This window comes from Rhizobium sp. AN6A, assembly GCF_900215635.1.
GTDB lineage: Bacteria > Pseudomonadota > Alphaproteobacteria > Rhizobiales > Rhizobiaceae > Agrobacterium > Agrobacterium tumefaciens.
The window spans coordinates 518,472-571,117 of the sequence record NZ_OCNC01000002.1; the positions used below are offsets into that span (position 1 = coordinate 518,472).

The following is a 52,646-nucleotide window of genomic DNA, read 5'->3' on the forward strand; positions in this document are numbered from 1 at the left end:
TCGCCAGCCAACCGAACAGGCCGAAGGACGTGTCGAACATCCATGCAAAGATGACGACCGCGATGATTTCCGGCACCGCCCAGGGCAGCGCCATTCCCAGCCGCGCGACGGTGCGGCCCTTGAAACGGTTGTTGGCGAGAAGCGCCGTGCTGAGACCAACGCCGACGCTGCCGGCCGTGACAACTATAACCAGCTTTAGCGTCACCCAGCAGGCCAGCCAGAATTCCGGCGAGGAGAACAACCACGTGTAATTGCTCAGCGAAAACGGCCGGCTGGCACCGCCAAGCCTCGGTATCTTGACCTGCTGGAACGACAGGTCGATGGCCAGAACGAGCGGCCAGACGATGATGGCGGCAACCATCAGGACTGCGGGCGCAATCAGGATATAGCCGAGGAGATGTTGCCGGCTGGGGCGCGCAAGATCGAAGAACTTGCGACGCCCAGCCCGAACGGGTTCGGTCATGGATGGTCCTCCTGCCGGATGCGGATGATGGCCATGGCCCTTTCGGGGCCATGGCAAGACAACGGGATCAACCCTTGATGGCTTCGGCCTTTGTCTGCATGGTTTTCGCCACCTCCGCCGGATCGAGATCCTGAATGATCATCCGCTGGCTTTCTTCCATCACCATCTTGCTGAACTCGTTGTAGAAGAGCTCAAGTCCGGTCGGAATGCGGTCGATCCCCGCCTCGGACGCGGCCTTCATCGTCTCGATCAGCACCGGAAAATGCGGGATGGTCTTTTCGACACCCGACACGTCGGCGGTCAGGCTCGGTGGCGTGTTTCCGCCAAGGGTGGCATAGCTGCGCTGGAATTCCGGCGACATCGTCAGCTTGATGAAATCCCAGACCAATGCCTTCTGGTCGTCGGGAATATCGGCCGGCATGGCCAGCACGTTGGACGACCCGCCAAGCGGCGGATGAAGCGGCGGTGCGGCGTAAACGATGTCAGTCTTGGCCGAACCTTTTTCGGTGGTGCCGTAAAGCCAGGGGCCGTCCAGCCGCATGGCCATCTTGCCATCGGCAAACAGCTTGCGCACGTCGCTGGCGCTCATGTCGACCGGGCTGATGCCGCTTTTCATGACGGTTTTCCAGCGCGTCAGACCCTCAACCATTTGCGGCGTATCGATGGTGATATTGCCGTCCTTGTCGGTCCAGTAAGCACCGGCATCGATGATATAGTTCAGCATTTCCGTCAGATATTGCCCCGGACCGCCCTTGGTCTCATGGCCGGTGCCGAACTGGTCGATGATGCCGTCGCCGTTCAGATCCTTCGTGGTCGCTTTTGCCGCGGCCAGAAACTCGTCATAGGTCTTCGGAACCGTGACGCCCGCTTCTTCGAGAAGCTTCTTGTTGTAGGCCATGACGAAACCGAAATAGTTGGTCATGATGCAGACGGTTTCGCCGTTCCATTCGCATTTCTGCTGACCTGCCCAGCCGGTCATGTCGATCCCGTCCTTCTTCAGCCACGGGTCGAGCGGCTCCAGCCATCCGCTATCGGCGAACATCTGGAACTCGAAGGATGCGAGATGGACGATCTGCGGCGGCTGGTTGGCCGCGAAAAGCGTGGTCATCGTATCCGCATAGGAACTGCGTTCCGCCTTGGTGAATTCGATCTTCACGCCCGGATGCTGTTTTTCGAAAGCGGCAATGGCCGAATGCCACCATTCGCCGGTGCCGGCATCGTCCGTCTGCCAGGAAATGAATTTCAGAACGGTATTGGCCCTGGCCGGGGCAAGGCTGCCCATTGTCATCAAAACGGCGGTCGCGGTGCCGAGCGCCAATCGGCTTATTGTCTTGTTCATGGCTTCCTCCTCCAAAAAACCAGTTCAGATACGTTCAATCAGACCGAGTGCCGCCTCCGACGGCCTTACCCCAAGTCCGGGTCCGGACGGCAGGTGATACCTGCCCTGCCGGCAATCCATGTCGCCTTCCAGCAGGTGACGGTTCGGCTCGAAGATCGAATGCTGGAATTCGTGACCTTTAAGCGTTGGCAATGTCGACGACGCCTGCAGGCTGGCGGCAAGAAATATGCCGGCGCCAACGGTGGCGTGCGGGATGACATCGATGCCGTGCTCGGAAGCAAGAGCACCGATACGGATGAAATTGGTGATACCCTTATGGCCCATTTCCGGCTGCACGATCGCGATGCGGCAGCGCTCGACGCGGGCGCGCATATCCCAATGGGTGCGCCATTCCTCACCAACGGCAATCGGCACTTCGGTGTTCTTCGAAACCTTCTCCAGACCGGCAATGTCTTCCGTCCAGACCGGAGCCTCGGCGAACCACGGGTCGAAGGGCTGCATTTCGGCAATCAGTTCCAGCGCCCGTTCCGGCGTCTGGTTCCAGTGCATGTCGGCGGCGATCTTCGCATCGGGTCCAAGCACCTTCCGGAGATTCGCCATTTCGGCCGCCGGGCCATCGTCTGCCACCGGCGTTGCGAACTTGAAGGCGTTGAAACCGCGGTACTGCCAGTATTTCGCCAATTCCCCGCGCGCCTTGAGCGTCTTTTCAGGCAGGCCTGAAACATAGGCCGGAAACGTATCCACGCCGCCGCCGAGGAGGTCGCGAACGGACTTGCCGGCTTCCTGTCCAGCAATATCCCATAGCGCAATATCGAGCGCGGCGAGCGCATCCACGTAGAAGCCGCCGGTATAACCGCGCACCCGCATCATGTCGTAAAGGTCGTCATAGATCGCCGAAGGGTCCGAAGCATCGCGGCCGATCACGAAACCGGCGAGAAGATCGTTGATGAGAGCGGCGACCGCGCCGGGGGCGACGATACCATAGGTCTCACCCCAACCAACAACACCGGCCTCGGTCGTCATGCGCACCAGCACGCTGCGGTCGAAGGTCGGATAGACCGTGCGATTTCCCTTGCGCACGATATAGCCGTTGGGATTGACCACCTCACCTTCACGCAAGGCGCCGAGATAAGGCACCTTGCGCGGCTGGGTCAGCGTGAAGACTTCGACGGTTGCGATGGGGTTGTTCATGCGGCCTCCACGGCAACAAGGCCAAGTTCGACCAGATTGGCGTCGATATCGGCAATGGCCGCCGCATCAAGCTCGGGTGTCGGCGCACGCACACCGACGCCTTCGATCACGCCGCGACGGGCCAGCACATATTTGGTCAGCCGCATGCGATAGACCGCCTGCAGGACCAGAAGAGGCAGGGTGCGGACATAGATTCGGCGAGCCTCCTCCTGCCGCCCGGCAACAAGCGCCCGGTCGATGGCAACATGTTCCTCGGCGATCTCCAGCGCCGGCATTGCGGCCGTAGCACCTCGGGCATATTCGTCGAGAATGTAACGCGCGCCGCCCCCGCCGATGACGCCCTTCAGTGTCGAAGGCGCATGGGCAACGATGTGGCTGATGGCCGGGCCGGCAGGAAGCGTCTCTTCCTTGACATAGGTCACCTGCGGCAACGCCCGCACGATCTCCACGATCGCCTGCGGCGAAAGGTCGGAGCCGCGCGGCGCGGGCGCGTTCTGCAGAATGATTTCAACTTCGGGCAGCGCCTCGACGATCCTGCCGAGGAATTCGATCAGCGCCGGCGCATCCGTGCCGACCGACTTGGGCACCTGCACCATCAGGTGGCGGATGCCAAGCGCCGATGCCGCCCGCCCGTGCTCAACCACGTCACGCCAGTCAGCCGCACTTGCCCCGGCCACGACCGGCACCTGGCCGGCCACCGCATCCATGACAATCTTCAGCAACGACGCACGCTCGGCGGCATTCAAAGTCTCCACCTCGCTGGCGAAACCGGGAAACACGACACCATCGACGCCCTTGTCGAGCGCAAAGACCACCAGTCGCTTCATACCCGCTTCGTCAATGCCGCCATCAGCCAGAAACGGCGTAGGCAGAACAGGCAAAATCCCCTTAAGGCCAGCCACCATCATTTTCCTCCCGATTAAGTATCATATTTTGACACCTTGAATTCACTAATTGACACTATATAGACTTGCGACCTATGACAAGCCCCAAGATGAAATGAACGAGGAGGTTCAAGACATGGCAGCAGCGGCGAACTCGATAATCGTCGATTGGGGAACGACATCACTGAGGGCAGCGCTCGTTGGTCAAGGCGGCGAAGAACTCGATCATCTGGAAACCGCCGACGGCATTTCGAGCCTTGGCGAGGGTGAACACGAAGCGGCGCTGATGGCTGCACTCGCACCCTGGTTCTCGCGCCACGGTGCCTTGCCCGTCGCCTCACTCGGCATGATCACCAGCCGCAATGGCTGGGTCGAAGTTGCTTATGTGCCGTGCCCGGCAGGCCCGGCAGAACTTGCCGCCGGCACGGTGCGCAGGTCGCTGCCGAACGGCTCCGATCTCGTCTTCCTGCCCGGCCTGAGCGATACCGCCCGCCAGCCCTTTCCGGACGTGATGCGCGGTGAAGAAACCCAGATCGTCGGCCACGGCCTTGGCGAAGATGCCACGCTCATCATCCCCGGAACCCACAGCAAATGGGCGCGGGTGAAGGCGGAACGGATCGATGGCTTCCAGACATTCGTGACTGGTGAAATCTTCAACCTGCTCATCAATCATTCCTTCATCGCGCGCGGTTCCACGCAGCCGCCGGTCAACGATCCGGAGGCCTATCGCTGGGGCCTGAAAGAGGCAAAACGATCCGCCGCCATGCTGTCGCTGCTGTTTTCGGCGCGAACCGGCGGGCTTGCGGGCCGGCTTTCGCCGGCTCAGTTGCGATCCTATGTGCGAGGACTGGTCATCGGGCAGGAGTTTCGGCAAGCCCGCGAGGCCGGATGGTATGCGGAAGGAGATGAGGCAGCTATCGTCGGCAATGACGGGCTGAACGATCTCTATCTGGTTGCCGCCGATGTCTTCGGGCTCAAGACATCCATGGGTGCGGATGACGCCCTCACAAAAGGCGCTCTGACTGTCCTGCAGCAAGCGCTTTTATAACCCTTGCCGATCGCCGGTTGCCGAAATGGCGGCATCCGGCTTTCAAGACAATTTTTTAGGACCAATCATGTACGACTTCCCAGCCAATATCGGCACCAGCCGTCACGAAAACGATATCATTGCCATTCTGGCCCGCATTCAGCGCATCGGCCTTCCAGACAATCCGATCGCCTTTTATGGCTCATCCTCGTTTCGAATCTGGAGCTCCGTCACCGAGGATCTCGGCTCGCTGGATATCGTCAATCTGGGATTTGGCGGTGGTACTTACCTCTCTGCCTGCCACTACCTGCACCAGCTCCTGGTTCCCTTGAAGCCAGGTAGAGTGGTGCTTTATTTCGGCGAAAACGATATTGCCAGCGACGGCCTCAAGGCTGAGACGACGCTTGCGCACCTGCAGGATTTGCGGGATCGCATATCTCGAGCGCTACCGCAGGCGGACGTGTTTGTTCTGGCGATCAAGCCCAGTCCGGCACGCTGGATATACCGCCATGAATTCGATCTCTTCAACCAGACGGCGCACTGCTGGTGCGACGGCCGCGAACGCACGACATGGCTTGATCCGAACACCGGCCTCATTGGTGAAAATGGCCTGCCTATGTTCCGTTATTATTTACCCGATCTGGTTCACCTGAATGCAGCAGGCTACGCGGTCTGGTCGGAAGCGCTTAGAAAAAAGTTGGGTCTGTTGAACTGAGACAAGGGGAATCTTGATCTTTTGTTGGCTCTTTGAACCGGCGATAATGAATTGGTCCTGAAGGCTTTATTTGCCAGGATATTAGCCGATCACCCGAAGTTAAAAAGGGAGGCCGGTGGGGCGGCAAAGGTAGGCGCGTCACCGCAAAAAATGGAATTCCGTCAATATATGCTTTAAGATACTGACGCTGCTGCATACACAAATTGTGGGTATGTTTGTGTCGGTAGCCACGGCTAGAACATGGGTTGTATCGAGTTGCCGCCATTCGCCAGATAAACTTTCTGTCGGAAGAGTGGCAGTGAAAATTTCCGAGCCTTCCGTATCGATGACAACATCGGTGAGTGGAATGGCAAGACCTGCACCATTGGCCTTCACAGCTGCCTCCTTCGCCGTCCACAATTTTAAGAACTCGACATTATTCGCTTCCTTCGGCGCGAGGAACGCTGAGGCGATCTGCTGCCAGAAGTCGTCCTCTCTTTCGGATTCGACATCGACACCGATGGAGCCCGACCGTGAAAGCGCTACGGCGACCCAATCACCGCCATGCGACAGATTAAAAGCCAACGGGCCACAGTCTAAGACAATCGGCTTACCGCCTGCTGCGCGTGAAAAATGCAGATCTACAGCATCCTTTCCAACGGCGGCACCGATCAGTAAACGCTTGAGGGCATGTGCAGCTTGATAACGAAGACTGTCCTCGATTTTATGGAAGCGTTCCGCCTTGGCCCGCTCGACTTCATTGAGGAACATAGCCGGTTCGCAAACAACAAGAAGTTCGGAGAAAGGAATTGCGACAACAATATCTGCTACGGTCAGACTCCTATCAACCATTCGCTCTTACGATCCAATTTTGCGCAAAACTCTTTTCAGAAATACGAAGCGTCTGATGGGTATGGTGCGGGTCGCCATCATTCTTACATCTTCCGCAACACTATCTGCTCCAATAGCAGTCATCGCGTGCGTTGACAGCACCGCTATTTATTCAGCGCCAGACACTCGACGACGATTTTCATCACAAATTTTTTCATGGCGAAGTCCGAAAGAGCACATCTCGCTCGTCTAATCTACAAGACGAGATTTGCACGTTCCGTCTCTCGATGTGAGGAGAATCATCTGATGTATCTGACTAGGGAATCTGAAATCGCGATCGGTATTCTAACGAATTTCGTACATGAAACAGAAGAAGCCCACACGACAAGAAAACTGGCTCATCGGCTTGGAGTGACGAAAGATCATGCTGCAAGGGTTGTTGCGGTTCTCGTCAGAAGCGGATTGTTGCGGAGCCGGCGTGGGCGGAGCGGCGGCGTCGTTCTCAATGTCGATCCGGAAAGTGTTTCCGTAGGCATGATCCTGCGGGCGACACAGCCGGTTATAGTCAGGCGGCCGCGCACGCGCAATGCCAATCCTTCCGGTACAGCAGGCATTTTCCACATGCTGGCAGAAGCGACCTCCGAATATTTCATCGAGCTTGCGGATACCTGCAAGATTGCCGACGTCACCCCGACGAAGATCGGCAATTCCAAGTGTCGCAGCCGACGATTGGTGCCGCCGGTACCATTTGCGGGAGAGACTGATTCTCTCAGCCAATTGAATGCGACAATTTGATCATATTGAGGAGAGTTGCATTTGATACGCATCGTCAGAGCCAAGCTACACGGCATCACCGTAACGGGAGCCGATCTTGATTATCATGGGTCCATCACTCTGGATCCAGAGCATTGTGACCTCGCTGGTATCAGACCTCTGGAATTCGTCGATATCTGGAACAAGCAGAGCGGCGCCAGAATTTCGACATATGTGATTTTCGGCGAGGCGGGGTCAAAATGCTGCATCCTGAACGGTGCTGCGGCGCGCACCTGCCAGCGGGGAGATCAGGTCATCATATGCTCGTCATCTTACGTTCAGGAGCGCGCGCTTTATGACACCGCGCCCATGGTCCTCACGTTCACGCCGAAAAACGACGTGAAGGATGTTCTGCGCTATAGCGTCAAGGAAACGGCACGTCGTCCCTTCGACTTCTTTATCGAAACCCTGCCCAATGGGCAAAGCACCGATATGGAAGACGAGGACGTGGCAGATCGAGCCATAGCCTGAAAAAATGCGCCGGTCTTAACCGGCTGGCGCGTCTAGCTTCGATAGCCGGACTGTCTGGCGACCAGAGGCTGAGGCTGATCATCATCTGCCATGGAGATCGTTGCCTGGTGGCGGGACGCCATCAGGCCGCAATCCAGACAACTGACACGGAGATTACTGTCAGGAGCAATCAGGTCTGCAACCGTGAAGCGATCGAGAAGGCGGGCAAAAAAAGACGATGTTGTGGAAACGATGCGGCCAAGCAATGCTTCTGCGTCCGACTGGGGCGATGAGAGGTTATCTGCGCCTTCCCCGAGCAATTCGGGCTGTACCAGCCGCAGCACCTCGGTCAGCTTCACTGCCTCCGGCTCCCTTGCCAGTTTAAGGCCGCCACCGGGGCCTCGTTCGCTTAGCAGAAGACCGTTTCGCGCCAGCAGGGCGACAACCTGATAGGTGTGGTCTTTCGTAGAACCAATTTCCTGCGAAACCTTTTGAACCGATACGATTTCGTTCCCCTGTCGCGCGCATACTGCGAGTATGCCAAAGGCGATTTCAGTCTGCCGTTTCAGATGCATCGTTTATGAACGTCCTCATGACGAGTGGGGGATCGTCGATCCGGTTCTCACACTACCGTGTTATATCGCTCCGTTCAATTGTTCCAGGGATATAAGCCGGCTCCGGCATGCCGCATGGCTGAGCCTGCCCTTATTGCCTAACCTCGCGCGCAAGCCAGCGCTGCAGGAACAGGCCGCCCTTCATGGTTTCCTCGATAATCAGCGCCCACCATACGCCCGCCACTCCGAGATCGAGGAACGAGCAGAAAAACCAGGCCATGGGAAGACCGAGCCCCCATGTCACGGTCAGGCTGACCAAGACCGGCCAGCGGACATCTCCGACGGCCCGCAGCGATTGAAAGAGGATCGTGTTGAACGCAAATCCGGGCTGCATGAATATCGTCAGAAACAGCAGGCTGCCGCACAATTCGATGATAGCCGGATTGTCGGTAAACAACCGGGCATAGGGAACCGAGGCGAGCCAGATCAGAGTGGCAAGCCCGGTAGTCGCGGCTGCCGCGATGCTTGCTGATCGGAGAGCCTGACTGGTCGCCGCTTCAAGCTTGCGTTCGCCGAACCGGTAACCAATCAGAACCTCGTTCCCCTGACTGATTGCCATGACAACAACGATCAGAAAAGCCATGGCGAGCATCGTATAAGTCCGTCCCAGCACGGCCTCGACGCCGAACCTGGCAACCAGCCCCAGGAGAATGATCTGGTAAAAACTGTAGGCGATGTAATCGGTCACGCTCGGCAGGGCGATTGCGATCATCCGCCGGGCAGTCGTCAGACGCGCAATCGTATCGGCAAGCGAAAAACGTAGCCCCAACTTGCGCACCAGCACCGGCATCAGAACGGCAGCGGTCAGCAGGCGAACGCTCAAGGTGCCGATTGCAGCCCCTGTCACGCCCATGCCCGGCAAAGGCCCGGCCCCCAGAATGAGAACCCATTCAGCAAGGAGATAAAAGGCCGACACCCCCACCCCGAATGCCAGGATCAGTCTGCTGTGGCCGAATGCGCGCAGGCAGGCCAGACCGGCAGCAACGAAGCCGTTAAAGATCATCCCAACCGCGACGATGTTCAGGTAGAGGCCGGCTTCATCATTAAGGGCGGTCGATCCCGCCAGCTGTTCAAGCACGAAGGGACCCGCAACGAGCAATGACAAGCCAAGCGCCAACCCGACAAGCGTGTTGGTCAAGAGCGCCACCGCAACCACCTGCCGCGCCGCCTCCACCTCTTCCCGGCCAAGATGCCGGGAAATGACGATGACTGCGCCGATGCCGATAAGCCCGGATAATTCAAACGCGATCAAAAGAACCTGTTTGGCGACAGCGACGGCGGCGGCGGCTTCGGCCGAATAGGCGCTTAATATCGCCGTATCGGCCAGATTGACAAAGAAGCTCAGCAGCGAATGAAGCAGGAGCGGAAAGCTCAGCTGGAATAGTGTGGGCTTACCCTGCGCATTGAAGTCTTCTTTATCGGCGGTTGCGGCGCCCTGTTCCATGGCTGTAATCCTGACAGACTTTATAGACAGGTCAGGCGAAATTGCCTGACCTGATGCGCCGCTGCAATTGCCGTTCACGCCCCTGCACCCTGGTGTCGCTTCGCCCACGCGCACTCTCCGACGGTCCGGATTTGCCGTGCTGCAAATCCATGATGTGGCCTGCCAGCGTTTCCAGTGTCGGAAAACGGAAGAAATCTGTGACTTCCAGTTCGATGCCAAGGGCATCACGCACTCTGGCAGGCATGGCGACGATCAGGAGGGAATCTCCTCCCAGCTCGAAAAAATTGTCGTTGACGCCAATATCCTCGCGTTTGAGCATTTTCTGCCAGAGGGCGTGAAGGGCCTGTTCCACACTGTTTGCCGGAGAAGCAATTTCGGAAGCCGCCCGTTCCGAGCGATCCGGCAGCGGCAGACGTTTGCGATCCACTTTGCCATTCGCATTCATCGGAAACTCTTCCAGAAGGATGAAATGCGAAGGCACCATGTAACGTGGCAACCGGGCCGAAAGCGCCCTGCTGAGCCGGATACCCATGGCACCCTTGTCGACCTTGCCGGAGCGATCCTCAAGGAGAACATAGGCCAGAAGCTGCTCCCTGTTTGCATCGAGCAGAACCAGAACCTGATCGACCCCCTCTTCTTCCTGAAGCAGGCTCTCGATTTCTCCAACCTCGATGCGATAGCCGCGCAATTTGATCTGGAAGTCGGTTCGTCCAACGAATTCCAGATTGCCGTCCAGCCTGCGCACGACAAGGTCACCCGTCTTGTAGAGGCGGGAGCCCGGCTTGGATGACCGGTCATAGGGATCGGGAACGAATTTTTCAGCCGCAAGCGCCGGACGGTTCCAATAGCCGCGGCTCAGGCTAATGCCGCCAATGTGCAGCTCTCCCGGCACGCCTTCGGGAACGGGATCCATATAGGCATCGAGCACGAGGAATGAGGTGTTATCCAGACGGCCACCGATCGGCACCTTGCCGCTTCTGGAATGAGCCTCCTCCACCAGCAATGCGCCGGCCCAGATCGTCGTTTCGGTCGGACCGTAGACATTCCACAGAGAACCGATCCTATGAATGAGCCGCCCGGCAAGCTGCGCATCGAGAGCCTCGCCGCCGCAGAGACCGGTGAGGGATTTTCTCCCTTGCCAGCCGCTGTCCAGCAGCATTCGCCACGTGGCTGGGGTCGCCTGGAAATGCGAAATATCATGTTCGTCCAGCGTCCTTCCCAGCTTCTCGGGTTGAAGCAGAAGGTCCGGTTCACGCATGACGGCCGTTGCGCCGACGCTCAGTGGCCAGAGCATTTCCAGAACGGAAATGTCGAATGCCGGCGTCGTTACTGAAAGCACTCGGTCTCCAGCCCTTATGCCGGGCTGACGCGCCATTGACTGGAATTGATTGAGCAGGCCCCGGTGCGTAATCGGCACCCCCTTTGGTCGCCCGGTGCTGCCGCTGGTGTAGAGGATATAGATGTCACTGTTATCAGGCATCGCCGGAAGCGCGGCATCCGGCTGGTTCTCAAGATGATGAACAGGATCGATGCAGGTAACGCCGGGGAAAAGACCCGCATCATCAGTCAGCACCAGAACCGCTGCGGCATCCTCCAGCACGTAACCGATCCTGTCTGCCGGGTGGCGCGGATCGATCGGAACATAAACCGCACCGGCCTTTATGATCGCAAGGAAAGATATGATGCCGCTCGCCTGCCCCGGCAGCGAAACCGCGACCCGCATTCCCGGTTTCACCGGCTTCTCCAGCGTCAGAAGCGCCCGTGCGAGATTATTCGACGCCTCTTCGAGCTGGCTATACGTCCAGCTCCGGTCGATGCATTCGATGGCAATCTTTTCAGGATGGAGACGTGCCGCGCCGCTTATCAGGTCGTGCACGCCCTTGACCGGGAGAGGCCGCGCCACGAGCGCGCCCGATGAGAGAAGGACTTCGCGCTCACCGGCGGAGATATAGTCGAAGGTCGGCAGAAGCGCGTCGGAGGAAGCAACGACCGAGCGCAGCAGGTTCTCGAAATGCTCCAGCTGCCGCTCCATGCGCACCGCCTCGAACCGGCCAGACCGGTACTCGACTGTGACAAGTGCGCCCGATGCGCGCTCCATGATCATCCAGCTCATGTCGAGCTTTGCTTCCGCGACCGGTATCGCTTCCTGCCTTACCCGCAGACTGGCGTTGCCCAGATCGAAGGCCTGCGCATTTTGCTGCCTGTAGCCCTGCGTCTGGACCTGAAAGGAAATCTGGAACGGTGAATTTTCCACTCCTTCGCGGTTGCTGCCCAGCACATCCATCAACTCCGCAAAGGGATAGTCCTGATGTTCCAAAGCATTGGCGAAGTCTTCCTGCACGCGTCTCGTCCAGTCCCGAAACGACATGGCGGGGCTGAGATCGTTGCGCAACACGATCGTGTTTGTGAACAGGCCAATCAATCCTGCCATATCGGGGTCGACCCGACCGGCAACGGGCACGCACACAGCAAGGTCCCGGCGACCCGTATAACGGTGGTGCAAAAGTTGGAAAACAGCGGCAAACACCACAAAGGTCGTCGTGCCAAGTTTGACGGCTAGACCCGACACTTCCGCCATCAAATCCTGCGAAATCTCCTTCACCAGCGTCTCGCTGGCCATATCCGCTGTTTCATGGCGGGGATAGTCGGCAGGAAACTCCTGTGGCTCGAGATTTTGCAGCCGGTTGATCCAGTACTGCTTCTGGCGCTCGTAGTCCTTCGTGCCGGACCAATTTTGTCTGGCACGGACAAAGTCGCCATAGGATCGAGGTAATGTATCGAGGACAGGTTCCCGATTGTTCGCCACCGCATCGTAACACAACGAAAATTCGCGCATCAGAATGCCGCGGGACCATCCGTCGGCAACCGTGTGATGAAAGACGAATACGAGAATATGCTCGTTTTCTCCAAGCTGCAGAAGATGCGTCCGCATCAGCGGCGCTTTGGACAGGTCGAAAGCTGTGCGGGCGATCCGGCCTATGGCCTCGTCGCAATCGGCAGCAGACATGTTCCGGCAATCCGAAACCGCAAGTTCGGGCTCCATATCACCGAGAACCTGCTGCCAGGGCCTTCCCTCTTCAAGCGGGAAAGCCGTTCGGAGCGGCTCGTGCCTAGCGACGAGAATCCGAAGCGTGCGGAGGATCGTGTCGTGGTCCAGAGGGCCGTCGATATGCCACCTGAAGGGAATGACATAGGCCGAGCTCTCAGGGAAAATCTTCTGCTGCAGCCAGAAATGCATCTGCGATGATGTCAGCGGCAATCGCCCGGCCCCGCCGCCGGCATCGTCGCCCTCAGGTGCGACATCGTGCCAGGACATGCCGCGCGCCTCTATCTGCGAGCGCAGCAGTGCCCGCTGCTCCGGGTCAAGATTTGCGATGCGGTTACGCAATAGAGCAATCGTCTCGGCATTCGATATCATCGCAAATCCTTCAGACCACTCTGGCAACACGCATTGGCGGCCGGTTTGCTTCCACGAGTTTCAACAGGAACGGCAGGCTGCCCATGACGAGGTCGTAATCCTGGACGAAATCGATCAGGCAAGCGATTTCATCGACACCCATCTCCGCCAGTGTGTCCACCGTCGGCTGGCAGCTTTCGGGCGTACCGATGAGGGACCTGCCTTTCATGAAACCCTCGATGCCGAATTCGATCAGACTGTCGAGGTCGTCATCGCTGAAATTATCAAGCGTTATGTCGACACCCATGCTCCGTCCAAGACCTTCAAGCAGGTGATAATGGGTACGGAGATAATCCCCGAACGGTTTGGAGACATTGGATTTGACCTTGCCGGTGTCGTCGCCCAGGAAGGTGTGGACCATCATGCTGACGGTTCCCGCAGCCGGATCGTGACCATGTTTTTCCCGCGACTTGCGGTAGGCTTCAATCTTCGGCGCAAGCGACTCTGTCGTCTCGCCAAGCAAGGCCGTCAGAACGTTGAGACCCCGGCGGCCTGCTTCAATGAAAGTCTCCGTGGACTGGCATGCAACCCAAAAGGGGATACGCGGCTGCACGGGTCGTGGCAGGGTTTTCGCATCGACGACATTACCCTCCGCATCCTCGAACGAGGCCGCCTCGCCGGCGAGAAGCCGGGCGATCTGTTCATATGAGCGCCACATGGTGCTTCGGCGGTTTCCGTGTGGCTCCTTCGAAAAGACGAATTCATCTTTCGTCCAGCCGGCCGCGATTGCAATGCCTGCCCTGCCTCCGGAAAGATTGTCAACGACCGCCCATTCCTCCGCCACGCGGGCAGGATGGTGCAGGGCGGCAACAACGCTGCCGGCTCTTAGCTGAACCTTGCGCGTTACCATCGCCAGTGCAGCACTGACGATAGAAGGATTGGGGTAAAGACCTCCAAATGCGTGGAAATGCCGTTCCGGTACCCACAAGGCTTCGAGGTCGTTCGCATCGGCAAATTGCGCACTGTCCATCAGCAGGCGGTAATTTTCCTGACCCGGACGCGACCCGTCACCGTCAAAATAAAAAAGGCTGAATTTCATCAGAATGATCCCGATTGTGTGTGAGCGTTATCGGCGTCTTCAACGGCCGGCCTCTACGTCATCAAGCATCGAGGCAAGGATATCCGCCTGACGATTGCGGGCGTCGAGCCCCTTCTGTATGACTTTGGCGAGACCGGCGGCTGTTGGTGCGTCGAAAAGCAGGGCCCGCATTGGAATTTCAACGTCGAAGCGCTTTCGGAGCCGGGCGACCACCTGGATGGCGAGCAGCGAATGACCACCGAGTTCGAAGAAATTATCGGCGATACCAATGCCGTTTATCCCGAGAAGCTCCGCCATGATGGCGACGACCTCTTCCTCAAGCGGCCCCCGTGGCGCAGCATAGGTCGCTGATATCCCGGTGCGGGCGGATTTCTGGATGCTGGTTGTAGCCTCGTCGGTACCGTGAGCATCCGCTGCGGGGCGGTTTTTGAGATCATAGGGCGTTGCCACGATTGAAGCCGGCGAAGCCTCCGAAAGGACCATCGCCGTGACCTGCCAAACTTCCTCCGGTGTTATTTCCCTGTGGGCTGAATGACCAGTCTCCGTCGCATGGACCGATGCGCAGGCATCCCAATTGACGGATTTCCAGACTGGGCCTGATCGCCGTTGTTTTGTAGAGACGAAAGCATCCAGATAAGAATTTTCCGCGGCGTAACGACCGAGGCCCCTACCGCCAACGATCGATGAGAGCGACGACTGGACGAGTACAAACATGTCGCTACGCTGTCCAATAACACGATCAAGAGCATCGATGGCGCCGGACTTTACGGTTCGAAGGCTTCTCGTGTCGAAGTTTTCACTGCTAAGCAGGCCGAAGTATTGATAGCCCATGGCGGCTGTGTGGAAAGCACCCTTTACCCGACCAAGGCTTTTCTCACCTTCTTCCAGCGCGGACCGAAGCCATGACGCATCGCTGACATCACCAGAAAAGAGAAGATAGTCTTTCCCTGGCGTTCCCAGCGACCTGAGCGTCTGGATGAAAAGGCTGACCGGATGGCGGGGGCTATGGGATGCAAGCCATCGCTCCCAGTCCGGCACCAGCGGAATTCCCGCACGACCCGCCAGAATGACTTTCGCTCCAGCTTTGATGAGGGCGCGGGAATAGACAAGCCCCAGCCCTTCCAGAAGTTCGCCTATGACAAGATAGGTTTCACCGGGCTTTGCAACAGGGCGATCTGCTGCCCCGCTGAGTTCAACCCGCTCATGGGAGAGCGAGAGCAAAATACCGTCACGAAGGGCATAAATCTGCTCTCCTTCGACAAACGGCGAGGAGATAACGTCCCGCAGGTACTTTGTGGCATTTGCGTCCGGCGGACCCTGAAGATCGATACTGCGGCACAACAATCCCGGTAGTTCCTGACCCAACATGCGCGCCAGCCCGTTGATCCGGGCTCTCGCGGGCGCGACGCTGTCGGCGGCGAAAATCCCGTGCATGGACCAGCCGACGAATGTCACATCCGGGCGCTGGTTGCCGCTGGCAAGCGTTCGGGCAAGGTCAATCGCGAAATTCCACGCGGCATCCGGCAGGTCCGTCTCCGCAAATCCAAAACCGCTGACGATCTGATCCGGCGTCCAGTTCCTTTTGGCAAGATCATCGAACAGGGCAATGAGATGCTCAGCTTTCGCCGGATCGATCGTATAGGCTTTCTCCGAAATGCCGAATATAGCACCCTCGCGAACAACAACCGCATCAATCCCGTCCGGAATGTCGAAAAGAGCCTCCGTACCGAAAACGAGCCAGCAGCCTCGAGCGCTTGATGCTGCCCCGTTTTTCAACGGCCGCGTCTTCCACACCGGCTGATGGAACCATTCGGCTATCGGTCTGTGGGTTGCGGGAGCAGTCACGTCCTGTCCACTTACGGGCGGCGCAATCCAGTATGACTGACGCTCGAAATGATATCCCGGCAACCCAACGCGGCGACGCGGCGGCCCGTCTTGAAGCGCTTCCCAGCGGACATCAATGCCTGTCAACCACAGCTGTCCGAGGGCCAGCAGCGCATGGTCGGCAGCATCAGCCGTTCCGGCCGCATCCGGCAATGACGTGACGATGCGGCAGTCATCATTCGCCTGCTGGCGCGCCAGCCGTGAAAGCGTTGAGCCGGGCCCGACCTCAAGCAGGACGGGAGCGGAAAGATCGAGAATATGTTTCATGCCGTCGCTGAAATTTACCGCCCTGCGTAGATGTTCGGCCCAATATGCCGGGTTGCAGGCCTCTTCAGCCCGCAGCCAGTTTCCGGAAAGATTGGACATCACATCGATTGCCGGCGCGGAGAGAGCGATGCCGTCGAACAAGCTTGCAAACTCCGCAAGGATCGGCTCCATCGCCGCGCTGTGAAACGCATGGGATGTCCTGAGCAGCCGGCACCCTGCCCCGTCCCTCTCCAGACGTTCGGCAAAATGATGCAGAGCCTCCGTGTCGCCAGCGACGACGCAGCTGCCCGGCCCGTTCACCGCAGCTATTTCCAGCCCCTTATCCAACCTGGCACGGAGATCAGCCTCGGGCAGCATCACCGACAGCATCGCGCCGGGCACGCAACCCTGCATCAACCGCCCCCGTGCCAGCACCAGGAACATGGCATCCTTGAGGGAGAAAACTCCTGCCAGGCAGGCCGCCACATATTCGCCGACGCTATGGCCGATCATTGCCCGCGGCTGCAACCCTTTCTGCATCCACATTCTGGCCACCGCATATTCAACGGCGAAGAGGGCGGGCTGGGTGCGGTCAGTGCGGTCCAGCCCGGTATCTGAGGCATCCGCCCCTGCAAGAAGCAGTGCCCGGATTCCAAGAGCGTCGGGTATCAGTAACAGGCATTCATCCAGCGCGGTCCGAAAGTGCTCCTCACGCTCATAAAGCGACCGGGCCATTCCCACATATTGGCTGCCCTGGCCCGGGAACATGAACACCAGGCTTGGATCATGCTGCGGGATCTGGCCCGTGGCGAAACCGGGTCCGAAGGCAGTTTTCAGTCTCTCGGAGGCGTCGGATAGTGTCGTCGCGAGCGTGATAGAACGGTGGCTGAAAGCTTCCCGTCCCTTCTGCAGCGTATGGGCCACATCGGCGAGGGATACCCCCTCATTTTCTCCGATTTTCGCAAGCGCGTCAGAAAGGGAAGATTGCATCGCGGCGAGCGATGCGGCCGAGCGCGCCGAGAGCGGCAGCAGCAGCGCGCCCGTCTCGCCTTCCGGCGATTCTTGTGGTGCAGGTGCTTCCTCGATGATCACATGGGCATTGCTGCCCCCCATTCCGAAAGCGCTGATCGCGGCGCGTCGCGGCCTGTCGGCTTCCGCTTTCCAGTCTGACTTGCCTGCGGCCACCCGGAAGGGACCGCTTTCAAAATCACAGGCGCTGCTGGGCGTCGTGAAGTTACCACTTGCGGGCAGGCATTCATGCCGCAGCGCAAGGACAGTCTTGATGAGCCCACCAATGCCGGCCGCGGCATCCATATGCCCGACATTTCCCTTGAGCGAACCGATGCGGCAAGTACGGCCTTCGGCACGAAGCGACGGCCCGTAGATGCGGTTCAGCGCGGTCAGCTCGATCGGGTCGCCAATCGCTGTCGCGGTTGCGTGCGCCTCCACATAATCCACCGCCGAAGGAGCGATCCCCGCATTGGCCAGCGCTTTCTTGAGAACCGAAGCCTGACCTTTGACGCTCGGAGCGGTCAATCCGACCTTGGAGCTGCCGTCGTTACCGATCGCCGAACCGGCAATGACGGCATAGACCGTATCGCCGGCCGCCCTCGCATCGCCGAGGCGTTTCAGGATCACGGTACCGACGCCGTTGGTGAATATAGTGCCGTTCGCAGCCGCATCGAATGGCCGGCATTGGCCATCGGGAGCACCGATGCCACCCGCTTCATAGAGATAACCGGCAGGTTTGGGCTGGCCGACGGAAACTGCACCGGCCACTGCCATCTCGCATTCACCCGCCAGCAATGCCTGAACGGCGAGATGCACCGACACGAGCCCGGTGGCGCAGGTTGCCTGGACGCCAACACTCGGACCGTCAAGATCGAGGTGGTAAGCGACACGAGATGCGATCATGCCGGAAACATTGCCGAGCCCCGCCTGCAGCGGCGCTACGCTGTCGCGCAGGGAAGGGTCGGAATGGATATGGGTGAAGTGATAATTCAGCGAACCGCCGACATAAACGCCCGTGCAGCCCCGGCTTTTCGCGCTTCCGTAACCGGCATGTTCCAGCGCGTTCCAGGCGCATTCCAGAAACACCCGTTGCTGCGGGTCGAGCAGCTGCGCCTCCCTTGGCGCATATCCGAAAAACCCGGCATCGAAAGCGGTCGGGTCGCTGAATCCGCCCCAGACCCTGACATAGTCGGGCTGACCCGCCAGTTGACTGTCGACTCCGGCGCTTTCGAGATCGGCATCCGTTACCGCCGTCAATCCAGAACCGCCATCGGCAAGCAACTGCCAGAAACCATCAATGTCATCAGCACCGGGAAAACGGCCTGCAAGGCCGACGATGGCTACACGCTCATCCTGACGTTTCTGGAAAGTCTCCAGACGCTCCCGCGCGTCGCGCAAAATTCCGAGCAATGTCGCCTGATTGGGCTGACTGTCGGCCCCGGTCTGTTGTTTTACGTTCATCGGCGATGGCTCCGATCATCGATTGTATGAAAAGCGTGAGATTATTTTCGGCCTGCTCCAGCCTGCAGAAGTGATGACAGGGCAGCCAGTTCGGACGACAAGTCGCTTTCTTCCCGTGCTTCATCCGACTGGGAATTCTTCGCCGGCTTATCCTGCACCTGCGCCGACATCTTGGGGGCGAGGAGATCGCTGCACAGATGCTCCACCAGCGCGTCGATCGTCGCGTACTCGAAAAAGAGCGTCGGCTGCGTTCTGATACCCAACTCACGCTCCAGCGTTCCAGCAAGGCCGACAAGCGCCACGGAATCCAGCCCGAGATCAAAAAACCCGGCACTTGCAGCAGGCAGGGTTCCGGCAGGAAGACGGGAAAGCCATGACACTTCCTCCCTGATCCACTGCCGAAGCAAAGCGCGATATCGGGACCGGTCAACCTGCGCCAATTGTTGCGCCCAGTCTGGAACCGCACCCGGGTCGGCAACGGGCCTGAAACTCGCCTGCGGGGCGGCCTCCCAACGCTCGACCACCTTGAGATTGCCGTTCAGCAGATCCTGACGGCAAGCAAAACGCCGGACCTTGCCGCTCGGCGTGCGCGGCAGGCTGCTGGGACGGATGAGGACGATGATGGCGAGTTTGAGCTTGTGAACACGGGAGATGGCCCCGCGAATGGCTTGCAGAACGGCTTCGGCATCCAGATTGCGCAGCCCCTCACGGGTAAGCTCGCAGACGAGACCGATCTGTTCCTCACCGTCCACATCAAGCGCAAAAGCACCCGCCCGCCCCTGTGCGAGCGCGGCATGCGAAGAGAAGGCGGTCTGCTCTATGTCCTCAGGGTGATGGTTTTGCCCCCTGATGATGATGAGATCCTTGAGGCGACCGGTAATGAAATATTGCCCTTCATGGCGAAAGCCAAGATCGCCCGTTCGGCGCCAGCCACCCTCACCGGCAATTTTCTGGTCGAAACTTTCCGCGCTTGCTTTTGCCCTCGCCCAGTAACCGGGCGTGACATTAGGACCACGGATCCACAATTCGCCGACATGCCCATCATCAAGCAGGCGGTGCTCCTGAGGCTCCACGACAAAGATCTCGATATCCGCTCCGGGACGTCCACAGGCCGCCAGTTCGATTGCATCATGCTCATCCGCCCCAGCGGGGAGCGGTAGTGCCGTTCCCTGCTTTGCCAGCGTTTCACGCTTGAAGCTTCGCAATTGCGGCGGATCGGATGGGGCATTTCCGGTCAGGAAAAGCGTGGCTTCGGCCTGGCCATAGCAGCAATAGAAGGCGTCGTGCCGGAAGCCATGGTCGGCAAACAGGGCGCTGAAGCGTCTCAGCGTGTCCGGGCGCACAGGCTCCGCCCCATTATAGGCGATCCGAACCGCGGAGAGATCAAGCCGCGCGGCCCCTTCCGCACTGTAGCGGTCGGCGCAATGCTCGTAAGCGAAATTCGGTCCGCCGATAATGGTCGCCCTGTTTTGTGTCGCCAGTTCAAGGAACCGCAGCGGCCGCCGCAGAAAACTCGCAGGCGCCATGATCGACACCGGAAATCCGTTGAAGATCGGCGACAGGATGCCGTCGATCAGCCCCATATCGTGATAATGGGGCAACCACGTCGCGGACCGGTCCTCAGAGCCATAGTGAAATGCAAGGCTGATCTGCCGCAGGTTGGCCATCAGGTTGGCATGGGTGACCATGACGCCCTTCGGATCGCTGGTCGAACCGGACGTATATTGCAGAAATGCAATCCGGCTTCCGTCGAGAACGGCGGGCGCGCTTGCGGAAGGCGTAAGATCGCGTAGAGGAATATCGGGATCACCTCCTGAAGGCGCAAGGCAGAATCCGTGACCGACGGCCCTTTGGAGCGGCTCGAGCAGCTCCTTCAATTCGTCAGCGCAAACAATTCCCGAGATGCCGGCGTCTTTCGCAACATGCAACCAACGGTGTATTCCTTCATTTCGCCGCGGCGCCGGGACAGGCACCGGAACGGCACCGGCATGCAGGCATCCGAGGAAGGCTGCGATGAATGCGAGACCAGGCGGGTAAACGATGAGAACCCTGCCGCCCTGCCCGACGAGACCCGTTCTGGAGACCTCATCAGAAACAATCTTAACGCGAGCGTTCAATTCACCCCATGTCCATCCGTCACTACGGCTTTCACCGATCGCTCCTGGGTCGTCGGGGTAAAAACGGAACGCCTCATCTAATGGCCGGTCTGCGGCAATATCCTCAAGCCTATGTATTATCGTTATAAAATCACGTTCTCCAGATGGCTTTCGAGCGAACATCGGTATGATCTGCATCTGAAAAAACTCCTGACGTCGGACAACCATTATCCGCTACGACCAACCATAGGATGTTCATCGTACTGATTGCACACACTCACCCGCCAGCAGCGGACGTCGCTGCCCGCTGCTTCTCGATGACAACAATTACCTCTTGCATATAATTCTTGAATCGCCTAGTCAAGAATAAGAAATTGAAATTGATGACCGGTTTTAGGCAGCTGAACATGCAATTGATGGTTGTTTTACCGATGAGTACCCTGCTGCGCAACGCCGGCCTGAAAAGGCAAGCCGTTCGTTCTCCGGATCGCGTGAAACCGACACAGCCAAGGGGCGGCTTATGAATTACATCGAGCCAGTCGAGACCCTCATAACCCGGCTTCATCAGAACAATATCCGTGTCTGGATCGATGCCGGAAGCCTGAAATGTTCAGACCCTGATGGTCGCTTGAACGATGCCGTGATGAGCGAAATCCGGACCAGAAAAAACGACATTCTGGCGTTCCTCAACATGGTGCATGCGGACTTCGACGCAACCGGCCAGAATGATATCCCTATCCGTCACGAGACTTGCCCGCCGCTGTCATTCGCCCAGGAAAGACTGTGGCTGATCGACCAGATCTATCCGGGCTCGGCATTACACCACATCTGCATTGCACTCGAAGTCCGCGGCACTCTCGACCTCGATGCGCTGAGGGCGGCGCTCGCCGCTGTCATGAACCGCCACGCGGTGCTTCGCGCCCGCATATACAGCGACAATGGCGCGCCGAGACAAACCATATCCGCACATTGTGACACGCCTTTTTCCGTCCTCCAGATTTCACCCGCCGATGCGGCGATGGAAGGTGTCATTCATGCTGAAACGAGCAGACCCTTCGATCTTGCCGCCGAACCGCCCATCCGCCTGCTCATTGTCAAGTGCGGCGATGGCCGCCATGTCCTCGTTTTTACGCTGCACCACATATGCGCCGACGGCTGGTCTACTGAAATTCTGCTGAGAGACCTCGGCGCGTTTTACAGCGCGCAAGTGTCAGGCAGTGCGACGCCGGAAGCTGCGTTGCCGATACAATATGGCGACTTCGCCGCATGGCAGCGCGAGCGTCTGGCGGCGGAAACGGCAGGAGCGCTCGAGGAATTCTGGAAGCAGCACCTTTCGCAGCCTTTGCAGACCACGCAGCTGGTAACGGACATGGCGCGCACCGCAGGCCATGGCCACGCGGGTGAACTGCACGACTTTTCGATCGATAAAGCGACAGCCGATGCGCTGCGAAAGATTGCCGCCGCGCATGGCACGACACTGTTCACGGCGCTGTTCACTGCCTTTAACCTGCTGATCCACCGCTATACCGGGCAGACCGATCTGGTGATCGGCACGCCCGTCGCCAGCCGCCCACATGTGGAGACGGAAGAACTGGTCGGGCTGTTCGTCAATCCTCTCCCCGTCAGATCGCGCGTCGATCCCTTCGGCAATTTTGAAAAGGCCCTGCGGCAAACACATGAGACCCTGCAGCAGGTTATCAGCCATCAGGACATGCCGTTCGAGCGCATTGTCGATATGGTCGGCGTGCAACGCGATCCCGACAGCCACCCGCTGTTTCAGATAAAATTTCAGCTCGACGCAGCACCACGCGAGCGCATCCGGCTTCCCGGACTGGAAATGCGCCGGTTGGCGCGCCAGGACAAGGTCTCGAGACTGGACCTATGCCTCGATCTCCGCGAGACGGAAACCGGGCTTTCCGGCACAATCGAATACAAGACCGCGCTGTTTCGCGCCGAGACGATGGGCCTGTTTGCCAGCCATTTCCAGCAACTGCTGAAATCCATCGTCGCCACCCCCTCCCTGCAGATCGCCACTCTTGCGCTTTTGACACAAGAGGAGCAGCAGCAGCGGATTTGCGACTTTAACAGCACGGCGCAGGAACACGCTGGCCCGCAATATTTTCATGAACTGTTCGAAGCACATGCGGCTCGGGCGCCGCAGGCCGTGGCGCTCATCATGCCGCAGGCGGATGCCGATGATATCATGACATATGGCGGGCTTAACGCGCGCGCAAACAGGCTGGCGCGCCTGCTGCGCCGTAAAGGCGTTACCGCAGAAACGGTCGTCGCAATCTCACTGCCGCGCAGCTTTGACATGATCGTGGCCTGGCTTGCAGTCTGGAAAGCAGGCGGTGCCTATCTGCCTCTCGATCCGGATTACCCCGCGGAGCGGATTGGCGCGATGCTGTCGGATGCAGGTGCCCGGCTTGTCGTCAGCCACAGCTTGATCGATCTTCCGCCGACAGCCGATCGACTCAATCTGGATGAGGACTTCCCCCACGACGAACCCGCCGACAACCTTGAAACGGTCACGCATCCGTCGCAGCTGGCTTATGTGATCTACACGTCAGGCTCGACAGGCAAGGCAAAGGGCGTCCTTGTCGACCATAGCGGATTGATCAATCTGACGCGGGACAAGATACGCGCCTGCGACGTCACGGCCGACGATTGTGTGCTGCAGTTCTTCAGCTTCAGTTTTGATGCCTCCATTCCTGAACTCGTCATGAGCCTCGGCGCCGGTGCCAGGCTTCTTCTTCTACCCGGATATGCGACCCTTCCCGGCGCCGAACTGGCCGACATCCTGCACACGCGGCATGTGACACACCTGACAATGACGCCATCGGCCCTGCTCTCCCTGCCGGTCGATGACCTGCCGTCGCTGCGCACCGTTCTGGTCGGGGGAGAAGTTCCCATGCCTGAACTCATCGAAAGATGGGGAAAGAACCGTCGTTTCATCAATGCCTATGGCCCGACCGAAACCACCGTCAATGCCAGCATGGTCGATATGGGCGGGGGGCGTGCCGGCCTGCCGGTGCTGAGGCCCGCGGCAAACAAGCAGCTCTATGTGCTTGATGAAAATCTCGAGCTGTTGCCCTTTGGCGTGCCGGGAGAACTTCATATCGGCGGCTGCGGCGTTGCCCGCGGTTATCACGATCGGGCGGCGCTGACGGCCGAACGTTTCGTTCCCGATCCATTCGCCACAGACGGGCGCGCGGGCGTGCTCTACCGCACGGGCGATCGCGCCGTCTTGCTGGCCGATGGGCGGGTCCACGTGTCAGGACGGCTGGACAGCCAGGTCAAGATCCGTGGATACCGGATCGAGCCCGGGGAAATAGAGGCGGGCCTACTTGCCCACCCGGCCATCGTTTCGGCGACGGTGGCGGTGCGTGACGACGGACGCGGCGGCAAAAGGCTCGCCGCCTATGCGGTTCCTCAAACCGATCAGGACGCGGCAACCAGACCCACGCCATCGGAAATCCGCGCATGGTTGGCGAACCGCCTGCCGAAATTCCTTGTGCCCGACACGTTCGACTGGCTCGAGGCGCTGCCGCTTACCGTCAACGGCAAGATCGATCCCTTAAAGCTTCCCGCGCCGCGCGCCGAAACAGATCCCGATGGCCGGGCGCCCGAAGGCGAGATGGAAACCCGGATAGCCAGCGCGTTCGGACATATTCTGAACATCGATCAGGTTGCCGCAACCGACGATTTCTTCACGCTTGGTGGCCACTCGCTGCTGGCCACCCGTTTCTGCGCCGTCGCAAAGGAGACGTTCAGCCTTGATATCGGCGTTCTCGATCTTTTCAACGCCTCCACGGTGGAAGCGCTGGCAAACCGCCTGCGGACAAGAGACGCCGGTAATAGCGGCAGCGACGATGAAACCACGCTGCTGAAGCGCGATATAAAACTGGACGATGCAATCCGCCCAAGCGCAACGGCAAAAGCCACAAGCGACACCGCCCACGTTTTCCTGACGGGTGCGACCGGCTTTCTCGGACCCTATCTTCTCCACGAGCTGCTTCGCGACCCCGCGAGAAAAGTCACTTGTCTGATCCGTGGCAACGATGGAATGAGCCGCCTGCGGCAGGCCTTCCGGCAATATGACCTGCCCCAGTCCGTGTTGACGGAACGCGTGACGATATTGGCGGGCGAGCTTTCCAAACCGGGCCTCGGGCTTGCCACCGGGGACTACGACAATATTGTCCGGAATGCCGATTGCATTTTTCACAATGGCGCGGAAGTCCACCACCTTCATCGGTACGAGCGGCTGCGCCAGACCAATGTGCTTGGAACCCACGAAATTCTCAAACTCGCCTGTGCGGGAGCGGGCCGGCACGTTCATTACGTCTCGACGCTCAGCGCCCTGACGCCGCGCCGCGGTTCCGGCAGTGATGTTCGGCCTGTCTGCGAACTGGAAAGCGTGGAAGGGTTTGCCCCGCCCGCCGGCGGTTACAACCGGAGCAAATGGGTCGCGGAGCATCTCGTCAACGAAGCCGGCAGGCGAGGATTGCCGGTGACGATTTACCGGCCGGGAGCCATATCGGGCGACAGCGTTACAGGCGCCTTCAACGGCTCGGACATATTGTGCCGTCTGGTGCAGGCCTATCTTTACACCGGGACAGCGCCGGAAGGAGAAAGACTGCTCGATATGCTGCCGGTCGACCATGTGGCCCGGGCGATTGTGCATCTCTCCAGCAAACAGGCTTCGGCAGGACAGGTTTTCCACCTCATTCATTCCTCCCCCGTTTCAAGCGCCCGCCTCTTTGAGGCCTGCGAACTGGAGGGGATCGAACTGAAACGGGTTTCGCAGCGGGAATGGCAGGACATGCTGAGCGATGTGGCGCGCGGAACGCCAGACCACCCCCTCTATCCATTGCTGGGATTGCTGCGCTCGCCTTCCGCCGCCGGCAAGAGCGATGAAAAACAGATGCGCAACTTCGATTGCCACCTCACACAGGCGGCGATGTCCGACGCACCATTCCGCGAACCGGCCCTGACATTCGAGCTTTTGCGGACATATCTGCGCGCATTTGCCAAGGCCAACTTTCTGAACGCGGCGTCCGATGACGCGCGAAAGCAGGGTGAACGATGAGCAAAGTTATATCAAGCGAAGCCAGCAATTACGACCATTGGGCCTGGCTCTACAACCACACGCTTGGCCCGCGCTATAGCGAGCAGAAGATCGCTCCCCTGGCACGGGCGGTTCTTTCGCAACTGCCGGACAGCGCTTCGGTTCTCGATCTCTGCTGCGGAACGGGACATCTTGCAAAGCTGATGGCTGAGCGCGGATATGCCGTCACCGGGCTGGATGGTTCGCAGGACATGATAAACCATGCCCGCGGCAACGCACCGGATATTGAATTCGTTCTGGGTGACGCAAGGGATTTCAACTTTGAGCAGCCCTTTGACGGCGTGGTCTGCACCAGCGCATCGCTGAACCACATCCAGAATACCGAAGACCTGCGGAAGGTTTTTTCAAGCGTCCGCCGCTGCCTGAAAGATGATGGAATTTTTGCTTTCGACATCAACCATCCCGGCCAGATGACGCGCTACTGGCGCGATCTGCCGGCCGAAGGCGAACTCACCGATGATTACGCCTGGCTGATCACGCCCCGCTATAATTCGCAATCGAACGAGGGTTCGTTCACGGTTGAAATCCATACGAGGTCGAAAGCGGCACGCTTCTCGTTGGCGGAGGCGGCATACAGGCTGGCGGTCCGGCGGCTTTCCAATCGCCGACGGCTTGCTCTCATCGCCCGCTTCGGCATTCCCGGAAACAACTGGCAGCGCCACTCGGTCACCAACCCTGTATGGGGGCACAATCTGGATACCGTGACCGAGCTTCTCCGGGCATCGGGCTTTTCGGTCAAAATGCGAAGCACCGATGGCGGTCCGGTGACCGATGAGAGAGCAGTCTACTTCCTCTGCACGAAGATTGCCGGAGAACGCGCGGGGCAGGAAGTCACACAGGAGGCCGTCGAATGAATATTCACAATAATCCCGGCACCGCGACTGACCCAATCGCCGCCATCGTTACCGACTTCAATCTCAAGACGCCGGGTTCGAAGCGCGCCGCCGCCTATAACCGGGATTTCCTTTCGGACAAAAGCTCGATCGGCCTTCCCTTCACGATGCAGACCAAAGAGGCCCTGTATCCCATCGTCGCCAGCCATGCCGAAGGCGCCTATTTGCAGGACGTCGACAACAACAGATATGTCGATATTCTCATGGGCCTTGGCACCAATCTCTTTGGCCATAATCCATCCTTCATCCGCACGGCAATCGAAGCGCAGTTGGCCAAGGGCTTTGCGCTCGGGCCGCAATCCGATCTGGCGGGCGAGACCGCGGAACTGTTTTGCCGTATCACAGGAAAAGACCGCGTCACATTCAGCAACACCGGAACCGAAGCCGTGCAGACGGCCATGCGGATAGCCCGTGCCGCAACGGGGCGCGACAAGATCGTGCTGTTTACAGGCTCGTATCATGGCCATTCCGACCCTGCCCTGCATAAGGCGACCAAACTTGAATATATCCGCAGGGGCGCTTTGCTGCGGTCTCATCCGGCATGGCTGGTGGCGCTAAAACCGCTCCTGAGACGCATGGTGCTGACGAAAGCAGTTCCCGGCTTTTCAGGCGTGGCACCCTCCTCCGCCCGCGATATCGTGCTGCTGGAATACGGCAATCCCCGCTCCATCGATTATATCAGACGTCACGGCGCCAGCCTTGCCGGCGTGCTCGTCGAGCCCGTTCAGAGCCGGAACCCGGAGCTGCAGCCGCGCGAATTTCTGCATGAATTGCGAAGCGTGACCGAAAAGACCGGAAGCGCGCTGATATTCGACGAGATGATTACCGGCTTCCGCGTCGCGCCCGGCGGCGCGCAGTCCCATTTCGGCATAGATGCGGATATTGCCACCTATGGCAAAATCGCCGGCGGCGGGTTGCCGCTGTCGCTCATCGCCGGCAAGGGGCGGTTCATGGATTTCGTCGACGGCGGAGCCTGGGCTTACGGCGACAGATCCTTCCCGAAGGTGGCCCCGACATTTTTTGCAGGAACCTATTGCCGCCATCCGCTGGCGCTCGCAGCCGCAAAGGCGGTCGCGACGCGATTGCTGGAAGACGGACCGGCCCTGCAAGAGGGCCTGAACGCCAGGACGCTGGCATTCGTGGAACGGCTGAACGGCGCACTCAAGGATGCGGGGTTGCCCGTGTCGTTCATGAGCTTCGGTTCGTTCTTCGCCATATCCGCTGCCCGTAGCCGCATCTCGCCGCAGGCTGTCACCATGCTTTCCTTCCTTCTTCTGACCTCCGGCGTTCACCTTCGTGCCGGGGACCGTGGCGGTTTTCTTTCTACCGCCCATAGCGATGACGACATCGCCTTTATTCACAACGCTGTTCTGCAAAGCCTGACGGCTCTGGCGGACCACCGTCTTCTCGACAGACATTGATCGGAGTGACCACCATGAGTTCCCAGACACCGGCTGAAGACCTGCACTACAACGTCGTGATCAGCGACGAGGAACGATACTCGATATGGCCGGTCTACAAGGCGGTCCCCGCAGGGTGGCGATTGAGCGGCTTTTCCGGATCGAAGCAGGCGTGCCTCGATCACATCGAGGTGGAGTGGACCGACATGCGCCCCTTGAGTTTGCGGCGGTTGATGGACGGCGAAGCAGTAAACACCACCAGCGTGCAAGAATAGGACGTGACCCCATGGACGACCAACCATGGCCAAGCCCGGTGCCCCGCGCGGACGCCGGACCGGACAGGGACTGGCTGGCGCAGGATGCAGTTCTCGATCTGCTCGTGCCGGAGGCGCTTGCACCGGTAATGGCGCCGGAAGAACACGACAAGGCCCACCTGCAGCACATTATCTGCGAGGCACTTGAGGCGTTCACGCTGCATTATCCCGAATGCCGCGCGCGTATCGCCGCACTTCTGGGCAACATGGAAAAGCCGATGTCCGATCCCGGCATCGTGGATGTCAGCGGCCTTCCGCTGACGTCCTTTCACGCGAATGACTACGACCGGTATTTCCGCGTGAACCGCATTACCACTGCCCAGCCCGCCCATGTTCTGCTGCGCAGCTTCCTGCAGGTCGCGCTGTCAGTCACCGATCTTTTCTGCCGGGCGCCCCACCTGTCGGAGAAGGCGGCAAAAGCCCAGTTTGACGGTTTCGAGGTTCATGCAAGGCTTCTAGCAAGGTGCTTCGGCGTGGAGTGTGCAAGATGACTATTGCTTCCCCGTCGCCATCCCGGATCTGGCGCGAATTCCACTGGGCGTTTTTCATGAACGTGCAGGGCCTGGTCCTGTGCCTTCGTCGTTTCAACATGCAGGTGCTTGAGGGCAATCATGCCGAAGCGGACAGGGAATTGCGGGCAGCCGCGGTGCTTCTGCGCACATCTGCCAGCTCCATGGACCTTGCCGCCAGCTTCAGCAAGGCGGATTACGAAAATACCATCCGCGTCTCCATGACGCCGCCTTCAGTGGAATCCGATGACTTCAGCGGGCTGATGTCGTTCGATCATGCCGTCCTCATTCAGGTCTGGCGTGAAATGAAGGACGTGTTTGCCACGCTGCCGGTCGAACTCCATAACGCCCATGCTGAATTCGTCACAGCCTACAAATATCTGGCGGAAGGGCATGTCGGGGTCTGCTCACGTTTCGTCGGCTCCGACGCCGGCAGCCTGCGATACGGCGACCGGAAGGCGATCGATACGCTCCAGCGTTTTGAACGCGGCCGCCTCGGCATGATCGATCCCCCCAAAAAAGGCTGCCCGTTCCACAAGTAACGTGCGTGTTCAATTTCTAATCCAGCGAGAACTGCATATGTCCGACTATACCAGCGCTTCAAACCAGGATCGGAACGCCTTTCGGGTCGCCGTCATCGGTATGGCAGGCCGCTTTCCGGGAGCCTCCGACATCGAGAGCTTCTGGGATAATCTGGTTCATGGCCGGGAGTCGGTCAAAGAATGGACCGACGAGGAACTCATTGCGTTGGGTGTGCCGCCCGAGCAGCTTGCGGATGCGGATTTCGTGCGGGCTTCAGCACCACTGGAGGGGGCTGACCAGTTCGACGCCGAATTTTTCGGCTACAGCCCCAGCGAGGCGGAAATTCTCGACCCACAGCAGCGCCTGTTTCTCGAATGCGCATGGGCGGCGCTGGAGCGCGCCGGGTATCAGGGCGACACCTTCCACGGTTCCATCGGCGTCTATGCCTCGAGCGGCTTCAATACCTATCTCCTGAACCTGCACGCTAATGCCGCGGTGCGCCAATCGATCAGCCCCTTTGAACTGTTCGTCGCCAACGACAAGGATTTTCTAGCGACGCGCACGGCTTACAAGCTCAATCTGCGCGGACCGGCCATGACGGTGCAGACGGCCTGCTCCTCATCGCTTGTTTCCATCCATGTTGCGGCACAGAGCCTCATCGCGGGCGAATGCGATATTGCGCTCGCGGGCGGCGTAACGGTTTCCCGTTCGCATGGATATGTGGCGCGGGAAGGCGGAATATTGTCTCCTGACGGGCATTGCCGGGCGTTCGATGCGGATGCCGCCGGGACCGTTCCCGGCAGCGGCGTCGGCGTTGTCGTGCTCAAGCGTCTTGAAGATGCGCTTGCAGACGGCGATACGATCGACGCCGTCATCATCGGTTCGGCCATCAACAATGACGGCGCGCTGAAGGCAAGCTTCACCGCGCCGCAGGTGGACAGCCAGGCCATGGTCATCCGCGAGGCCCATGCGGCTGCGGGAATATCGGCCGATTCCATCGGTTATATCGAGGCGCATGGCACGGGAACATCGCTGGGGGACCCCATCGAAATTGCGGCGCTGACGCAGGCCTTTCGCAAGACGACGATGCGCACCGGCTATTGCGCCATCGGCTCCGTAAAAACCAATATTGGCCACCTCGATACTGCCGCAGGCATTGCAGGCTTCATCAAGACCGTGCTTTGCCTGAAGCACGGCAAGATTCCCGCGAGCCTTCATTTCAGACAGGCAAACGCGAAGATCGACTTCCCGGCGAGCCCCTTTGCGGTCAATACGGCCCTGCGGGACTGGGCTGCTTCGGAAAGCCCCCGGAGAGCTGGCATCAGTTCTCTCGGTATCGGCGGAACGAATGCGCATGTGGTGCTGGAGGAGGCGGACGCGGGCAGCCGCGCCAGGACGCAACCGACATCCCCGCAGCTTCTGGTATTTTCGGCGCGCAATGATGCAGCGCTCTCGTCATTGCTTTCAGCACAGGCAAAAGTGTTCGAGGCGGACTCGAAACTTGCCATCAACGACGTTGCTTTCACGCTGCGACATGGCCGGAAGGCTTTCAGCCATCGCCAGTCGGTGGTTGCCGATGATCTGGCGTCAGCCGCGGCGGAACTGCGCCGTCTCGCGGCGGAAAAACCAGCCATTGCCGGCAGCACGCCGTCACCGGTTTTTCTGTTTCCCGGACAGGGAAGCCAATATGCCGGAATGGGCAAGGATCTCTACGAGCGGGTGGAGCTTTTCCGCGCGCCGTTCGATGCCTGCGCGGATCGTCTTTCCAAGATCATGCACCGCGATTTCCGCGCCGATCTCTTTGCCGGACATGACGACATCCAGACTACGGAATTTACCCAGCCGGCGCTCTTTGCCGTGGAATATGCCCTTGCAAAGGCATGGATCGCGCAGGGTGTGATACCGCAGGCGCTACATGGCCACAGCATAGGCGAATATGTGGCCGCCTGCCTGGCGGGTGTCTTCGATCTCGATACGGCACTTTCGCTTGTCGTGGCGCGCGGCCGGTTGATGCAACAGGCCGCCCCCGGCGCAATGCTTGCAGTCGTTCATCCCGATGCGCCGGTCGACCGCTGGCTTGGCGCAGACATTGCCCTGGCGGCCAGCAATGCGCCGGGCCTCAGCGTCGTTTCAGGCAGCCTGGATGCCATCGCAAGGCTCGAAACGGAACTCAAACAGGCGCGTTACGTGACGCGGAGGCTGAAGACCGGACATGCATTCCATTCGCCGATGATGGCGCAGGCCGCAGCGCGCTATCTGGAAGAGCTGCGAAATGTCAGGCTTTTCCCGCCGGCCATTGCGATGATCTCCAATGTGACGGGAACCTGGCTGAGCGCCTCGCAGGCGACGGATCCGAATTACTGGGCCAGACATCTGGAACAGACCGTGCGTTTCGATGAGGGGATACGAACCCTTCTCGGCATTGACAATACAGTCTTCATCGAGGCCGGACCCGGCTCGGCACTGTCTGGTCTCATAAGCGAACATGCTATCGCGGAAGACCGGATCATACCATGCCTTGGCCGTGCCAGACCGGAAAACGAGACAGACCAGTACCTTGCCGCACTGGGACAATACTGGAGGACGGGCGGACATCTCGACTGGCAGGCCGTATCGGCTGAAGGCAGCCGCGTGCCGCTCGCCACCTATCCGTTTCAGGGGCAGCGTTACTGGATTTCCGCCCAGACGGCAGGAAATCAGGCGCCTATCTCCACCCCCGTCGACAGCGCTAGAATCTATCGTCCGACATGGCAGCGCCTGTCGCCGGCAACCCCCGCAGATGGCAGAAATCGCCGTGTACTGATCCTTGATGAAGGACGCATCGGCAAATCCCTCGCCGCACGGCTGGAAGGCGCCGGCGCTCAGGTCTATCGCGCCATTGAAGGCGACAGGTTCGACGAGTGCGATTTCCGCTGCTTCAGCCTTGCCGGACATTCCGCGGCGGATTTTGCCCAGCTGCTCGACACCCTGGGCGAACGCGGGGCTCTGCCACAGGACATCCTTTATCTGTGGCCGCTGAAATTCGGCAGGCGCAACGAAGTTGCGGCCCTGCTCAATCTCGTGCGGGCTCTCACCGCACAGGGGCATAAAAGCAAGCTGACGCTGGTGACCAATGGAGCAGCGGATGTCACCGGGCTGGAGAGCCTCGACGACCTGCAGTCTCAGCTGCCGGGCATCCTGAGGGTCGCCGGTCAGGAGTATGAAGATCTGACCTGCAGGCACATCGATATCATGGTCACGCCGGACACGGCGGATCAGGCGATCGCTGATCACCTCCTGGCAGAATTCAACGGAACCGGCCCGATGCTCGCCATAAGGGGCCCGCATCGGTGGTCGCATGGCTTTGCGCCGCTCGACCTGCCTGAACCGCAGGTGTCGGCTCGCCTGAAGAAAAACGGCGTTTATGTCGTGATCGGCAATATCGCCGAAGGTGTCGGCACCGTCTGGCTGGATCATCTTGCGAAAATATCAGGCACACGCCTGTCCGTGTTGCAACCCATCAACGATGCGGAAAACGCCATTCATCAGGTCGCAAATCTCGATACGCGCCGGATCGACTGCAATGATCCGGCTGCGATCGGTGCGGCGCTCGATGAGGTGGTGGCGATACATGGGCGGATCGACGGGATTTTTCTGAGCATGCCGCAGGCGAACCGGCGGGCGGCAGCGCCGCTTTCGATGATGAACGACACGCATCTCAGCTACAATGAAGCGGTTCGCATCGCGCCGCTGCGTGCGCTCATAAAAGCCATGGAGCAACGGCGGGCAGGTTTCTGCTGCATTCAGTCATCACTTGCAACCGTTATCGGCGGCGTCGGGCTCGCCGCCTACACATCGGTATATCAGGCGGTGGAGCTACTTGTGGCTGCCCAGTCGCGCAGCACAAGAATGCCCTGGTTCGCCATTGGTTACCCGCTCATCGATGTTCTGGCCGCCGGCAAACGTTCCTCGCTCGATACCAACGCCTATGCGGTTGCCTCTGATGATGCCTGGGACCTGACGAGAAGGATCATCGAGAACGGCATTACCGGCACAACGATGCTTTCGCGCAGCGACATCACCGTGGCACCAACCGCGGGCAAGAAGGAACAACTATCGAAAGCACCGGTTTCAGGTCGTGCAAGGCCGGCGATGTCCACACCCTTCATTGCCCCGCGCACCCGCATCGAAACCACGGTCGCAGGCATTTTCGAAGAGCTGATCGGCGTGAGCGGGATCGGCGTCGATGACGGGTTTTATGAGCTGGGCGGCCACTCGCTTCTGGCCATCCGCGTTGTCGCCAAGCTCAGGGAAACATTCCCGGTCAAGATCGAAATGCGTGAACTCCTCTTCGAAAACCCGACGGTCGCCCGCGTGGCGAGCATGATTACCGCCCATATGCCTGATGAAGGCGACCTGGACGAGATGGCAGCGTTGTTGATGGAAATCGAAGGCCTTTCCGACAGTGAAGTCCAAAGCGCGCTTGGAGGAGCAGAAGCACGATGAACGAATTCTACGCCAAACTCGCGAACCTTTCGCCCGAGCGCCGTCGCCTCATAGAGCAGCGTCTTGCCGAGCGGGGATATCAGTCGGCTCTCGACTCCGTCATTCCGGGACGCGAGGAAGGCGATGTTGATCGGCCCCTGTCCTTTGCACAGCAGCGCCTGTGGTTCATGCAACAGCTTGAACCTGACAACACGGCTTACAACATGCGCAGCATCCTGCGGTTTCGCGGGAAACTCGACAGGACGGCATTGGAAGAGGCGCTGGCGAATGTCGTAAAACGGCATGAGCCGCTGCGAACCCGCTTCGTTCCCGGCGCAGACGGCTTTCCGGAACAGGATATTCTGGCGGCCAGCGACACAGAAATCGAATTCCTCGACCTTGGACAGGACATCGATGCGGAAACCACGGCCCGCCAGCACATCCTGCAGCGGCTTTCCGAGCCCTATGACCTCAGCCATCCGCAATTGCGCGCAATGCTGGTTCGCCTTTCCGCCGAAGATCATCTGCTGGCGGTCGGGCTGCACCACATCGCCGGCGACCGGTGGTCCATGACCGTGCTCGCCCGCGATCTCGCGGGCTTCTACAAGGAGATGACCGGCCAGTCGCACCATCTGCCTGACATTCGCGTTCAATATGCCGACTGGGCGATCTGGCAGGGAAAGATGCTGCGCGGCCCGGTGCTTGAAAACCAGCTCGCATACTGGAAAAAGGCGCTCGGAACCGACCTGCCGGTACTGGACCTGCCATTCGACCGCCCGCGCCCGGCCATTGCAAGTTTCCTCGGCGCGCAATTTGCCGTCTCCATCGACCCGGCACTTTCAGGACAGCTGAGGGCGCTCGCACGGGCCCACAATGTCAGCCTTTACGTCCTGCTTCTCTCCGCTTTCAAACTGGTGCTGCATCTCTATTGCGACAGCGACGATATCGTGGTGGGCAGTGAAGTCGCAAACCGCGACAGGCCGGAAACCCAGGCGATGATCGGCCCCTTGGTCAACACGCTGGTCCTGCGTACCGATCTTGCGGGAAATCTGGATTTCTTAGGCCTGCTGCAGCGCATCAGTGAGACCGTCCGCACCGGCCTGGCAAACCAGGACGTACCTTATGAGCGGATCGTCGAGGCTCTCAATCCGAAACGCTCCCTTTCCGAGATGACGCCACTGTTTCAGGCCAAATTCGATCTTCAGCACAATCTGGCTAGGTTGCCCGAACTCGACGGTCTTGCCATCGAAACCCTGCGTCTGCCCGACGGTGCCGCAAAGAACGAAATCCGTTTCAATCTCGAGGACAATGACCCTGACATCGGCGGCAAGATCGAATATGCAACCGATCTCTTCAATGAGGAGACGGTCTCCACCCTATGGCGGCGTTTCGAACATGTATTGCGCACGATCGCCGAGGATCCCGCCCGTAGGCTGTCGGAATTTTCTCTTCTTTGCGACGACGAGCAGCAGGAGCAGATCCGCCGGTCTGCCGGCCAGGCGCTGACACCCAACGGACTTTGCCTACACGAGATGCTGACGGCGCAGGCGACACGCACGCCGGAAAAATCCGCAGTGGCAAGCGAACATCGCAAGCTCACCTATCGGGACCTCGATCAACGAAGTGACGCGATTGCCGCCGCGCTCGCCGCCGGCGGGTTTGGCCGCGGCTCCATCGTCGGCGTCTGCATGCAGCGCACGCCGGATCTCATCGCGGCCCTGTTCGGCGTATTAAAAGCAGGCGCGGCCTATGTGCCGCTCGATCCGGACTACCCTTCCGAGAGGCTCGCCTTCATCGCACGGGATGCGGCCATAAGGGTCGTGCTGACGGATAGTGACCGGCTGGCATTCGATGCCACGGACGATCTGACGCTCCTTGAGGTCGGTAAACTGCCCGATGCGGTCTTTTCCGCCGCTTACGCCTGCGATCCGGCCGATCTTGCCTACATAATCTATACGTCCGGCTCGACAGGGCGACCGAAGGGCGTGGCGATCACGCATGGCAATGCCGCCGCCCGCATGCAATGGGCGGCCAACAACTTCACCGCAGACGAGCTAACAGGCGTCCTGGCATCGACCTCGGTCTGCTTCGATCTTTCCATATTCGAGATTTTCGGCACGCTTTCCTGCGGCGGCCAGGTGGTTCTGGCCAACACACTCTTCGATCTGCCGCGTTTGCGGGATGTCGCCGAAGTTAGCCTGATCAACACCGTTCCAAGTTTGCTGCGCGAATATCTGCGCCACGACACGCTTCCGGCATCCGTTCGTGCCGTCAATCTTGCCGGAGAGCCCCTGCCGCCGGTCCTGCTCGAAGAACTGGCGAAGAAGGCACCGCAGGCACGCATACACAATCTCTACGGACCTTCGGAAGATACGACCTACTCGACGGGCGCGATGGTTCGCGCCGGCGGGGAAAAAACGGTTTCCATCGGCGCACCCCTGCCGGGAACGGAATCTTATGTCCTCGACCGGGCCGGACGCCTCCGGCCCGACGGCCTGGCGGGCGAACTTTATCTCGGCGGAGCCGGTGTGACCCGCGGGTATCTGCGGCGACCGGGCCAGACGGCTGAGCGTTTCGTTCCGGACGCTTTCTCAGGCCGGTCATCCGCCTATCTCTACCGCACCGGCGACCGGGTCAGGCGCCGCGCCGATGGCACGCTGGAATTTCATGGACGTCTCGACAATCAGGTCAAGATCAGGGGCCTGCGGATCGAGATCGGCGAGATCGAACACCAGCTTGAGGATGTCGACGGCGTCAACGAGGCGGTCATCGCAGTCATCGGCGATGAAGCAAGCCCGGAACGCCAGCTGGCCGCCTATATTTCGCTCGATGCCGGACGACAGCTGACAGTGGACGACATCCGCGCTACGCTGGCAAGGAAGCTGCCCTCCCACCTCGTCCCGGCATTATGGACCATCCTGCCGGCCATGCCGCATCTACCGAACGGCAAGATCGATCGCAGCGCCCTGCGCGCACTCGAAGTAAAGACGCCTGACGGCAGCGGCACCGCACCGCGAAACGATATCGAGGAACGGCTTGCAGCCATTTGGCAGGACGTCCTTCAGACGAGCATGATCGATGTCGAGCGCAGCTTCTTCGAGGTGGGCGGACATTCGCTCCTCGCCATCAGGATCATCGCCCGCGTAAAAGCCGATTTCGGGGTTTCACTGCCGCTGAAGGCAATTTTCGAGACACCGACAATCGCTGGGCTGGCAAACCGACTTGAGAACGAGACGGAGGAAGTCCTCAACGCCGACGGTTACGCGATTATCCATAATCCTGAAGACCGCCATGAGCCGTTTCCGCTGACGGATATCCAGCATGCCTACTGGATTGGTCGCAACCAGGGCTTCGAACTCGGCAGCGTCGGCTCCCATGGCTATCGGGAATTCGATATCGACAATCTCGATACCCATGCGCTGGAAAACGCCATAAACGCACTTGTCGCGCGCCACGACATGCTGCGCGCCATCGTCGATGCCGACGGGCGGCAGCGCGTGCTGGCGGACGTTCGCCACTACAGGTTGCCGGTGGCGGATCTGCGGGATGAGACTGATCGCGCTACCTGCCTGATGGACATCAGAAACAGGCTGTCGCACAATATTTTCAAGGCGGATCGCTGGCCGCTGTTTCACATCGAGGCCGCCCGGCTCGACGGGAAGACAACGAGGCTGTTCGTCAGTTTCGATGTTCTCATCGGCGACGCCTGGTCGCTGAAATTGATGGGCACCGAGCTCGCGGCGCTCATGCAGAAACGCGCGCTTCCCGAAATCGGACTGACATTCCGGGATTATGTTCTGTTTGAGAAATCCGCGCATAACAATGCTGCCTATGAACGGGCGCGGGAGTACTGGTCTGCCCGCATAGCCAATTTGCCAGCCTCGCCGGATCTGCCGCTGGCATGCAACCCATCGCAGATCGATCATCCGCGCTTCACGCGTCGCCGGGGCCGGCTTGCCGCGAAAGACTGGTCGCGTTTCAAGGAACTGGCCCAGAGCGCTGGTCTGACCCCGACAGCCGCAATCATGACGATCTTCGCGGAAGTTCTGGCGCGCTGGAGCAGACGTCAGGATTTCACCCTCAATCTAACCGTCTTCAGTCGCGAACCGGTTCATCAGGACGTGGAAAAGATTGTCGGTGACTTCACGGCGTCACTCCTGCTGGGGCTTGATTTTTCGGCACGTGCCGACTTCACCACGCGTGCCCGTCAGGTTCAGTTGCGTCTGATGGAAGATCTGGAACACAGGCTCTTCAGTGGCGTTTCCGTGCTTCGCGAATTGGCGAAACAGAACGGGCGTTCCGGCGGCGCCCTGATGCCCGTGGTTTTCACCAGCGTACTGGGCCAGGCATCGAGAGACGACAGCATTCCGCGTCTCGATACGCGACTGGTGGACAGCGTCAGCCAGACGCCGCAGGTCTATCTCGACCATCAGGTCTCCGAAGATCAGGGCGAGCTCGTCTATAATTGGGATGCGGTCGAGGAACTCTTCCCGCCATTGATGCTGGACATGATGTTTGCCGCCTATCAGACATTGCTGCGGGCGCTGGCGAGCGACGATGCAGCATGGCAGACCGAGCCCGATATCGTTGATTGCCAGGCGTTCGAAACGCTCAATAGCAGGGCGAAAATCGCGCTTCCTGACAATACGCAGCTTTTGCATGAAGCGTTTTTCGAGAGAGCTGCGGAAAGCCCTGACAAGATCGCCGTCTGCGCAGAGGGTATCGAACTGACTTACGGACAGGTGGCTGAACGCGCGCTGGCGCTGGCAGCTATCCTGCAGAAAGCCGGCGCGGGTCCGAACGACCGGGTTGCCGTTTCTCTGCCGAAGGGCGCAGATCAGGTGATCGCCTGCCTCGGCATTCTGGCAAGCGGCGCGGCCTATGTGCCTGTTGACCCCGATCTGCCTGCGGAGCGGCGTTTCGAGCTGGTGGAAGATACGGCGGCCGATCTCGTCATCGCCGAGGGGGGCGACTGGCCGCAGCGGGTAACGGTGATTGCGGTTCCCGAAGAAGGAGGGGCAAGACCTTCATCCTCGGCAACCGAACCATCGGACCTCGCCTACATCATCTTCACCTCTGGTTCGACCGGAAAACCAAAAGGCGTGATGACCGACCATCGCGGTGCGCTGAATACGATCCTCGACATCAATCGCCGCTTGGCTATCTCCGCCGAAGACCGGGTTTTCGCGCTCTCCTCTCTGAGCTTCGACCTTTCGGTCTACGATATATTCGGTCCGCTTGCCGTTGGCGGCGCCATCGTCATTCCCGTTGGCGAGGAAGTGTCGGACAATGCCCGCTGGATGAAACTTCTGCTGCAACATCGGGTGACGGTGTGGAACTCCGTGCCAGCCCTTGCGCAATTGCTGCTGGCCGAGCTGCCGACGCTCAAGGAAAAGCCTCCACTGCGCCTGATAATGATGAGCGGTGACTGGATTCCCGTCAGCCTGCCTTCCGCCTTGAAATCACAATTGCCAAATGCCGATCTCATCAGCCTCGGCGGAGCCACCGAAGCGTCCATCTGGTCGATTTTCCACCCGATCGGAGAAGCGCTGCGAGACTGGACGAGCATCCCCTATGGTCAGCCACTGGCGAACCAGCGCTGGTATGTCCTCGACGATCAGGGGCGGCCCTGCCCGCCATGGGTCACGGGCCGACTGTTTATCGGCGGCATAGGTGTTGCGCGTGGTTATTGGGGGCGGCCGCAACTGACCGCCGAACGCTTCATTCCCGATAGTTTTGCAAACGAAGAAGATGCTGGAAATGGCGCACGTCTGCTTTACGAAACAGGCGATCTCGGGCGGCTGCGGCCGGAGGGATTGCTGGAGTTTCTGGGGCGCGAAGATTTCCAGGTGAAGGTCAACGGCTTCAGGATCGAGCTCGGGGAAATCGAGACCGCGCTGCTGCAAAATGAAAATGTCGCCGAGGCCGTGGTGACGACGACGGGACAGCCACCTGCCCTCGTCGCCTATATCGTTCCGAATACCAAAGGCAGCCTTATCGGCAAACTGGAAGCAAAGGCCAGCCGCTTAGGCAATGGCGGGTTGGGCGAAGCCGGAAACACCGTCGATTTGCCCACGCCGGACGGCCTGTTGCACGAAGCGATCGCCCGGCAAAGTCATCGCCGCTTTTTGAACGCTCCGGCGGAGCTTCAGAAAATCGGCCATCTCTTGGCCAGCATACGGGCCTTCGATGTTCCCGGCACACCGCTGAAAAAGGCGCTTTACCCGTCAGCGGGCGGACTTTATCCGGTTCAGACCTATATTCTGGTCCAGGATGGCCGGATCGAGGGGCTGTCCGCCGGCTGGTATCGTCATCATCCCGCCGAACACCGGCTTGAATTTCTGGCAGCCGTTTCGCAGGAACAGATCGCGGCAATCGCCGGCAAGAGCGACGATGTCGTCGGGCAATGCGCTTTCCTCGTGCTTTTCACCGGCCTCACGGCACCCATGGCGCGCAGCTACAGGGAAAAGGCCAGAGACTTTTGCCTGCTGGAAGCCGGTCATATGGCACAGACGATGATGCTGTATGCGCCGCGTCTCGATATCGGCCTCTGCGCTGTGGGCGGCGTCGATCTGACCGCCATCACATCGGCACTGGCAACAGAAGAAGACGAGGAGCCGCTTTACGTGCTGGCCGGCGGATCCATCAATCCAGCATGGAACACACAGTGGCAGGCATCCACTCAAATGCGGGGTGAAACCCTCTCGGAGCGGCTCCGCGTCTTTCTTGCCGGAAAACTTCCCGCCTATATGGTGCCCCGCGAATTCGTGATCATGGAGCGGTTGCCTCTCAGCGCCAATGGCAAGGTTGACCGAAAGGCACTGCCCGCGCCGGGCGCGAGGGCACGCCGCACCGTTGCCCCGGCGACCGAAAACGAGGCAACACTTCTGGCGATCTGGCACGAACTCCTGTCCAGCGACAACGCCGGCGTAGAGGACAACTTCTTCGAAGCCGGCGGCGATTCACTGACGATTATGCAGCTGCTGTCGCGCATCAGGCAGGAATTTTCGGTTCACCTGACGCTTGCCCAGCTCTTTGGCTCCACCACCGTCAAAGCCCAGTCGGAATTGCTCGGCTCACTTTCACCGACCCCGCCGGGCGAAGTGGAAGCGGGAATTTCCCCGATCGTTGCGCAGACATTCGTAAGCAACCTTTCCGAGAGTGACGTCGATAAAATGCTGGAGCAGCTGCTCTCCGGCCAAAAGGACCAGTAGACGTGAACACAATGGATATTTCCCGACTGACACCGGATGAAAAGCGCCAGCTTCTGCAGCGCCTGATGGCTGGACAGCAGGCATCCGAAAAAAAGAACTTCCGCCTGAGCCATGCCCAGGAACGTGTCTGGTTCGTCGAGCAGATGCAGCCCGGCACAGGCGTATATTCGATACCCGTCGCCATCAGGCTGGAAGGGCCCGCTCGACCGCGACAGGTTGAAGACCTGCTTCGATATGGTGGTGCAGCGCCACGAAAGCCTGCGGACGGTTTTCGAAGTTCGGGACGGAGAGCCGTTCCAGGTCATCGCTTCGCAACCAACGACAGACTTCAGTTTTCACGAACTGGGCAATGACGAGCACGCACGCGACGCCGCCATAAGCCGCTTTGCGCGGGAACCGTTCGATCTCTCGCAAGGTCCGCTGTTTCGCGTCGGCCTGTTCTCCGTCTCACCTGGCGAGCATATTCTCGTCATGGTGATCCATCACATCATTTCCGACTACGCCTCGTTGCAGATCCTGACCGATGAGGTCTACAGGCTCTATAGCGCAGCCGGCTCTCCATCCACCGGCCAGCTGCCGGCACTCGATATCCAATATCGCGACTATGCCGAATGGCAGCGTAACGGCACTGTGGAGCTTTCAGGCCAGGTCGATTACTGGCGCGAACAGCTGCGTAACGCACCGCTGCTGCTTCAACTTCCGTTCGATTTCGCCCGGCCGGTGACGCAGGCGTTTCGTGGAGCCCGGCACAAATTCCACCTCGGGCCGGACCTCTCCGCTACCATCAAGGATCTAGCGAAAAGCCGGAAACTGACAACATTCATGGTGCTGCTGGCGGCCTATCAGATTCTGCTCGCCCGCCTTTCGAGATCGGACGACATCTGCATCGGCACGACGGCATCGAACCGGAACAGGGCGCAGACCCGCAACCTCATCGGGCTGTTCGTCAACAATCTCGTCATGCGGACGCGCCTGCAATCGAATGACACTTTCGATACGCTGCTCGAACGGGTTCGGGATACGACGCTCGCGGCGCTGTCCAATCAGGATGTGCCCTTTGAGCAGGTGGTGGATGCGCTGAATGTCGAGCGCGACATCGGCCATAACGCCCTGTTCCAGTCAACTTTCGTGCTTCACAATGCGTCTGGTGCAACATTCGACCTCGGCGATATCAAGGTCACGCCGATAGCACTCGATTCAGGCGCCTCGCGTTTCGATCTCAGCCTCGACATGCACCAGGGACGGGGAAATGAAGGTTTCAGTGGCGTTTTCGAGTTTAACACGGACCTCTTCCTGCTTGAAACGGTGGCACGCTTCTCCGGCTATTTCCTAAGACTGCTTGGCGGGCTCGTATCGAACCCCGGCGGCCGCATCGCCGAAATCGACCTGCTGGGCGAGACTGAGCATGCGGCCATAGCGGCTGCGAACCGGACAAACGTCGCCGTTCCTTCGACAGATGTCGCGTCGCTGCTGGAAGAGACGGCAAAGGCGCGCGGCTCGTTTGCGGCTGTGCGTTGCGGCGACCGTCAATATTCGCACGGAGATCTGAACGATGCCGCCAACCGCGTCGCATCCGGTTTGAGTGATCGCACCGGCAAAGGCAAATCTCATCCCCGCATCGCCATCTGCCTGCCGCGTTCCCAAAACCTCGTCATCGCCATCCTCGCAGTGCTGAAGCTCGGTGGCCATTATGTGCCTCTAGACCCCGGGCACCCGGCGGAACGACGCGCACTCATTCTCGAGGACTGCAAGCCTGACATCATTCTCGTCAGCGAGGCTGACGATGATGCTATGAAAGCAGCATATCCATGCGATTGCATGGCGATTGAACCTCTGCTGCGTGCAACTGGCTCCTTCGGCAATCCGCATCGCGAGACGCTGCCTGACGATCTGGCCTACATCATCTACACGTCAGGTTCGACAGGCAGGCCGAAAGGCGTGCCGATCCGGCAGAAAAGCCTGGTCAATCTTCTGGGCAGCATGGCGAGCCGGCCGGGCATGTCCGCTGGAGACCGGTTCCTCGCCGTCACCACACCGGCCTTTGATATCGCCACCCTGGAGCTGCTGATGCCGCTTATGGTCGGCGGCCTGCTGATTATCGCCGAAGCCGATGATGTCTATGACGACATGGCGCTTTCGGAGCTTATCCGGAACCACGGCGCGACGATGATGCAGGCGACCCCCGCGACATGGCGGCTGATTGCCGATGCCGACTGGAAGGCTCCGGCGGGTTTCAGGATGCTTTGCGGCGGCGAGGCGCTGGAGCCGGGCCTTGCCCGCCGGCTGCTGGCGACCGGCGGCGAATTGTGGAACCTCTACGGCCCGACCGAAACGACGATCTGGTCCACCTGCACACGCATATGCGCCGAACATCTGGAGCTTCCTGCCCTGCCGATCGGTGAGCCAATCGCCAATACGCAGCTTCATTTGCTCGATGACGCGCTGATGCCGGTGCCGGCAGGCGTTATAGGAGAACTGTATATCGGCGGCGAAGGTCTCAGTCCTGGCTATTTCAACCGCGAAGATCTGACTTCGCGCGCATTCGTCGAGGGACCAGCCGCAGGTTTGCACGGTGGACCTGAAACATCGAGACTCTATCGGACAGGTGACCTGATGCGGCGTTCCGCCGCCGGGCATTTTCTTTATGTCGGCCGCGCCGATTTTCAGGTCAAGCTCCGCGGTTTCCGCATCGAACTCAGCGAGATCGAGGCGATCCTCGCCTCGCAGCTATCCATCGAACAGGCCGTGGTTACCCTTTGGCAGGATGAAGAAGGCTCGGGCACCCTCGTTGCCTATTGCCGCCCCGGGACAGGCCGGGTGGACGAGGAAGTGATCCGCGCAGCGCTCGCTTCACAGCTTCCCTCCTACATGCTTCCTGCCGCCTATGTCTGGATCGATAGTTTTCCATTAAACGCGAATGGCAAGATCGATCGCAAGCGGCTTGAGCGACCGAAACAGATAGTCTCGTCAGCCGCCTATGCCGCCCCACGCGAAGGCACCGAGCAGATGGTAGCGGCCATATGGTGTGAATTGCTCAGCGCCGAAAAGATCGGCCGTGACGACAATTTCTTCACGGTTGGCGGCCATTCCCTGCTGGCGACGCGGATGCTCGCGCGTTTACGGACATCATTTACCGTCGACCTGCCGCTGCGCACCATTTTTGAGAAACCGAGGCTTGCAGAATTTGCCGGTACTGTCGATGCGCTGATGGCCATGACAGGACGCCGGCCGGAGGCGGCTTCTTCCGGACTGGCAAAACGGAACCATACCGGCCGAACGCCACTGTCGTATGCACAGAACAGACAATGGGCGCTTGCGCAGCTGGAACCGGACAGCCCGCTCTATAACATCCCGTTTGCCTTGAAGATCAGGGGAGCGCTCGATTTCGAAATCCTCTCGCATGCGCTGGAACTGATGGCGCAAAGACAGGATATGCTGCGCAGCCGGTTCGTTTCGGTCGATGGCAAGCCCTTTGTCGAGACCGACCCGGAGATGACGTTCCGCATCGTGCCGGAAGAGATCGGCGACCGGGAACTCGAGGCTGCTCTACTCGATTGCGCGCGCCGGCCATTCGATCTTGCCGTTGCGCCACTCCTGCGCATTCACGCCTTCCGCAACGGCCCGCAGGACCATGTCCTACTTTTCATATTGCACCACATCATCGGTGACGCCCTTTCAGCGGAAATTCTGCTGAACGACGTTGCAACGTTTTACGCATCCCTCTTGAAGAACGCGGCGCCGCCAAACGGGGCGCTGCCCCTGCAATATGCGGATTTTGCAGTCTGGCAGCGGGAGCAGGACACGACGAATGAGGTCGATTACTGGCGAAGGACGCTTGCCGGCGCTCCGCCACTGCTGGAATTGCCTACCGATTTTGTACGGCCCGCCATACAGGGCTTCTCCGGCGATAGCATCCGGTTCTCGCTTGACGCGGTTTTACTCGCAAAATTGCGGAAACTCTGCGACCAGCAAGGCGCTACCCTTTTCATGGGAATGCTGACGGCGTTCTCGACGCTGCTCCAGCGCGCCAGCGGCATGCGTGATATCGTCATCGGAACGCCTGTCTCCGAGCGTTTCCACCCCGATCTGGAAAACGTCATCGGGATGTTTGCCAATACGCTGGCGATCCGATTGCAGACGCAGGGAGGTGAGAGCTTCAACGAAGCACTGAAGGCAACCCGCAACACGGCATTAAGCGCTTTCGCCAACCAGGCCGCGCCGTTTGAGAAAGTGGTCGATGCGCTCTCGCTCCCCCGGACATGGAGCCATAACCCGCTGTTCCAGGCCATGCTCGTCTCGACCGTCGAAACCCGGCGCGAAGCCATTTCGCTTGCCGGCATGGAGTGGGAACGACTGGCACTTCCCGATACGTCGTCGCGTGTGGACCTGACATTGTTCATCCATGAAACGGCGGAAGAACTTTCGTGCCGTCTGGAATATCGCAGCGATCTTTTCCGCCGCACAACCATGGAATCGCTGAGTGAGGCGCTGGTCGTCCTGCTTGAAAAGATTATCGAACATCCTGATGTGCCACTCGAAAGGCTGTCCCTGCTATCGGGTAGCCAGCAGAAAAGGCTCCGGCAATGGAACGAGACAGGAGCAGTATTTCAGCCGCAGTGGCGCTGCCTGCACGACTTCGTGAAAGCGAGTGCCGAAGCCAATCCGCAGGCGATAGCCGTTACCGATCAGGACAAGAACCTGTCCTATGCCGAACTTGACCGGAGAGCCGACCGGCTCGCAAGCGGGCTCGCCGCAGCCGGCATAAGCAGGGGAAAACGGGTCGGCATCCGCCTTGAAAGAAGCGTAGAGCTGGTGGTCGCCATATTGGCCGTTCTTCGCACCGGTGCGGCCTATGTGCCGCTGGATCCGCGTTACCCTGCCGACCGAATAGAATTCATCGCCGTGGACGCCGATCTGGCGCTCATTCTGGTCTCGACAGAGGATGATATTTCGACTGTTGCACAGAATTTCCGATGCATGACGCCGGGCATGTTGGAAAACCTGGCAGGCGGGGCCGTGCCAACGCGGGCGACGTCGGAATCCGATCTTGCCTATATCATCTACACATCAGGTTCGACCGGCAGGCCGAAGGGCGTGGCCATCGAGCATCGAAGCGCCGTTGCTTTCGTGCAATGGTGCCTGCACAGCTTCACCGGCGATCAGCTGTCCGGCGTGCTCGCCTCCACCTCGATCTGCTTTGATCTTTCGATCTTCGAAATATTTGCGACGCTTGCGGCTGGCGGACGCATCTTCATGGTGGACGATCTCTTCGCCTTCCCGAGCGCACCGTTTCAGGCGACGTGACGCTGGTGAACACCGTTCCGACACCGATGTCCGAATTGCTCAAACTTGGCCCCCTGCCCGAGAGCGTGAAAACCGTTTGCCTGGCGGGAGAACCGCTTCCGCGCGAACTTGTCGCGCGGATTTACGCCAACGACCATGTCGAAAGCCTCTATAACCTGTACGGCCCCTCGGAAGACACGACCTACTCGACGGTGCGCCAGTGCCTAAATCGGGAGAATGGTTCGGGATTGGAGTTCCGATTGCCAATACCCGCGCCTACGTGCTCGACGGCGAGATGAACGAGGTGCCGGTTGGAATTCCCGGCGAATTGTTCCTGTCCGGCAGCGGGGCTGGCGCGTGGCTACTGGAACCGGCCCGGCCAGACGGCCGAGCGCTTTCTGCCAATCCTTTTGCGGATTGCAACGAACACCGCGTCCTGTATCAGACCGGCGATATCGTGCGTAGACGTGATGACGGTGGCCTCGATTACATGGGGCGCGGCGACCGACAGCTGAAGCTCAACGGTTTTCGTATCGAAACCGGGTGAAATTGAGGCCGTATTGCTGCAGCAGGAAGGGGTGCACGAGGCCGTTGCCGGGCTCTGGCGCGACGCCTCCAATCATCCGCGCCTGGCAATGTGGGTCGCCGGTGACCCTGCAACTCGAAATCGCCAAACTTGTCGCAATTCTCCGGCAACGTCTGCCCGAGCATTTCATTCCCGTGCTTGCGACCAGGCTCGATGCACTTCCACGCCTGCCGAACGGTAAGCTGGACCGATCTGCGCTGCCGGATTCCCGCAGCCTTTGGCGAACGCGCCACTGAAACCGCAAGTCCGCTCAATGACCAGGAAGACGTGCTGGCGCAGATATGGCAAGGTTTGCTCGGTTGCGGAGACATCCGGCGAAACGACAATTTCTTCTCGCTCGCGGCGATTCCATTCTTGCATCCAACTGGTTTCGCAGGCCCGCCAGAAGGGCTTGAAGATGACCCCGCGCGACGTTTTCCTGCATCCCAAGCTCGCATCGCTCGCGGAAGCGACGCGCGTGGAAAGCACTGCGCGGCCGGAAACGGTGATGGCGATGATCAAGCTACGCTTGGGGCGATACAAACGCTGGCTGCTGGATCAGGAACTGCCGATCTTGCCCATTGGAACCAGGGATTGATCCTGAAACCCACTCGACCTCTCGATCCCGACAGGCTTGAAAAGGCGATTTTCAGGGTCCTCGACCAGCATCGTTCCACTGCGCGCCAGATTTTTGCGCCAAAATGGGCAATGGCAACAGAAATTCGCCCCTCTTTCGGCGATGCCGCCGATGCAGCGACTGGCCGCCGCGGATGAGAACGACGTCACCGATTTTGCCAGCAAGCTTCATGCCGGTTTCGATCTTGGAGCCGGGCCTCTTTTCGGCACGATTTTCGCAACATTACCCGATGGTTCCGGACGCCTCATCCTTGCGGCCCACCACCTTATCGTCGATGGAGTGTCCTGGCGAATGATCGTCGCGGATATTGAGCGGCATTATCTGGAAACTGGCACCATTCGCTCCGGCGCGTCGCGGGCGGGCAGCTGGAAACAGCCGGCTTTCGCGGTCGGTGCTTTTCGACGGAGAGGAGGCATATTGGCGCGGCATATGCGAGGAAGACGTGCAGGCCGCTGCCACTCGAACAACGAGAGTGGGAGCAATACTCAATCGGGTGCGGTGACGTACCGGCAGACGATTGACGCCGAAACAACAAGCAACTGCTTAGGGATGTGCCGGAATGCTTCAGCATCGCCTCGAACGAAGTTCTGGTCGCAGCCCTTTATCTGGCGCTGCGGCAATGGAGCGGAAAGCCACGTCTGCGCCTTGAAATGGAAACCACGGCAGACCCGCACCTGTTCGAGGATATCGACGTTTCCCGAAACGGTGGGCTGGCTGACCGGCTTTATCCCCGTGTTGTTCGATACGCCCGACGAGGCAACACCGGACCGCCTGCTTCTCGACGTCAAGGACACGTTGCGGCGAATTCCCAACAACGGCGTCGGTTTCGGCGTTCTGAAATATCTTCGCAACAAAGGTGAGCGTTTGGACTACGGCAAACCACAGGTCCGCTTCAACTATCTCGGCCAGATGGATGCCATGTTCGCAGCAGATAGCCTGTTGCGCCGTCAGGCATCACATCCGTCCGATGTACGCCCAGACAATCCGCGCGATGCGATCCTCGAGATCAATGCCATGGTGGTGCGCGGCGAATTGCAATTGCAATGGGTATATGGCGCGCAATTGCATTCCGAAGACACCATCAGGACGCTGGCCGGCCATTTTCGGGACAATCTTGAAACGCTGATCCAGCACTGCCTGAACGGTTCAGGTGCGGGTTTCAGCCCTTCTGATTTCCCGCTGATGGATCTCGGCCAGGACGAACTCGACAATCTGCTAAAGAGCTTGTGACACAATGGACAATCGCCCCCTTGAAAGCAGCCGCCGTCGGCTATCGAAAACATCTATCCGCTGTCACCCATGCAGGAAGGATTGCTGTTCCACTCCATCGCCACGCCCGACGAAGGCGTCTACGTGCCGCAGATCGTCCTGCAACTGAGGGGGCCGTCGATCCGCAGATCATGCATGATTGCTGGAGCGAGATGGTGTCGCGCCATGCGGTTCTGCGCACTACCTTTCACTGGGAAGAAAGGGACGAACCCTTTCAGGTCGTCCACCAGCGATGCCGGCCTTGCCTGTCGCAACTGGATTGGTCAGGAATCGACGCAGAAGAGCGGCAAAGACGCCTCGGTGCGCTTTGTCCCGCCAACCGGAGGCAGGCTTTCGATCTGAAGATTGCGCCGCTGATCCGCCTGCAATGGATCGACTATGGTGGGGAAAATTCGCGTCTCGTGCTTCAGTACCACCATATCATTCTTGACGGATGGTCGGCGGGCCGCATCGTCGAAGACGCCTTCCGGGCCTATCAGAGACGGTGCGGTTCATTACGTCTGCCACTGCCCGCACCACGGCCCTATGTGGAGTATATTGCCTGGCTGAAAAGCAGGAAACGTGAGGCGACGCGTGCGTTCTGGACGGACTACACGGCGAAGATCGAGGTCCCGGGCAGGATGACCCGCGACGCACCGGAGGGCGAGGCCGATTTCTCAAGTCATCACTTCACCTGCGATCCCGCAGTTTCCACGCAGGCGGCAAAACTGTGCAGGGACATGGGGATTACCCCCAATACCCTGCTGCAGGCCGCGCTTGCCATCGCCATCGCCCGCAAGACCGGCAGCAGACACGTCGTCTTCGGCGCGACGACAGCCGGGCGACCTCCCGAACTCCAGGGTGTGGAAAACATGGTCGGCCTGTTCATCAACACGCTGCCGGTCTGCATCGACGTTGAAAACGGCCCTCTTGCCCCGTGGTTGCAGACATTGCAGAAACGCCAGTCCGCCTGTGCGGAACACGACTATCTTCCGCTACGCGAGATACAGGCCGGGCGGGGCGATCTTTTCGACTGCCTGCTGGTCTTTGAAAATTATCCCGTGCGCGCGAGATATATCGACAGAGGCGACATTCGCCGTGACCGGCGTCGAGGTCGATGAATGGACCCACTACCCCTTCACCCTGTTTGCCGCTGCCGACGCCACGAAGATTGCGATTTCCGCCCGATACGACAGGCGCTGCATTTCCGCGCAGGAGGTAGAGGCATTCCTGAATGAGCTGGGCGCGACAATCGGCGAGATGGCCGGCGGCACTCCAACGGTTCCGCACGTATCCGATACGGACGCAAAGCCGGTCGATATCGACAAGCCTGCGCTGCCTTCGGCGGAAACAAACAATGATCAGCCCCTTTCCGCTACCGTCTGGACAGAAACGGAAGAAAGGATTGCCCGGATATGGGCAGAGGTTCTGAAAGTTGAGGCCGAGTGCAATAGCGATAATTTCTTCAACCTCGGTGGCCATTCGCTTCTGGCTGCCCGGGTCGTCAACCGGGTGCGGCGAGAATTTGCGATCAATTTTCCCGTAAAAGTCCTGTTCGACCGTCCGGTCCTTGCGGCATTTGCAGCATTCATCGACGCGCTGAAAGCAGCCGCCGCACCCGTGGGCGAACACAATGCGATTGAAATATGATACAAGGACACACAATGACAGTTCGTCCCAGGTTGATCTGCCTCCCGCCAGCCGGCGCCGGCCCAAGCCTGTTCCGGTCTTGGGTTCATTCTGAGAGCGTCTTTGACGTCACCCCAGTCGCCCTGCCGGGTCGCGAAGCGCATTTCACCAAGCCGCTGCCGCGTGATATCCAGAGCCTTGCCCAACATGTGGGACACGAAGTCTCCGGGCTGCTTCAAGCTCCCTATGCCCTGTTCGGTTATTCCATGGGCGCTGTGGTGGCCTATGAGCTGCTGCGGCACATCTCCATTCGGGGCCTGCCGCTCCCGGACGCGCTCTATATTCTTGGCTCGAACGCACCCGACCGTGTTCTTGAAGGACGTAAGCCCATTCACGTCATGTCGAGCGAGGATTTTCATCAGTCGCTGGTCGAAATCGGCGGTACGCCGGATGAGATATTACGCGACAAGGAGGCGATGGCGCTGTTCGAACCCGTTCTGCGCAACGATTTTCGTATTTGCGAGACTTATGAATTTACGCCTCCGCATGTCCCTGTTACGCTTCCGGTACATGTATTCGTGGCCGACGCCGACCATCTGGTCAGCTGGAATGCGGCGCGTGCGTGGGAAAGCTGTATCGGTCAGGATGTCATCATGCATCGGATCGAAGGTCGCACATGCTTGCTCCGCAAGCTTTTGCGCACTTCATCGGCAAACTGGGCCAGCTGTGGAAAACCGATACGATGCAGGCAGGGCTGTTTCAGCGAAAGAGGCATGAGCCTGATTTGAGATGCGAATCTGACGGATGCGACGGACAATGAGACATCACGAAACCGCCGGAATCCCCGAAGCCAGCGATATTCTGACGGAAGCAACCGCTCTCCAGCAATCAATGTGGCCGAAGTGCCGTGCAGCACCGGTGCAATGCTTCCCGGCTGGACAACTGCTGCCGAGCTGTTTTCCAGCCCCTCGGAACTGCAGGAATTTCTGGATTATGAGGGGTCGTTCGATCCCGGCGTCGACCTCAAAAGTCGCGCCGCATTTCTGATGAGCGACTATTGCTACATCTTCTTCATGGCCACCGTTCCGTTGTTGGTTGCCGTGGCGTTGTGCCTGATATGTCGCCTGATACCTTTTCGCTGCAGTTCTATACCCACCATGGCGAGCATGACGGAGAACCAATGACGGTGCGGCGGGCCCGCGTCAGGCTGTTGTCACCGCAGATCTTTGCGGATCGGGATGACGGGCCGCATTCGACGGTCACGACCACGCAGGCCTGTGCGAGCATTTCAGGATGGGCGTCGAGCAACATTTCCGTCCGCTGGTGGAAGCATTGGCAAAAAGGACCGGTTTTTTCGAAAAATGCGCAATGGCGGCTGGTGGGAGACGCCATCGCCGGCAGATTTCTCGACGTCGGAAGACGGTTCGGCTGTCTCGCCGATGCGATGTCGACGGCAATGGCGATAATCAAGGTACAGGGATCGCCTCTGAACAACCGCCAGCTGGGGTATTTTGACCTGACCCTGCACGACAGCGCATTGAAGGAACCATTCACCTACACGTTTCGCGCGCGTGGCGGATGCTGCCGGTACTATACCGTCAAGGGTGCGGAAAAGTGCCCGACCTGCGTGTTGAAGTCGAGCGATGAACGGGACGCCTGCCTGCTACAGGAAATGCGCACCCATTTCTGCCTGACGTAGAATTATTATTTTTCATAAATTTATTTCGACTTGAGAGTCCCATACTCCCTCCCCTGTTCGTCTTCAGCATGAGTGGGCGGATATTGCCCCTTTTTGTCTGAATAGCTTATCGAGCGCGCGGGAGCGGGGGCTTCAATGGAATGCAAGGGAATTAACGCCAGAACGGCTCCAACCGGTCTGGCTGGATGGGTGGCGAT

The 52,646-nt window shown here is 59.4% G+C and carries 32 protein-coding genes (1 of these 32 only partly in view); 21 read left to right on the forward strand and 11 right to left on the reverse strand.

Going from position 1 to position 52,646, the window contains the following annotated elements; translation table 11 throughout:
- The 4 genes from CRO62_RS03760 to CRO62_RS03775 form a co-directional block, all read right to left on the reverse strand.
- Positions 1 to 463 carry the 5' end (the start) of a carbohydrate ABC transporter permease gene (locus CRO62_RS03760; RefSeq protein WP_097099243.1) on the reverse strand. The gene continues 464 nt to the left of window position 1, outside the view, so only the first 463 of its 927 coding nucleotides appear in the window; it begins with the start codon at positions 461 to 463; its stop codon lies off the left edge, out of view.
- Between the two features lie 67 nt (positions 464 to 530).
- Complete coding sequence (locus tag CRO62_RS03765) at positions 531 to 1,802, reverse strand: ABC transporter substrate-binding protein (RefSeq protein WP_097099244.1); 1,272 nt, start codon at positions 1,800 to 1,802, stop codon at positions 531 to 533.
- Between the two features lie 24 nt (positions 1,803 to 1,826).
- The gene (locus CRO62_RS03770) at positions 1,827 to 2,993 is read right to left on the reverse strand and encodes a mandelate racemase/muconate lactonizing enzyme family protein (RefSeq protein WP_097099245.1); all 1,167 of its coding nucleotides are present in this window, start codon (positions 2,991 to 2,993) and stop codon (positions 1,827 to 1,829) included.
- Positions 2,990 to 3,898, reverse strand: a complete 909-nt coding sequence (locus tag CRO62_RS03775) for a dihydrodipicolinate synthase family protein (RefSeq protein ID WP_097099246.1) — start codon at positions 3,896 to 3,898, stop codon at positions 2,990 to 2,992. Before CRO62_RS03775 ends, CRO62_RS03770 begins: the two co-directional genes overlap by 4 nt.
- A gap of 115 nt (positions 3,899 to 4,013) precedes the next feature.
- Between CRO62_RS03775 and CRO62_RS03780 the strand changes: the two genes are divergently transcribed.
- Together CRO62_RS03780 and CRO62_RS03785 are read left to right on the forward strand one after the other, a co-directional pair.
- Positions 4,014 to 4,925 (forward strand): 2-dehydro-3-deoxygalactonokinase, encoded by a 912-nt coding sequence (locus CRO62_RS03780; protein ID WP_097099289.1) that lies wholly within the window; start codon positions 4,014 to 4,016, stop codon positions 4,923 to 4,925.
- 67 nt (positions 4,926 to 4,992) lie between these two features.
- Complete coding sequence (locus tag CRO62_RS03785) at positions 4,993 to 5,619, forward strand: GDSL-type esterase/lipase family protein (protein WP_097099247.1); 627 nt, start codon at positions 4,993 to 4,995, stop codon at positions 5,617 to 5,619.
- A gap of 138 nt (positions 5,620 to 5,757) precedes the next feature.
- Here the strand turns inward: CRO62_RS03785 and CRO62_RS03790 are convergent, their stop codons facing one another.
- A complete protein-coding gene (locus CRO62_RS03790) occupies positions 5,758 to 6,450 on the reverse strand; it encodes a 4'-phosphopantetheinyl transferase family protein (RefSeq protein ID WP_097099248.1) in 693 nt (230 codons plus the stop codon).
- A 195-nt stretch (positions 6,451 to 6,645) separates the two neighbouring features.
- Here CRO62_RS03790 and CRO62_RS03795 point away from each other — a divergent pair, with 195 nt between their 5' ends.
- The gene (locus CRO62_RS03795) at positions 6,646 to 7,224 is read left to right on the forward strand and encodes an Rrf2 family transcriptional regulator (RefSeq protein ID WP_236765553.1); all 579 of its coding nucleotides are present in this window, start codon (positions 6,646 to 6,648) and stop codon (positions 7,222 to 7,224) included.
- A gap of 21 nt (positions 7,225 to 7,245) precedes the next feature.
- Complete coding sequence (locus CRO62_RS03800; RefSeq protein ID WP_097099249.1) at positions 7,246 to 7,713, forward strand: aspartate 1-decarboxylase; 468 nt, start codon at positions 7,246 to 7,248, stop codon at positions 7,711 to 7,713.
- Between the two features lie 32 nt (positions 7,714 to 7,745).
- Here the strand turns inward: CRO62_RS03800 and CRO62_RS03805 are convergent, their stop codons facing one another.
- The 6 genes from CRO62_RS03805 to CRO62_RS03830 all read right to left on the reverse strand — a co-directional run bounded on the left by CRO62_RS03805 (position 7,746) and on the right by CRO62_RS03830 (position 21,172).
- Positions 7,746 to 8,267, reverse strand: a complete 522-nt coding sequence (locus CRO62_RS03805) for an Rrf2 family transcriptional regulator (RefSeq protein WP_080863828.1) — start codon at positions 8,265 to 8,267, stop codon at positions 7,746 to 7,748.
- A gap of 130 nt (positions 8,268 to 8,397) precedes the next feature.
- On the reverse strand, positions 8,398 to 9,750 hold the full coding sequence (locus CRO62_RS03810) for an MATE family efflux transporter (protein WP_097099250.1): 1,353 nt from the start codon (positions 9,748 to 9,750) through the stop codon (positions 8,398 to 8,400).
- A gap of 31 nt (positions 9,751 to 9,781) precedes the next feature.
- The gene (locus tag CRO62_RS03815; RefSeq protein WP_097099251.1) at positions 9,782 to 13,168 is read right to left on the reverse strand and encodes a non-ribosomal peptide synthetase; all 3,387 of its coding nucleotides are present in this window, start codon (positions 13,166 to 13,168) and stop codon (positions 9,782 to 9,784) included.
- Positions 13,169 to 13,178: 10 nt separating this feature from the next.
- Positions 13,179 to 14,246, reverse strand: a complete 1,068-nt coding sequence (locus CRO62_RS03820) for an LLM class flavin-dependent oxidoreductase (RefSeq protein WP_097099252.1) — start codon at positions 14,244 to 14,246, stop codon at positions 13,179 to 13,181.
- A gap of 39 nt (positions 14,247 to 14,285) precedes the next feature.
- A complete protein-coding gene (locus CRO62_RS03825; protein ID WP_097099253.1) occupies positions 14,286 to 18,848 on the reverse strand; it encodes a type I polyketide synthase in 4,563 nt (1,520 codons plus the stop codon).
- A 41-nt stretch (positions 18,849 to 18,889) separates the two neighbouring features.
- Entirely contained in the window at positions 18,890 to 21,172 is a 2,283-nt protein-coding gene (locus CRO62_RS03830) for an AMP-binding protein (protein ID WP_323455451.1), read from the reverse strand.
- Between the two features lie 292 nt (positions 21,173 to 21,464).
- Between CRO62_RS03830 and CRO62_RS03840 the strand changes: the two genes are divergently transcribed.
- From CRO62_RS03840 to CRO62_RS27560, 17 genes are all read left to right on the forward strand, one after another.
- A complete protein-coding gene (locus tag CRO62_RS03840; protein WP_097099255.1) occupies positions 21,465 to 26,033 on the forward strand; it encodes a non-ribosomal peptide synthetase in 4,569 nt (1,522 codons plus the stop codon).
- Positions 26,030 to 26,926 carry a class I SAM-dependent DNA methyltransferase gene (locus tag CRO62_RS03845; RefSeq protein WP_097099256.1) on the forward strand — a complete coding sequence of 299 codons (897 nt, stop codon included), beginning with the start codon at positions 26,030 to 26,032 and terminating at the stop codon, positions 26,924 to 26,926. The genes CRO62_RS03840 and CRO62_RS03845 overlap by 4 nt, the downstream gene beginning before the upstream one ends.
- Entirely contained in the window at positions 26,923 to 28,386 is a 1,464-nt protein-coding gene (locus CRO62_RS03850; RefSeq protein ID WP_097099257.1) for an aminotransferase class III-fold pyridoxal phosphate-dependent enzyme, read from the forward strand. The genes CRO62_RS03845 and CRO62_RS03850 overlap by 4 nt, the downstream gene beginning before the upstream one ends.
- Positions 28,387 to 28,400: 14 nt before the next feature.
- Positions 28,401 to 28,640, forward strand: a complete 240-nt coding sequence (locus tag CRO62_RS03855) for an MbtH family protein (protein WP_097099291.1) — start codon at positions 28,401 to 28,403, stop codon at positions 28,638 to 28,640.
- Positions 28,641 to 28,651: 11 nt separating this feature from the next.
- Positions 28,652 to 29,170: a siderophore biosynthesis protein gene (locus CRO62_RS03860; protein ID WP_097099258.1), complete on the forward strand. Its 519-nt coding sequence runs from the start codon at positions 28,652 to 28,654 to the stop codon at positions 29,168 to 29,170.
- A complete protein-coding gene (locus CRO62_RS03865) occupies positions 29,167 to 29,730 on the forward strand; it encodes a siderophore biosynthesis protein (RefSeq protein WP_080863817.1) in 564 nt (187 codons plus the stop codon). Before CRO62_RS03860 ends, CRO62_RS03865 begins: the two co-directional genes overlap by 4 nt.
- Positions 29,731 to 29,767: 37 nt before the next feature.
- Positions 29,768 to 34,195, forward strand: coding sequence for a type I polyketide synthase (locus tag CRO62_RS03870; RefSeq protein ID WP_097099259.1), 4,428 nt, complete (start codon positions 29,768 to 29,770; stop codon positions 34,193 to 34,195).
- Positions 34,192 to 41,388 (forward strand): non-ribosomal peptide synthetase, encoded by a 7,197-nt coding sequence (locus CRO62_RS03875; protein WP_097099260.1) that lies wholly within the window; start codon positions 34,192 to 34,194, stop codon positions 41,386 to 41,388. Before CRO62_RS03870 ends, CRO62_RS03875 begins: the two co-directional genes overlap by 4 nt.
- 111 nt (positions 41,389 to 41,499) lie before the next feature.
- Entirely contained in the window at positions 41,500 to 46,692 is a 5,193-nt protein-coding gene (locus CRO62_RS03880) for a non-ribosomal peptide synthetase (RefSeq protein WP_323455452.1), read from the forward strand.
- 199 nt (positions 46,693 to 46,891) lie between these two features.
- Positions 46,892 to 47,218 (forward strand): AMP-binding protein, encoded by a 327-nt coding sequence (locus CRO62_RS27535; RefSeq protein WP_323455453.1) that lies wholly within the window; start codon positions 46,892 to 46,894, stop codon positions 47,216 to 47,218.
- Between the two features lie 129 nt (positions 47,219 to 47,347).
- Positions 47,348 to 48,010: a hypothetical protein gene (locus CRO62_RS27540; RefSeq protein WP_323455454.1), complete on the forward strand. Its 663-nt coding sequence runs from the start codon at positions 47,348 to 47,350 to the stop codon at positions 48,008 to 48,010.
- Entirely contained in the window at positions 47,928 to 49,103 is a 1,176-nt protein-coding gene (locus CRO62_RS27545) for a condensation domain-containing protein (RefSeq protein WP_323455455.1), read from the forward strand. Before CRO62_RS27540 ends, CRO62_RS27545 begins: the two co-directional genes overlap by 83 nt.
- Positions 49,104 to 49,123: 20 nt before the next feature.
- Positions 49,124 to 50,242 carry a condensation domain-containing protein gene (locus CRO62_RS03885; RefSeq protein WP_323455456.1) on the forward strand — a complete coding sequence of 373 codons (1,119 nt, stop codon included), beginning with the start codon at positions 49,124 to 49,126 and terminating at the stop codon, positions 50,240 to 50,242.
- A complete protein-coding gene (locus CRO62_RS27550; protein WP_323455457.1) occupies positions 50,220 to 50,771 on the forward strand; it encodes a phosphopantetheine-binding protein in 552 nt (183 codons plus the stop codon). Before CRO62_RS03885 ends, CRO62_RS27550 begins: the two co-directional genes overlap by 23 nt.
- A gap of 14 nt (positions 50,772 to 50,785) precedes the next feature.
- On the forward strand, positions 50,786 to 51,538 hold the full coding sequence (locus tag CRO62_RS03890) for a thioesterase II family protein (protein ID WP_323455458.1): 753 nt from the start codon (positions 50,786 to 50,788) through the stop codon (positions 51,536 to 51,538).
- Between the two features lie 105 nt (positions 51,539 to 51,643).
- Positions 51,644 to 51,934 carry a hypothetical protein gene (locus tag CRO62_RS27555; RefSeq protein WP_323455459.1) on the forward strand — a complete coding sequence of 97 codons (291 nt, stop codon included), beginning with the start codon at positions 51,644 to 51,646 and terminating at the stop codon, positions 51,932 to 51,934.
- The gene (locus tag CRO62_RS27560) at positions 51,931 to 52,449 is read left to right on the forward strand and encodes a (2Fe-2S)-binding protein (RefSeq protein WP_323455460.1); all 519 of its coding nucleotides are present in this window, start codon (positions 51,931 to 51,933) and stop codon (positions 52,447 to 52,449) included. The genes CRO62_RS27555 and CRO62_RS27560 overlap by 4 nt, the downstream gene beginning before the upstream one ends.
- Positions 52,450 to 52,646: the final 197 nt, after the last annotated feature.

Coding starts and splice junctions, on each gene's coding strand:
- CRO62_RS03765 (WP_097099244.1), bottom strand. CDS start 1,802: ATGAACAAGACAATAAGCCGATTGGCGCTCGGCACCGCGACCGCCGTT.
- CRO62_RS03770 (WP_097099245.1), bottom strand. CDS start 2,993: ATGAACAACCCCATCGCAACCGTCGAAGTCTTCACGCTGACCCAGCCG.
- CRO62_RS03775 (WP_097099246.1), bottom strand. CDS start 3,898: ATGGTGGCTGGCCTTAAGGGGATTTTGCCTGTTCTGCCTACGCCGTTT.
- CRO62_RS03780 (WP_097099289.1), top strand. CDS start 4,014: ATGGCAGCAGCGGCGAACTCGATAATCGTCGATTGGGGAACGACATCA.
- CRO62_RS03785 (WP_097099247.1), top strand. CDS start 4,993: ATGTACGACTTCCCAGCCAATATCGGCACCAGCCGTCACGAAAACGAT.
- CRO62_RS03790 (WP_097099248.1), bottom strand. CDS start 6,450: ATGGTTGATAGGAGTCTGACCGTAGCAGATATTGTTGTCGCAATTCCT.
- CRO62_RS03795 (WP_236765553.1), top strand. CDS start 6,646: ATGGCGAAGTCCGAAAGAGCACATCTCGCTCGTCTAATCTACAAGACG.
- CRO62_RS03805 (WP_080863828.1), bottom strand. CDS start 8,267: ATGCATCTGAAACGGCAGACTGAAATCGCCTTTGGCATACTCGCAGTA.
- CRO62_RS03810 (WP_097099250.1), bottom strand. CDS start 9,750: ATGGAACAGGGCGCCGCAACCGCCGATAAAGAAGACTTCAATGCGCAG.
- CRO62_RS03815 (WP_097099251.1), bottom strand. CDS start 13,168: ATGATATCGAATGCCGAGACGATTGCTCTATTGCGTAACCGCATCGCA.
- CRO62_RS03820 (WP_097099252.1), bottom strand. CDS start 14,246: ATGAAATTCAGCCTTTTTTATTTTGACGGTGACGGGTCGCGTCCGGGT.
- CRO62_RS03825 (WP_097099253.1), bottom strand. CDS start 18,848: ATGAACGTAAAACAACAGACCGGGGCCGACAGTCAGCCCAATCAGGCG.
- CRO62_RS03830 (WP_323455451.1), bottom strand. CDS start 21,172: ATGGTTGTCCGACGTCAGGAGTTTTTTCAGATGCAGATCATACCGATG.
- CRO62_RS03840 (WP_097099255.1), top strand. CDS start 21,465: ATGAATTACATCGAGCCAGTCGAGACCCTCATAACCCGGCTTCATCAG.
- CRO62_RS03845 (WP_097099256.1), top strand. CDS start 26,030: ATGAGCAAAGTTATATCAAGCGAAGCCAGCAATTACGACCATTGGGCC.
- CRO62_RS03850 (WP_097099257.1), top strand. CDS start 26,923: ATGAATATTCACAATAATCCCGGCACCGCGACTGACCCAATCGCCGCC.
- CRO62_RS03855 (WP_097099291.1), top strand. CDS start 28,401: ATGAGTTCCCAGACACCGGCTGAAGACCTGCACTACAACGTCGTGATC.
- CRO62_RS03860 (WP_097099258.1), top strand. CDS start 28,652: ATGGACGACCAACCATGGCCAAGCCCGGTGCCCCGCGCGGACGCCGGA.
- CRO62_RS03865 (WP_080863817.1), top strand. CDS start 29,167: ATGACTATTGCTTCCCCGTCGCCATCCCGGATCTGGCGCGAATTCCAC.
- CRO62_RS03870 (WP_097099259.1), top strand. CDS start 29,768: ATGTCCGACTATACCAGCGCTTCAAACCAGGATCGGAACGCCTTTCGG.
- CRO62_RS03875 (WP_097099260.1), top strand. CDS start 34,192: ATGAACGAATTCTACGCCAAACTCGCGAACCTTTCGCCCGAGCGCCGT.
- CRO62_RS03880 (WP_323455452.1), top strand. CDS start 41,500: ATGCCCAGGAACGTGTCTGGTTCGTCGAGCAGATGCAGCCCGGCACAG.
- CRO62_RS03890 (WP_323455458.1), top strand. CDS start 50,786: ATGACAGTTCGTCCCAGGTTGATCTGCCTCCCGCCAGCCGGCGCCGGC.
- CRO62_RS27560 (WP_323455460.1), top strand. CDS start 51,931: ATGACGGTGCGGCGGGCCCGCGTCAGGCTGTTGTCACCGCAGATCTTT.